Origin of the sequence: Streptomyces sp. NBC_01463 (assembly GCA_036227345.1) — a bacterium.
Lineage (GTDB): Bacteria > Actinomycetota > Actinomycetes > Streptomycetales > Streptomycetaceae > Streptomyces.
In genome coordinates this window covers 2646212-2703882 of sequence record CP109468.1, presented here as the reverse complement: position 1 = coordinate 2703882, position 57671 = coordinate 2646212, and the positions used below count along the sequence as shown (strand labels likewise).

General features: G+C 71.7%; 46 protein-coding genes and 1 pseudogene (1 of these 47 cut by a window edge). 34 read left to right on the top strand and 13 right to left on the bottom strand.

Features of this window, described 5'->3' with window-relative positions; translation table 11 throughout:
• From OG521_11710 to gatB, 5 genes are all read left to right on the top strand, one after another.
• On the top strand, positions 1 to 1819 hold the 3' portion of the coding sequence (locus OG521_11710) for a bifunctional diguanylate cyclase/phosphodiesterase (GenBank protein ID WUW21414.1). 332 nt of this gene lie to the left of the window's left edge; only the last 1819 of its 2151 coding nucleotides appear in the window; its start codon lies beyond the left edge, outside the window; it ends in the stop codon at positions 1817 to 1819.
• Positions 1820 to 2197: 378 nt separating this feature from the next.
• Positions 2198 to 2494 carry an Asp-tRNA(Asn)/Glu-tRNA(Gln) amidotransferase subunit GatC gene (gene gatC, locus OG521_11705; GenBank protein WUW21413.1) on the top strand — a complete coding sequence of 99 codons (297 nt, stop codon included), beginning with the start codon at positions 2198 to 2200 and terminating at the stop codon, positions 2492 to 2494.
• 5 nt (positions 2495 to 2499) lie between these two features.
• On the top strand, positions 2500 to 4002 hold the full coding sequence (gene gatA, locus OG521_11700) for an Asp-tRNA(Asn)/Glu-tRNA(Gln) amidotransferase subunit GatA (GenBank protein ID WUW21412.1): 1503 nt from the start codon (positions 2500 to 2502) through the stop codon (positions 4000 to 4002).
• A complete protein-coding gene (locus tag OG521_11695) occupies positions 3999 to 4241 on the top strand; it encodes a hypothetical protein (protein ID WUW21411.1) in 243 nt (80 codons plus the stop codon). Before gatA ends, OG521_11695 begins: the two co-directional genes overlap by 4 nt.
• 16 nt (positions 4242 to 4257) lie before the next feature.
• Complete coding sequence (gene gatB, locus OG521_11690; GenBank protein WUW21410.1) at positions 4258 to 5766, top strand: Asp-tRNA(Asn)/Glu-tRNA(Gln) amidotransferase subunit GatB; 1509 nt, start codon at positions 4258 to 4260, stop codon at positions 5764 to 5766.
• Positions 5767 to 5847: 81 nt separating this feature from the next.
• On the opposite strand, the gene OG521_11685 is transcribed toward gatB, so the two are convergent.
• On the bottom strand, positions 5848 to 6060 hold the full coding sequence (locus tag OG521_11685) for a hypothetical protein (GenBank protein ID WUW21409.1): 213 nt from the start codon (positions 6058 to 6060) through the stop codon (positions 5848 to 5850).
• A 150-nt stretch (positions 6061 to 6210) separates the two neighbouring features.
• On the opposite strand from OG521_11685, the gene OG521_11680 reads away from it, so the two are divergent.
• Entirely contained in the window at positions 6211 to 8436 is a 2226-nt protein-coding gene (locus OG521_11680) for an MMPL family transporter (GenBank protein ID WUW21408.1), read from the top strand.
• A gap of 50 nt (positions 8437 to 8486) precedes the next feature.
• Here the strand turns inward: OG521_11680 and OG521_11675 are convergent, their stop codons facing one another.
• Complete coding sequence (locus tag OG521_11675) at positions 8487 to 10967, bottom strand: helix-turn-helix domain-containing protein (protein ID WUW21407.1); 2481 nt, start codon at positions 10965 to 10967, stop codon at positions 8487 to 8489.
• A gap of 235 nt (positions 10968 to 11202) precedes the next feature.
• On the opposite strand from OG521_11675, the gene OG521_11670 reads away from it, so the two are divergent.
• From OG521_11670 to OG521_11645, 6 genes are all read left to right on the top strand, one after another.
• Positions 11203 to 11430: a hypothetical protein gene (locus OG521_11670; GenBank protein WUW21406.1), complete on the top strand. Its 228-nt coding sequence runs from the start codon at positions 11203 to 11205 to the stop codon at positions 11428 to 11430.
• A gap of 83 nt (positions 11431 to 11513) precedes the next feature.
• Positions 11514 to 12749: a beta-lactamase family protein gene (locus OG521_11665; GenBank protein WUW21405.1), complete on the top strand. Its 1236-nt coding sequence runs from the start codon at positions 11514 to 11516 to the stop codon at positions 12747 to 12749.
• 109 nt (positions 12750 to 12858) lie between these two features.
• On the top strand, positions 12859 to 13938 hold the full coding sequence (locus OG521_11660; GenBank protein ID WUW21404.1) for an alpha/beta hydrolase-fold protein: 1080 nt from the start codon (positions 12859 to 12861) through the stop codon (positions 13936 to 13938).
• Between the two features lie 35 nt (positions 13939 to 13973).
• A complete protein-coding gene (locus OG521_11655) occupies positions 13974 to 14675 on the top strand; it encodes a hypothetical protein (protein ID WUW21403.1) in 702 nt (233 codons plus the stop codon).
• A 233-nt stretch (positions 14676 to 14908) separates the two neighbouring features.
• Positions 14909 to 15088, top strand: a complete 180-nt coding sequence (locus OG521_11650; GenBank protein ID WUW21402.1) for a hypothetical protein — start codon at positions 14909 to 14911, stop codon at positions 15086 to 15088.
• Positions 15089 to 15146: 58 nt separating this feature from the next.
• Positions 15147 to 18308, top strand: a complete 3162-nt coding sequence (locus tag OG521_11645) for an AAA family ATPase (protein WUW26649.1) — start codon at positions 15147 to 15149, stop codon at positions 18306 to 18308.
• A 287-nt stretch (positions 18309 to 18595) separates the two neighbouring features.
• Here the strand turns inward: OG521_11645 and OG521_11640 are convergent, their stop codons facing one another.
• The 3 genes from OG521_11640 to OG521_11630 form a co-directional block, all read right to left on the bottom strand.
• Entirely contained in the window at positions 18596 to 18820 is a 225-nt protein-coding gene (locus OG521_11640; GenBank protein WUW21401.1) for a DUF6191 domain-containing protein, read from the bottom strand.
• Positions 18821 to 18848: 28 nt separating this feature from the next.
• Positions 18849 to 20030, bottom strand: a complete 1182-nt coding sequence (locus OG521_11635; GenBank protein ID WUW21400.1) for a PQQ-dependent sugar dehydrogenase — start codon at positions 20028 to 20030, stop codon at positions 18849 to 18851.
• Positions 20031 to 20256: 226 nt separating this feature from the next.
• Positions 20257 to 21213: an aldo/keto reductase gene (locus OG521_11630; GenBank protein ID WUW26648.1), complete on the bottom strand. Its 957-nt coding sequence runs from the start codon at positions 21211 to 21213 to the stop codon at positions 20257 to 20259.
• A 113-nt stretch (positions 21214 to 21326) separates the two neighbouring features.
• Between OG521_11630 and OG521_11625 the strand changes: the two genes are divergently transcribed.
• From OG521_11625 to OG521_11590, 8 genes are all read left to right on the top strand, one after another.
• The gene (locus tag OG521_11625) at positions 21327 to 22289 is read left to right on the top strand and encodes a 2-hydroxyacid dehydrogenase (GenBank protein WUW21399.1); all 963 of its coding nucleotides are present in this window, start codon (positions 21327 to 21329) and stop codon (positions 22287 to 22289) included.
• A gap of 336 nt (positions 22290 to 22625) precedes the next feature.
• Positions 22626 to 25406 (top strand): EAL domain-containing protein, encoded by a 2781-nt coding sequence (locus OG521_11620; GenBank protein ID WUW26647.1) that lies wholly within the window; start codon positions 22626 to 22628, stop codon positions 25404 to 25406.
• Between the two features lie 217 nt (positions 25407 to 25623).
• Positions 25624 to 27480 (top strand): acetolactate synthase large subunit, encoded by a 1857-nt coding sequence (locus tag OG521_11615; GenBank protein WUW21398.1) that lies wholly within the window; start codon positions 25624 to 25626, stop codon positions 27478 to 27480.
• A 23-nt stretch (positions 27481 to 27503) separates the two neighbouring features.
• On the top strand, positions 27504 to 28031 hold the full coding sequence (ilvN, locus tag OG521_11610) for an acetolactate synthase small subunit (protein WUW21397.1): 528 nt from the start codon (positions 27504 to 27506) through the stop codon (positions 28029 to 28031).
• Between the two features lie 107 nt (positions 28032 to 28138).
• Complete coding sequence (ilvC, locus tag OG521_11605; protein ID WUW21396.1) at positions 28139 to 29140, top strand: ketol-acid reductoisomerase; 1002 nt, start codon at positions 28139 to 28141, stop codon at positions 29138 to 29140.
• Positions 29141 to 29417: 277 nt separating this feature from the next.
• The gene (serA, locus tag OG521_11600) at positions 29418 to 31010 is read left to right on the top strand and encodes a phosphoglycerate dehydrogenase (protein ID WUW21395.1); all 1593 of its coding nucleotides are present in this window, start codon (positions 29418 to 29420) and stop codon (positions 31008 to 31010) included.
• A 79-nt stretch (positions 31011 to 31089) separates the two neighbouring features.
• The gene (locus tag OG521_11595) at positions 31090 to 31695 is read left to right on the top strand and encodes a TetR/AcrR family transcriptional regulator (GenBank protein ID WUW21394.1); all 606 of its coding nucleotides are present in this window, start codon (positions 31090 to 31092) and stop codon (positions 31693 to 31695) included.
• 101 nt (positions 31696 to 31796) lie between these two features.
• Positions 31797 to 32324, top strand: a complete 528-nt coding sequence (locus OG521_11590; GenBank protein ID WUW21393.1) for a hypothetical protein — start codon at positions 31797 to 31799, stop codon at positions 32322 to 32324.
• A gap of 25 nt (positions 32325 to 32349) precedes the next feature.
• On the opposite strand, the pseudogene OG521_11585 reads toward OG521_11590, so the two are convergent.
• A pseudogene (locus tag OG521_11585) lies at positions 32350 to 33767 on the bottom strand (PLP-dependent aminotransferase family protein).
• A 47-nt stretch (positions 33768 to 33814) separates the two neighbouring features.
• Between OG521_11585 and OG521_11580 the strand changes: the two are divergent.
• Positions 33815 to 34303 (top strand): carboxymuconolactone decarboxylase family protein, encoded by a 489-nt coding sequence (locus OG521_11580; GenBank protein WUW21392.1) that lies wholly within the window; start codon positions 33815 to 33817, stop codon positions 34301 to 34303.
• Positions 34304 to 34316: 13 nt separating this feature from the next.
• On the opposite strand, the gene OG521_11575 is transcribed toward OG521_11580, so the two are convergent.
• Positions 34317 to 35459, bottom strand: a complete 1143-nt coding sequence (locus OG521_11575; GenBank protein ID WUW21391.1) for a helix-turn-helix domain-containing protein — start codon at positions 35457 to 35459, stop codon at positions 34317 to 34319.
• 183 nt (positions 35460 to 35642) lie between these two features.
• Here OG521_11575 and OG521_11570 point away from each other — a divergent pair, with 183 nt between their 5' ends.
• Both OG521_11570 and pruA read left to right on the top strand, forming a co-directional pair.
• Positions 35643 to 36569 carry a proline dehydrogenase family protein gene (locus tag OG521_11570; protein ID WUW21390.1) on the top strand — a complete coding sequence of 309 codons (927 nt, stop codon included), beginning with the start codon at positions 35643 to 35645 and terminating at the stop codon, positions 36567 to 36569.
• A gap of 38 nt (positions 36570 to 36607) precedes the next feature.
• Positions 36608 to 38239, top strand: coding sequence for an L-glutamate gamma-semialdehyde dehydrogenase (gene pruA / locus OG521_11565; GenBank protein WUW21389.1), 1632 nt, complete (start codon positions 36608 to 36610; stop codon positions 38237 to 38239).
• 104 nt (positions 38240 to 38343) lie between these two features.
• Here pruA and OG521_11560 read toward each other — a convergent pair whose 3' ends face one another.
• The 3 genes from OG521_11560 to OG521_11550 are packed head-to-tail and all read right to left on the bottom strand — an operon-like array spanning position 38344 to position 40978.
• Positions 38344 to 39549, bottom strand: a complete 1206-nt coding sequence (locus OG521_11560; protein WUW21388.1) for a 1-acyl-sn-glycerol-3-phosphate acyltransferase — start codon at positions 39547 to 39549, stop codon at positions 38344 to 38346.
• Entirely contained in the window at positions 39549 to 40409 is an 861-nt protein-coding gene (locus OG521_11555) for a phosphatidate cytidylyltransferase (protein ID WUW21387.1), read from the bottom strand. The genes OG521_11560 and OG521_11555 overlap by 1 nt, the downstream gene beginning before the upstream one ends.
• Complete coding sequence (locus OG521_11550; protein ID WUW21386.1) at positions 40406 to 40978, bottom strand: phosphatidate cytidylyltransferase; 573 nt, start codon at positions 40976 to 40978, stop codon at positions 40406 to 40408. Before OG521_11550 ends, OG521_11555 begins: the two co-directional genes overlap by 4 nt.
• Before the next feature lie 100 nt (positions 40979 to 41078).
• Here OG521_11550 and OG521_11545 point away from each other — a divergent pair, with 100 nt between their 5' ends.
• The gene (locus OG521_11545) at positions 41079 to 41636 is read left to right on the top strand and encodes a GNAT family N-acetyltransferase (protein ID WUW21385.1); all 558 of its coding nucleotides are present in this window, start codon (positions 41079 to 41081) and stop codon (positions 41634 to 41636) included.
• A gap of 49 nt (positions 41637 to 41685) precedes the next feature.
• On the opposite strand, the gene OG521_11540 is transcribed toward OG521_11545, so the two are convergent.
• Positions 41686 to 42696 (bottom strand): NADP-dependent oxidoreductase, encoded by a 1011-nt coding sequence (locus tag OG521_11540; GenBank protein WUW21384.1) that lies wholly within the window; start codon positions 42694 to 42696, stop codon positions 41686 to 41688.
• 113 nt (positions 42697 to 42809) lie between these two features.
• Between OG521_11540 and OG521_11535 the strand changes: the two genes are divergently transcribed.
• Together OG521_11535 and OG521_11530 are read left to right on the top strand one after the other, a co-directional pair.
• Entirely contained in the window at positions 42810 to 43694 is an 885-nt protein-coding gene (locus OG521_11535) for a LysR family transcriptional regulator (GenBank protein ID WUW21383.1), read from the top strand.
• A 259-nt stretch (positions 43695 to 43953) separates the two neighbouring features.
• Positions 43954 to 44085 carry a hypothetical protein gene (locus tag OG521_11530; GenBank protein WUW21382.1) on the top strand — a complete coding sequence of 44 codons (132 nt, stop codon included), beginning with the start codon at positions 43954 to 43956 and terminating at the stop codon, positions 44083 to 44085.
• Positions 44086 to 44104: 19 nt separating this feature from the next.
• On the opposite strand, the gene OG521_11525 is transcribed toward OG521_11530, so the two are convergent.
• Positions 44105 to 45682 carry a metallophosphoesterase family protein gene (locus tag OG521_11525; GenBank protein WUW21381.1) on the bottom strand — a complete coding sequence of 526 codons (1578 nt, stop codon included), beginning with the start codon at positions 45680 to 45682 and terminating at the stop codon, positions 44105 to 44107.
• Between the two features lie 130 nt (positions 45683 to 45812).
• Between OG521_11525 and OG521_11520 the strand changes: the two genes are divergently transcribed.
• The 8 genes from OG521_11520 (at position 45813) to cimA (ending at position 55667) form a co-directional block, all read left to right on the top strand.
• Positions 45813 to 46853, top strand: coding sequence for a 3-isopropylmalate dehydrogenase (locus OG521_11520; GenBank protein ID WUW21380.1), 1041 nt, complete (start codon positions 45813 to 45815; stop codon positions 46851 to 46853).
• A 242-nt stretch (positions 46854 to 47095) separates the two neighbouring features.
• On the top strand, positions 47096 to 48184 hold the full coding sequence (locus tag OG521_11515; GenBank protein WUW21379.1) for a branched-chain amino acid aminotransferase: 1089 nt from the start codon (positions 47096 to 47098) through the stop codon (positions 48182 to 48184).
• 161 nt (positions 48185 to 48345) lie between these two features.
• A complete protein-coding gene (ureA, locus tag OG521_11510) occupies positions 48346 to 49026 on the top strand; it encodes an urease subunit gamma (GenBank protein WUW21378.1) in 681 nt (226 codons plus the stop codon).
• Positions 49023 to 50711, top strand: a complete 1689-nt coding sequence (locus OG521_11505; GenBank protein ID WUW21377.1) for an urease subunit alpha — start codon at positions 49023 to 49025, stop codon at positions 50709 to 50711. The genes ureA and OG521_11505 overlap by 4 nt, the downstream gene beginning before the upstream one ends.
• A 14-nt stretch (positions 50712 to 50725) precedes the next feature.
• Positions 50726 to 51739 carry an agmatine deiminase family protein gene (locus OG521_11500; GenBank protein ID WUW21376.1) on the top strand — a complete coding sequence of 338 codons (1014 nt, stop codon included), beginning with the start codon at positions 50726 to 50728 and terminating at the stop codon, positions 51737 to 51739.
• Positions 51740 to 51742: 3 nt separating this feature from the next.
• Positions 51743 to 52351 carry a TetR family transcriptional regulator gene (locus OG521_11495; protein ID WUW21375.1) on the top strand — a complete coding sequence of 203 codons (609 nt, stop codon included), beginning with the start codon at positions 51743 to 51745 and terminating at the stop codon, positions 52349 to 52351.
• A 98-nt stretch (positions 52352 to 52449) separates the two neighbouring features.
• Complete coding sequence (locus OG521_11490; protein WUW21374.1) at positions 52450 to 53781, top strand: MFS transporter; 1332 nt, start codon at positions 52450 to 52452, stop codon at positions 53779 to 53781.
• 278 nt (positions 53782 to 54059) lie between these two features.
• On the top strand, positions 54060 to 55667 hold the full coding sequence (gene cimA / locus OG521_11485) for a citramalate synthase (GenBank protein WUW21373.1): 1608 nt from the start codon (positions 54060 to 54062) through the stop codon (positions 55665 to 55667).
• 61 nt (positions 55668 to 55728) lie between these two features.
• Here the strand turns inward: cimA and OG521_11480 are convergent, their stop codons facing one another.
• Complete coding sequence (locus OG521_11480) at positions 55729 to 57597, bottom strand: lectin (GenBank protein ID WUW21372.1); 1869 nt, start codon at positions 57595 to 57597, stop codon at positions 55729 to 55731.
• Between the last annotated feature and the right edge of the window lie 74 nt (positions 57598 to 57671).

Here is a 57671-nt window from a genome sequence, read left to right as displayed (position 1 = left end):
CGTCGGGGTGGCCCGCAGGCACCGCTGGTGGCAGGGGCTGCTGCACGGAGCGGTGGACATCCTGGGCGTGGGCGCGGCGGCGCTCGTGATGGCCGCGTTCGGCGAGGTGCAGACCGTCGAATCGCCCTGGCAGCCACTCGACTGGGGCATCGATGCCGTCCCCGAGGTCCTCCTCGCGGCCTCCACGTATCTGCTCGTCACCCGGGTCCTGCTGTGGTACGCCCGGTCCACCCAGGGCGGCGGGCTGCCGACGGTCGCCCGGACCGCCCTGCTGCGCCAGGGCCTCGTCGCCGTCGCCCTGCTCGGCATCGCCCCGCTGATCTGCGTCGTGGCGATGGCCATGCCCGTCCTGCTGCCGCTCTTCGCGGTCCCGCTGATCGCGCTGGACTCCACGCTGTGGATCGCCCGGGCCCGGGCGGAGGAGCAGCTGCGGGACCCGCTGACCGGGCTGCCGAACCGGCAGTGGCTGCTGGAGCGCACCTGGACGGCCCTGGAGGAGGCCGAGAGCCTCGGCACCCGGGTCGGCCTCGTCCTGATCGACCTCGACCGCTTCCGGGCGGTCAACGACACCCTCGGCCACCTCGCCGGGGACCGGCTGCTGCTGCAGATAGCGGACCGGCTGCGGCTCGCCCTGCCGCGCGGCGCGGAGGCGGCCCGGCTCGGCGGCGACGAGTTCGCCGTCCTGCTGCCGACCGCGGACTCCACCACCAGCGCCCAGCGCGTCGCCCGCCATCTGGTCGCCGAGCTCTCCTCGCCGCTGGACCTCGACGGACTGACCCTGGTGCTGGAGGCCAGCGCCGGTGTCGCCGTCTACCCCGACCACGCGCTGGACGCCGAGGGGCTGCTCCGCCGGGCGGACGTCGCGATGTACCAGGCCAAGCGCGACCGGACGGGCGTGGAGGTGTACGAGTCCAAGCGCGACAGCAACACCCCTGACCGGCTCGGCCTCCTCGGTGATCTGCGCCGCGCGCTGGACGCCGGCGAGGTGGAGCTGCACTATCAGCCGAAGGTGCGCTTCGACGGCCAGGTGGCCGGTCTTGAGGCACTGGTCCGCTGGGTGCATCCGGAGCGGGGCCGGGTCCCCCCGGACGAGTTCATCGCCATCGCCGAGTCCTCCGGTCTGATGCCGCACCTCACGGAGTACGTCCTGGAGACGGCGCTCGCCCAGGTCGCCCGGTGGCGGGCCCAGGGGCTGTTCGTCCCGGTCGCGGTCAACGTGTCCCCGCGCGACGTGCACACCCCCGGATTCGCGGGCGGTGTCGCGGCCCGGCTGGCCCGGCACGGCGTCCCGGCCGGCGCGCTCCAGCTGGAGATAACGGAACACGTGCTGCTGGAGGACCCGCAGCGGGCCGCGGACACCCTCGCGGGGCTGACCGGGCACGGCGTGAAGATGTCCCTCGACGACTTCGGCACCGGCTACTCCTCCCTCGTCCACCTGCGCCGGCTGCCGGTCAGCGAACTCAAGATCGACCGCTCGTTCGTGGCCCGGCTCGCCATCGACCACGAGGACGCGGAGATCGTCCGCTGCACGATCGACCTGGCCCACTCACTCGGTCTGCTGGTGGTCGCCGAGGGCGTCGAGGACGACGAGACGTGGGAGCGGCTGCGGGACCTGAAGTGCGACGCGGTCCAGGGGTGGCTGGTGGCCGCCGCGATGCCGCCGCAGGAGACGACCGCGTGGCTGCGGGCCCGGGGCGAGCACGGCTGGCGGCGGCCCTCGGAGCTGGCGGCCGCGGCGGCGGCGGCGGTCGTGACGCCGCCCGAGCTGGAGCAGCGCCCGTCCGGACGGGCGGTCAAGTCGCGGCCGGCGACGACGTAGGGCGGGCCGGGGCGCGGGCCGCGGTGAGGCGGCCGCGGCCACCAGTGGCCGTTTTGTCCTCAATCGCCGGACGGGCTCGCTCGCGCCGGCGGCGGCTGCGTCCCCGGGCGCGGGGCGGGTCTGCCCCGGGTGGCCGTACCCCGTTGTGAGGACCCCATAGGATTAGGGGGCCGGCAGCACATTTCCACCTGCCGCGCGACGCCTGGCACGCACGCTCGCCGCGTTGCCGAAACGCTCACGTGGCTCCGCCACGAGGGAGTTCCGGCGCCTTGCGATCGCACGCACCGGACGCCGCGCGGCCCGTCCTTCGGACGGACGGCGGAAATGGGCTGCCGGCCCACCAGCCAAAACCGCACACCAACCCCTGAGGATCGCTGCATGCCTGGCATCACGCGCGAGGAGGTCGCCCACCTCGCCCGGCTGGCGCGTCTGGAGCTGAAGGGCGAAGAGCTCGATCACTTCGCCGGTCAGCTCGACGACATCATCGGCGCGGTCGCCCGCGTCTCCGAGGTCGCCGACCAAGACGTACCGCCGACCTCCCACCCGCTGCCGCTGACCAACGTCATGCGGGCGGACGAGGTCCGTCCCTCGCTCACCCCCGCGCAGGCGCTCTCCGGCGCCCCGGCCCAGGAGCAGCAGCGTTTCAAGGTGCCGCAGATCCTGGGGGAGGACTAAAAGCCATGACGGACATCAGCACCATCATCAAGTACACCGCCGCCGAGATCGCCGCGAAGATCGCCTCGGGCGAGCTCACGGCCGTCGAGGTCACCGAGGCCCACCTGGCCCGCATCGAGGCCATCGACGAGAAGGTCCACGCCTTCCTGCACGTCGACCGCGAGGGTGCCCTCGCGCAGGCCCGCGCCGTCGACGCCAAGAAGGCGGCCGGCGAGAAGCTCGGCCCGCTCGCCGGTGTGCCTCTCGCGCTCAAGGACATCTTCACCACCGAGGACATGCCGACCACCGTCGGCTCCAAGATCCTCGAAGGCTGGGTCCCGCCGTACGACGCGACCGTCACCAAGCGGCTGAAGGCCGCCGACGTCGTCATCCTCGGCAAGACCAACATGGACGAGTTCGCCATGGGGTCCTCCACCGAGAACAGCGCCTACGGCCCGACCGGCAACCCGTGGGACCTCACCCGCATCCCGGGCGGCTCCGGCGGCGGCTCCTCCGCGGCCCTCGCGTCGTTCGAGGCCCCGCTCGCCATCGGCACGGACACCGGCGGCTCCATCCGCCAGCCCGCGGCCGTCACCGGCACCGTCGGCGTCAAGCCCACCTACGGCGGCGTCTCCCGCTACGGCATGGTGGCCTTCTCGTCCTCCCTCGACCAGGGCGGTCCCTGCGCCCGTACGGTCCTGGACGCGGCGCTGCTGCACGAGGCCATCGCCGGCCACGACCCGCTCGACTCGACGTCCATCGACGCCCCGGTCCCGCCGGTCGTCGAGGCCGCGCGCAACGGCTCCGTCCAGGGCATGCGCGTCGGCGTCGTCAAGCAGTTCTCCGGCGAGGGCTACCAGGCCGGTGTCGTCCAGCGCTTCAACGAGTCGGTCGAGCTGCTGAAGTCGCTCGGCGCCACGGTCGTCGAGCTGGACTGCCCGTCCTTCGACCTGGGCCTTTCGGCGTACTACCTCATCGCGCCGTCCGAGTGTTCCTCGAACCTCGCCCGCTTCGACGCCATGCGCTACGGCCTGCGGGTCGGCGACGACGGCACGAAGTCCGCCGAGGAGGTCACCGCGCTCACCCGCGAGGCCGGCTTCGGCGACGAGGTGAAGCGCCGCATCATCCTCGGTACGTACGCGCTGAGCTCCGGCTACTACGACGCGTACTACGGTTCCGCACAGAAGGTCCGCACCCTGATCACGCGGGACTTCGAGAAGGCATTCGAGCAGGTCGACGTGATCGTCTCCCCGACCACGCCCACCACCGCCTTCCCGATCGGCGAGCGCGCCGACGACCCGATGGCCATGTACCTGGCGGACCTGTGCACCATTCCGACCAACCTGGCCGGCAACGCCGCGATGTCGCTCCCCTGCGGCCTGGCGCCCGAGGACGGCCTGCCGGTCGGGCTGCAGATCATCGCCCCCGCCATGAAGGACGACCGGCTGTACAAGGTCGGAGCCGCCGTCGAGGCCGCGTTCGTGGAAAAGTGGGGTCACCCGCTGCTTGAGGAGGCTCCGTCGCTATGAGTGCCATGGCTAAGAAGGCCAAGAACTTCAAGAAGTCCAAGACCGGCGTGTACGTCGCGCTCGGCAGCACCGCGTTCGGTGCGATCAGCGTCGCCAAGCAGGCGAAGCTCGCGCGCAACGACAACGACATGCTGCGGCTCGTCGACGCGGCTGTCTCCGCCGCCGCCATCGTCACCGGCCTCGCGATCCTCTATCGCGAACTGAAGCGTCTCGGCGACGACGACGTCCTGCTGGGCTGAGAGGGAAAGTTTCACCGTGACTGTCATCGACCTGGAGTCGTACGAGGACGCCCTCGCGACGTACGACCCCGTCATGGGCCTCGAAGTCCATGTAGAGCTCGGCACCAAGACCAAGATGTTCTGCGGCTGCTCCACCGAGCTCAAGCAGGACGCGAACTCGCAGACCTGCCCGGTCTGCCTCGGGCTGCCCGGCGCGCTGCCGGTCGTCAACGAGATCGGCGTCGAGTCCGCCATCAAGATCGGTCTCGCGCTGAACTGCGAGATCGCCGAGTGGTGCCGCTTCGCCCGGAAGAACTACTTCTATCCGGACATGCCGAAGAACTTCCAGACCTCCCAGTACGACGAGCCGATCGCCTTCGACGGCTATCTGGACGTCCAGCTGGAGGACGGGGAGATCTTCCGGGTGCAGATCGAGCGCGCCCACATGGAGGAGGACACCGGCAAGTCGACGCACGTCGGCGGCGCCACCGGCCGTATCCACGGCGCGTCCCACTCCCTGCTCGACTACAACCGCGCGGGCATCCCGCTCATCGAGATCGTCACCAAGCCGATCGAGGGAGCGGGCGCGCGCGCCCCCGAGGTCGCCAAGGCGTACGTCGCCGAGCTCCGCGAGCTCATCAAGGCGCTCGGCGTCTCGGAGGCCCGCATGGAGATGGGCCAGATGCGCTGCGACGTGAACCTGTCGCTGCGCCCGCACGGCCGCGAGAAGTTCGGCACCCGCTCCGAGACGAAGAACGTGAACTCGCTGCGTTCCGTCGAGCGGGCCGCCCGCTTCGAGATCCAGCGCCACGCCGCGGTGCTGAACTCCGGCGGCACGATCGTGCAGGAGACCCGGCACTTCCACGAGGAGGACGGCTCCACCACGGCCGGCCGCATCAAGGACAACGCCGAGGACTACCGCTACTTCCCCGAGCCGGACCTGGTGCCGGTCGCTCCGGCCCGTACCTGGGTCGAGGAGCTGCGGGGCGGCCTTCCCGAGCTGCCGCGGCTGCGCCGCGCCCGGCTCAAGGAGGAGTGGGGTGTCTCCGAGCACGACATGCAGTCCATCCTCAACGCGGGCGCGGTCGAGCTGATCGTCGCGACGATCGACGCGGGTGCGCCCGCCGACCAGGCCCGCAAGTGGTGGATGGGCGAGCTGGCCCGTAACGCCAACGAGACCGGCCGCGGTCTCGACGAGCTGGGTGTCACCCCCGCGCAGGTCGCCCGGGTGGCCGAGCTCGTCACCTCCGGTGATCTCAACGACAAACTGGCCCGTCAGGTCCTGGAGGGTGTCCTCGCGGGCGAGGGCGACCCGGACACCGTCGTCGAGAAGCGCGGCCTGAAGGTCGTCTCCGACGAGGGCGCCCTGTCCACGGCCGTGGACGAGGCCATCGCGGGCAACGCCGCCATCGCGGACAAGATCCGTGGCGGCAAGGTCGCCGCGGCCGGTGCGCTCGTCGGCGCCGTCATGAAGGCCACCCGTGGCCAGGCGGACGCGGCCCGGGTGCGTGAGCTGATCCTGGAGAAGCTCGGCGTCGAGGGCTGAGTTCCTCCCGTACGACCCCGAAGGGGCGGCGCTCCCGGTTCCCACCGGGCGCACCGCCCCTTCGCGCACGACGCGACCGCGTCACCTCTTGAGCGTCGGGGCTCCGAGGATCAGGCTGCCCATCTCGCAGGAGTCGGCGGGGTCGGCGTACGAGATGCTCAGCCGGAGCACACCGGTGACCGGGACCGTGATGCCATGGTCCGGCCGCCCGTCGCCATCGCGCCGCGCCGGGCGGGTGACCGTCCCCGTGGGGCGACTGCGCCCCCGCCGTACGGCGGTGCGCATGTCGCTCATATGTGGACCTGACCGCTGTGAGTAAGGCCACGAAACGGGCAAAGGATCACAGTTGGCTGTCAGAGTGACGGTTCTCAAGGTCATGCGTTCTCACACGGACGGTCCTGCCGGACGTCCGTGGAGGCCACGAACCCGCAGGGAGTACGTCCCTTGGCTGCCATCGCCCGCTGGTGCGTCACGCACCGCCTCCTCGCCGTACTCATCTGGCTGTGCGCCCTCGGCGGTACGGCGGCCGCGGCGGGATTCGCGGGTTCCGCGTACTCCAACGACTACGAGGCGCCCGGCACCGAGTCGGGCCGCGCGGCCGACCTGCTGAAGAGCGGCTTCACGGATCTCGGCGGCGACACCGACACCATCGTGTGGCACACCGACGACTCCACCGTGCGGGCCGCCGGGGTCACCCAGAAGATGACCGCGGTCCTCCACACCGTCGAGCGGCTGCCGGGTGTGGGGGCCGTGAGCAGCCCGTACACGGACGAGGGCGCCGCGCAGATCAGTACCGACGGGCACACCGCGTATGCCACGATCACCTTCGACCGGCAGGCGGACGACGTACCCGCCGGGCAGGCGCAGGCCGTCGTCGACACGGCGAAGGCCGCCGCCGGCGACCACCTCCGGGTGGAACTGGGCGGCTCCGCCATAGCCCTCACCGAGGCACCGGCCGCGCACCTCAGCGAGGCCGTCGGGGTGGCCGTCGCCGCCGTCGTGCTCTTCCTCGCCTTCGGCTCGCTCGCGGCCAGCATGCTGCCCATCGCGACCGCCCTCGTCTCCGTCGGCACGGCGTACGCGGGCATCGTGCTGCTCGGCCATGTGATGACCGTCGCCGACTTCGCGCCCATGCTCGGCATGCTGATAGGGCTCGGCGTCGGGATCGACTACGCGCTCTTCATCGTCACCCGCCACCGCAGAGGGCTGCGGCGCGGCATGACCGTCCCCGACGCGGCGCGGCACGCGGTCGCGACCACCGGACGTGCCGTCGTGTTCGCCGGCGCCACCGTCTGCATCGCCCTGCTCGGCATGCTGATCCTGCGGCTGAGCTTCCTCAACGGCGTGGCCATCGCCGCCTCGCTCACCGTCGTGCTGACCGTGGCGGCCTCCGTGACGCTGCTGCCCGCGCTGCTGTCCCTCATCGGTATGCGGGCGCTGAGCCGGCGCGAGCGCGGACGGCTGGCCGCGCACGGCCCGCAGCCGGAGACGCCCACCGGCTTCGCGCACCGCTGGTCCGCCTTCGTCGAACGGCACCCCAAGCTGCTAGGCGGCGTCGCCGTCCTCGTGATGCTGGTCCTCGCGCTCCCCACCTTCGCGCTCCACCTGGGCAGCTCGGACCAGGGCAACAACGCGAAGACCTCGACCACCCGGCAGGCGTACGACCTGCTGGCCGAGGGGTTCGGCCCCGGCGTCAACGGCCCGCTGACCATCGCCGCACAGCTGGACGGCGCCGACGACCGGCTCGCGATGGACGGGCTCCCCGCGACGCTGCGCGCCGCCGAGGGGGTCGCCTGGGCCTACCCGGTGACGTACAACTCCAGCGGCGACACCGCGTACGTCACCGTCGTCCCCGACTCGGCGCCGCAGTCCCGGCAGACCAGCGAGCTCGTCGAACGGCTGCGTACGGACGTCCTGCCGAAGGCGTCCGCCAACACCTCGCTGGAGGCCCATGTGGGCGGGGTGACGGCCAGCTACGACGACTTCGCGCAGGTCATCATCGGCAAGCTGCCGCTCTTCATCGGCGTCGTCATAGGGCTCGGCTGTCTGCTGCTGCTGATGGCGTTCAGATCGGTCGGCATCCCGCTGAAGGCCGCGGCGATGAACGTGGCGGCGGTCGCCTCCTCGTTCGGTGTCGTCGTCGCCGTCTTCCAGTGGGGCTGGGGCAGCGAGCTGCTGGGTCTCGGCAGCGCCGGCCCCATCGAACCCTTCCTGCCGGTGATCATGGTGTCGGTGCTCTTCGGCCTGTCCATGGACTACCAGGTGTTCCTGGTGGGGCGGATGTACGAGGAGTGGCTGGAGACCGGCGACAACCGGCGCGCGGTCCGGGTGGGCCTCGCCGAGACCAGCCGGGTGATCAACTCGGCCGCTGTGATCATGATCTCGGTCTTCCTCGCCTTCGTGCTCAGCGGTGACCGGGTGATCGCCATGTTCGGCATCGCGCTCGCCGCGGCCGTGGCCCTGGACGCGTTCGTCCTGCGCACGCTGCTGGTCCCCGCCCTGATGCACCTGCTCGGCGGCGCGAACTGGTGGCTGCCGGGCTGGCTGGACCGGCGGCTGCCGCGCATCAGCATCGAAGCGCCCGACAACGGAGCGCCCCGGGCGAAGATCCCGGGAGCGTACGCGCCGGAGAGCGACGAGACCGCTCCGGCCGCGCAGCGCGTCCACTGACGGCGGCGCGGGCCGGCCGGCCGACCGGAACGGAAGCGGCCGGCCCCGGCTCAGTCGTTCTGCAACAGCCTCGGGGCGCCCGTACCGAACCGCGCCGGTGCGTACGTGCTCCGGTGCTCCCGGTACGTGCGGGCGAGGTGGTGCTGGAGCCGGATGTGGCGGAACTGGTACACCGCGCCGGTCTGGCGCAGCACGCCCCGGCGGTAGGCGTCGTCCAGGAAGGCAGCCGGGTCCCGGGGGAGCTGCCCGGTCAGGGGCAGCCAGACCCGCGACAGGACCAGCCACCGCCCCCAGGCGGTGAACGAGAGCGCGTACGCGCACGTGCCGCCGAGCCCGCCGGTCACACCGATGACGAGCCCGTCCCCGGCCCGCCAGATCAGCGTGCCGAGGGGGCCGTCGAGCAGTCCCGTGATCACCTCCCCGCCGAACGCGATCGCCAGCGTGAGCGCCGGGACGAGGACGAGCACCTGCCGGAGCACCGTCGCGCGGTTCGAGGCCAGCAGACCGGCGGGGGTCGCCGCGGAGGTGACGTCCAGAGGCGCTTCGAGCACCGCCATGACCCCGAAGACGAGTCCGGCGCCGACGCCGAAGATCAGGCCGAGGACCAGCATGTTGATGAGCGTGCCCCTGATCACCAGCTCGTCGGAGAGCGGGATCCCGTAGAACAGCCGGCGCTGGAGCGCGAGAGCGGCGGCGCAGCCGGCGCCCATCACGAATCCGCCCGGCAGCACCGCACCGAACCGGGCGGCGAACGTACGCACCGGTCTGCGTCCGGCACCGGTGCGCGCGCCCGGCAGCCGCAGCCGGACATGGGCGGGCTCGAAGGCCGCGGTGCCGAACCGGACCAGGATCGCGTGGACGCAGCCGAAGGCCAGACCGGCGGCCGTCCCCATCGCACAGCCCAGCATGAGGGCCTCGCCGACCGGGAACGGCAGATTGATCAGATTGACGCACCACACGGCGAGCGCGACGCAGAGGGCCGAGGACACCACCACCGACAGCAGCCGCGTGGACAGCCGCAACGACGCACCGATCCGCCACCAGGCGAGGTCCTGCTGGTCGCCGTCGAGCTGGGCCAGATGGTGGGCGAGGTAACTGAGCCAGTGCTCGGCGCGCTCCGGGTCCCGGTGCCGCTCCCGGCGGCCGGTCGCGCTCCGCTCGGCGACGCGGCGCCGGTAGACCGTCGGCACGAAACCCGCCAGCAGATGTTCCTCCAGGGCGTTCTCGTCGGGGAAGCGCTCGGCGTCCAGCAGCTCCACCGGATCCCTGTCGGAGGCCTCGCTGTACATCGTCCGCGCCAGGACGATCATGAGCGGGGTGCTCAGGACCCTGGTCAGCGGGGCGTCGGCCGCACCCTCGTGGGCGCGCAGCCCGTCCAGTACGGGGGTCCAGACGGCCGTCCCGTCGCGATCACTCCGCGGGACCGGCCGCGCCGTCCTGGGCAGGTAGCCGGCGAGGTCGTCGAGGGTCAGATCGGTGAGTTCGAGACCGGCGGCCCAGACCAGCGGGGTGCCCGTCTCCGCGACGGCTTCGGCGAACTCACCGCGCCGGCTGGTCAGGACGAGCGGGAGCGAGGTGTCGTTGAGCGTCTCCAGCGCGGTGCTCCGCAGCCCCTCCGCTATCTCGTCGAACCCGTCGAGGACCGGCAGCACGAGACCGGCGTCGACCAGTGCCGCGGCGAGCGTCGAACCGGACGGGGTCCGGCGGGTGAGATGCGGATGGTCCCGGACCAGCAGGTCGATCAGCCAGTCCCGTAACGCGACGGCCGTGGGGTCCCAGGATCCGAGGCTGAAGATGACCGGCACCCGGTCGTCGGGTGCCCGGGCCTCCAGGTGGTCCAGGACGAACCTGATCGTCAGCACCGATTTGCCGGATCCGGCCCGGCCGAGAACCACGAGCCGCCCGGACAGGATGCGCCGGTAGACCTCGGCCACGCTGCCCAGATCGCCGCTCAGGTCCACGCCGCCGGATATCGCGCCGGGCGGCAGCCGCTGGATGTTCTCCGAATGATCGGTGAGGGACGCGGGCGCGTCCTGCCAGCGCACGGGGAGCGGAAACGGGTCATGGACCCGCCGGTGTTCCTCCTCGCGCCGCCACCGACGTCTGATCTCCCGCGCCAATTCCGTCGCGGCGGAGGTGAGTTCGGTGAGTTCGGTGAGGTCGCCGTGAAGGGCAGCAGGCGTGGAACGCTCTTCCGGCCGGGAGGCCGGGGCGGGAACCGATGCGGAATCCGGTACGGAAAGGGGCGCGGAATGCGGGACCGCGAGTCCGCCCGGCGGTCCGGAATTCGCGGCGGCCGGGGCCGCCGCCGGACTCGCCAGCGTGGCCGCCAGCCTCTGACGGTCCTCGGGCCCGGCCTCCAGGGCGTCCGCCAGCAGGTTCACCGTACCCAGCCGGTGATCGCTGGATCCGCCGGTCTCCAGCCTGCGGATGGTGCGCACACTCACCCCGGAACGCGCCTCCAGCTGTTCCTGTGTCAGCCCCGACCGCTTTCGCAGCCGGCGCAGCAACAAGCCGAGCTGATCCGTCACTTCGACATCCCCTCCGCAGCCGAGCGTGTGCGCCGGTGAGCCTATCGTGACGACCGGTCATATATGGCCGGTCGCTTGTCCTGTCCTGCGACCAGCGCGAACGCCACGATCAGTGGTGCCCGGTGCGCCGACACGGGGCGGCGCACCGGGCAGGGCATTCGAGAGGCAACCGGCGCGCAGCCGGACCGGACCGCCTCTCCCGGACTTCTCCTGCCACGACCGACGAGGAGTGGACATGGCCTATCGATTCTGGTGCGGCGAGTGCGGTTTCAAGACGCCGTGGATGGGCGAGTCCCAGGGGGCGCAGCGCCAGCTGGACCACTACCTCAAGCAGCATCCCGGAATTCCCGCCGGCGGTCATGTGCAGACCGACCGGAGGCGCCCGAAGGGAAGCATCGGATTCCTTCACATGGCGGGAATCGCGATTCTGCTGCTGATCATCGTCGTCGCGTGTCAGGGCTGACGCGCGACCGGAATGCGGCAGGACGGCCGCACCACACATCGGAAACGCTCGCTGACGACAAAGGGGACGGAATGAGAGTGAACATGCTCGATGTAATCGGGACAGGCTTCGCGGGGGAAAGGGAGAATGCGGCGGGCGCGGAGAGCGAGCGCACCGAAAGCGCCGCCCGGCAGCCCTTACGGAAGCGGAGGCACCTGCGCCGACTGCTGCCGGCCGCCGGGCTCGCCTGCCTCCTCCTGACCGCCGCCGCCGTCCCGGCGAACGCCGCCGGCCCGACCCCGGCGGACATCCTCCGGGCCGGAGCCCAGCAGGGCGTCGCCGACGGATACCCGGGTGTGATCGGCATGGTCAGGAAGGGCGACACCACCCAGTACGTGCAGGCGGGAGTGGGCGACCGTACGACCAAGGTCCCCGCGGACCCGAAGGCGCAGTTCCGGATCGGCAGCAACACCAAGGCGTTCATCTCCACCGTGCTGCTCCAACTGGAGGGCGAGAAGCGGCTGTCGCTGGACGACACCGTCGCCAGGTGGCTGCCGGGAGCGGTCGCCGCCAACGGCTACGACGGCTCCACGATCACGATCCGCCAACTGCTCAACCACACCTCGGGCCTGCCCGACTACCTCAGCGCCCTGCAGATCAACGGGCCGTACTTCCTCAACACCAACCCCCGGGAGGTCCTGCCGCCGCAGACGCTGGTCAACGTCGGCCTCGGACTGCGAGCGCCGACGTCCGCACCGGGGGAGAAGTTCGGCTACTCCAACACCAACTACGTCCTCGCGGGAATGGTGATCAAGGCCGTCACCGGTTCGGAACCGGCCGCGGAGGTCCAGCGGCGCATCATCGAGCCGCTCGGTCTGCGCGACACCACCTTCCCCACCGCCGACCCCGCGCTCTACGGCAACCACCTCCACGGCTACGCGATCCGGGCGATCTTCATCGGCGACGACACGGTCTCCAACGTGCAGGTCACCGGGAGCGCCGGCGCGATCGTGTCGACCATGGACGACCTGGCCACCTTCACCCGGGCGCTGCTGACCGGACAGCTCCTGGAGCCCGCGCAGCTGGCCGAGCTCAAGACCACCGTCCCGGTGACCGCCGACGCGGGCTACGGACTGGGCATCGAGCACATGAAGCTGCCCTGCGGAAAGTGGGCCTGGGGACACAACGGTGCCGTGCTCGGCTACTTCAGCGAGTGGATCACCAGCGAGGACGGTACCGAGCAGGTACTGCACGCCAACAACGAGTTCCACATGCTCGCCGGAACGCAGGGACAGGCCCACACGGGCAAGGCCATGACGGACGCGTTCTGCGCGCTCTGAGAACCGCGACCGGAGGGGGAGCCCCGGCGGCCGGGCCGGTCCACGGCCCGGCCGCCGGGCCGGCTCTCCCCTCACCGTGAGAGCCACCCGCTCTCGGAGAGGACACCCGATGAGGACCCTGCTGACCTCCTGGCGAGGACGGACCCGGGCGGCGCTGGCCGCCGCCGCGCTGACCGCGGCCGCGACGCTCGCCGCTCCGCCCGTACACGCCGTGGGCGTCGCGCCCCCGGTGCTGCACGACGGCTTCGGCCTGACTCAGGTCGCCGAAGGCGCCGAGGCGCGCTCGGACACCGACTTCACGGTCACCGTGACCACCGGACAGGTCTCCGGCCCGCACCGGATCCGCATCTTCCTGCCGAGCGGCTACCGGGCGTCCCCGGACAAGCGGTGGCCCGTGGCGTACTTCCTGCACGGCGGTGGCGGAACCGTGGACGACGCAGGCGCCGCACCGGCACTGCATGCGGACTCGATGATCACCGTCGTACCGGACGCCGGCCTGAAGAACTGGTACGCCGACTGGCAGATGCAGAACACCTCCGTGGGCGCCGCGAACTGGGAGACCTTCCACCTCGACCAGGTCGTCCCGTTCATCGACGCCAATCTGCGCACCCTCGCCGACAGGAGCCACCGGACCGTCGTCGGGCTGTCCATGGGCGGTTTCGGCGCACTGCACTACGGCGAGGCCCGGCCCGATCTCTTCGGCCACGTCGCCTCGCTGTCCGGCGGGATCGACTTCGGCATGGCGGAGGTCCGGGCGGCGGTCCTGGCCACCGAACTCAACGTCACGGGCGCCTGGTGCGCGGTGAGTACGTCCAGCCCGGCCGGCACCGGCCGGTGCACCGGATACGGGCCCACCGTCGACAGCGACGCGATCTTCGGCTCCCCGTACCCGGTCCTGGGCGCGGACCGCATCTGGAACGCGGTCGACCCCGCAGCCCCGGCCAACCTCGCCAGGCTGGAAGGAGCCGAGGTCACGCTCTACACCGGCAGTCAGGGGCCGATCGACCACTTCACCCGCATCGCCACGAAGAACGTCAAGGCGCGCCTGGATGCGCTCGGTCTTCCCAGCCGCCTCGTCGACTACGGCGACGGATCGGCGCTGGCCCCCACCTGTGACGGAGGGCACAACTACGGCTGCTGGGCACCGGCGCTCGCCGACTACATGGACCGGCTGGGACGGGCACGTTAAGAGGGTTCTCATCTGCCGCCCCTAGCGTGCGGCAGATGAACCCCACAACTCCCACTACTCCCACCGCTCCCGTCGCCGAGGGCGACGACGAGCAGCAGAACGCCGCAAAGAACGCAAAGGACGCAAAGACGGCAAAGTCTGCTGACATCGCGAACACCGAGCAGAGGGACGGCACCGGCAGCACCGAGGACGCGGCGCCGCGGCTCGACAAGGCGCCCGCGTCCGACACCGGCCTGGACCAGGACACCGATCCGGACCAGGACACCGGCCCGGACCAGGACGCCGATCTGGAGCAGGAGCTGGACGACGAGGCCACCAAGGAGTCCTCCCGTCTCGCCGCCGCGGGCGCGGGCATCGTCTCCGTCGGACTCGGCATCGTCTCGCTCAGCGGGGCCTGGAGCGGCCGGGTCGCCGCCGAGCGCGAGACGCTGATCGGGCAGATCAAGACGTCGTCCGGCGGCTCCGCCGGACAGCAGATCTCCGAGATCTACGGCGACGCGTGGCACGCCACCGCCCTGGTCAACGGCCTCTTCGGGCTGGTCGCGCTGCTCGTCGGCAGCTACGTCCTGGTCCGGCCGGCGTTCGGTCAGCCGTCCGTGCACCCGCAGGCCGGCTGGGTCCGCGCCGTCGCCAAGGGCGGCATCGTCCTCGGTGCGCTGGGCGTGCTGATCGCCGTCGCCATGTACTTCGATCTCATCGTCGCCCTGCCGACCGCGCCGGCCGCACCCGCCGGCTAAGGGCTGTCCCGCCCTCAGGGCGTGCTTCGGGAGCCCCGCCGCCCGGTCTAAGGCATGTCCGGGCGCACCGCCCGGCCGCGTCGGGCGGCATGAGGCACTCCCTAAGGCCCCCGGGCCGTCACAGATGCGGCACACGCCCGATGTGGCGGCACCCCCTGGGGGACGAGAGTGGTGGCACGGCAGAAGCACTGCCGCCACCGAGGCCCAACGGGCCCGTCCCCAGGGGGAATCACATGTACGAGCTCGAACTCCACAAGGTCCTCTCGGCCGAACTCATCCGCCGTGCCGACCGCGAGCGACTCGTCCGGGAGGCCCGCCGGGCCCGCCGGGCGGCCCGCGGCAGTGCGGGCCAGGAAGCCGAGAGGACGGTGAGTGCGGACCAGGACCGGGAACGGTTCGCGCACGCCGCCTAGGGAACCGACGACGGTGCCCGTTCAGATTCCGGCGCTCACGCTGTCGGAGCCGTGTGCGATGCTCGGCGACGTGGAGACCAGGTCAGTCAGTCCCGTGTTCGTCGGCCGCACAGGCGAACTCACCGCGCTCACGGACGCGCTCGCCCGCGCCACCGCCCGGGGCACAGCCCCGGCCGGCGGTGGCGGCGGCGAGCCGCAGGCGCTGCTCGTCGGTGGCGAGGCGGGCGTCGGCAAGACCCGCCTGGTCGAGGAGTTCCTCGCCGTGGCACTCCGCCGCGAGGCCGTCGTCGCCGTCGGCGGCTGCGTCGAGATCGGCGCCGACGGCCTGCCGTACGCCCCCTTCTCCACCGCCCTGCGCGCCCTGCGCCGCACCCTGCCCGACGAGATGGCCGCGGCCTGCGCGGGACAGGAGAGCGAACTGGCCCGGCTCCTGCCCGAACTCGGCGAGACCGGCCGGGACGCGGCCGACGAACACGGCACCGCCCGCCTCTTCGAGCTCACCGCCCGGCTCCTGGAGCGCATCTCGGCCGACCGCGCCGTCGTGCTCGTCCTGGAGGACCTGCACTGGGCCGACTCCTCCACCCGGCACCTGCTCGCCTACCTCTTCCGTACGCTGCGCAGCGGACGACTCGTCGTGATCGGCACCTACCGCGCCGACGACATCCACCGCCGCCACCCGCTGCGCCCCCTGCTCGCCGAACTGGACCGGCTCCGCACCGTCCGCCGCATCGAGCTCTCCCGCTTCAACCGCGCCGAAGTCCGCCGCCAGCTCGCCGGCATCCTGGCCACCACCCCCGAACCCGCCCTGGTGGACGAGATATTCGAGCGCTCCGACGGCAACGCCTTCTTCGTCGAGGAGCTCGCCTGCACCCTGGACTGCGACGACCGGGCCGGACTCCCCGACTCCCTGCGCGACCTCCTCCTGGTCCGGGTCGAAGCCCTCACCGACGACGCCCAGCGGGTCGCCCGCATCATCGCCGAGGGCGGCTCCGCCGTCGAGTACGAGCTGCTGGCCGCCGTCGCCGGCCTCGCCGAGGACGACCTCATCGAGGCCCTGAGGGGAGCCGTCGGCGCCAATCTGCTGCTCACCACCCCGGAGGGCAACGGCTACCGCTTCCGGCACTCCCTGGTCCGCGAGGCCGTCAGCGACGACCTGCTCCCGGGCGAACGCTCGCGGCTCAACCGCCGTTACGCCCAGGCCCTGGAAGCCGACCCCACCCTCGTCCGCGACGGGGAGCGGGCCACCCGCCTGGCCAGTTACTGGTACGGGGCGCACGACCCGGCCAAGGCGCTGCCCGCCGTCCTGAAGGCCTCCGTGGAGGCCCGCCACCGCAATGCCTACGCCGAACAGCTGCGGCTGCTGGAACGGGCGATGGAGCTGTGGGACGACGTCCCCGACGAGACCCGCGGCACGCTGCGCCCCATCGACTACGCCGAGGTGTACCCGGCCTGTGGCCGCGACGGTTCCGCCCCGCTGAGCCATCTCGACCTGATGGCCGAAGCCACCGTCGCCGCCCGCTTCGGCGGCGACCGCGAACGCGCCCTCACGCTCTGCAAGAAGGCCCTGCGCACCCTGGAGGGCGAGGACGACGCCCTGCGCTCCGCCTGGTTCTGGGTCCAGCGCTCCCGCCTGGTCCAGGACGTCGCCCGCGGCGACGGCTGGGACGAACTGGCCAGGGCGGAGGAACTGGTCCGCGGCCTGCCCCCGTCCGCCGTGCACGCGGAGGTCCTGATGAGCGTGGCCGGCTGGGGCGCCCTGCACCAGCCGGGCGCCGACACCCTCGCCGCGGCCGAGCGGGCCGTGGAGTACGCCCGGCTGGTCGGCGACGAGTACATCGAGCTGCACGCACGGCTCACCCGCGGCTGGCTCAACGCCGACGCCGGAGCCGTCGACGAGGGCATCGCCGAGATGTACGCCGTCCGCGACCGGGCCGACGAACTCGGCCTCGTCGGCATCATGGGCCGCGTCAGCATCAACCTCCCCTCCACCCTCGAAGCCATGGGCCGTTCCCTGGACGCGGTGGCCGCTGCCGACCACGGCATCGAGATCTGCCACAACCACGGTGTCGCGGACATGGAGGCCTGGGCCCGCAGCAACCAGGCCATGTCGCTGTTCTCCCTCGGCCGCTGGGACGAGTCCCTCGCCACCACCGAGGCGGCCGCCCGCAAGAGCCTGTCCCGCAAGTCCCACGGACTGGTGGCCGCGCGCCGTACCGAAGTGGCCCTGGCCCGCGGGGACCTCGCCGAGGCGGAGACTCAACTCGCGCTGACCAGGCGGAGCTTCGGGTCCAGCGATCCGCAGCCGCAGCACTTCATCAGCCCCGTCCGCCACGCCATCACCATCGCGGTGCAGCAGGGGCGGCTGCCGGAGGCGCGGGCCGCCTTCGAGGCCCAGGCGGCGCAGGGCTTCCCGCCCGGCACCCAGCGGTACGCCTTCCCCATGCTGCACGTCGTCGCGGCGGCCGAGGCCGACGCCCGCGGCCTGCCCGCCACCGAACCGGGCCGGCCGGGCATCCTCGCCCTCGTCCGGAGCCACCTCAAGCGGCTGCCGGCGCTCGTCCCCATCTGGGCCGCCTACGGGGTGCTGATCGACGCCGAACTGGCCCGTGCCGAGGGCCTCGACACCCCGGACCACTGGTCCGGCGCCGCCCGGGCCTTCGCCCCGCTGCACCGCCCGTACGAACTGGCGCAGATCCGCCACCGCTGGGCCGAGGCCCTGCTCATAGCCTCCGGCGACCGGACCGCGGCCACCACGCTGCTGCGCGAGGCCCACGGCACCGCCCGGCGCCTGGGCGCGCGCCCGCTGACCGAGACCATCGAGCTGCTGGCCGGCCGCGCCCGCATCACCCTCACCGACCCCGACGCCGCCCCCGGCCGGGCACCCGCCTCCGACGAGGCGATCCCGCTGGCCGTGACCGTCCCGGACCACGGCGAGGAGCAGGCCGGGGGAGGCCCGGACCACACGGAGGAGCAGCTCCGGGCCGCGGCGGCCGCCGCGGTGGAGTCCTTCGGGCTGACCCCGCGCGAACAGGACGTGCACCGGCTCGTCGCCGCCGGCCACACCAACCGCAGGATCGCCGAGGAGCTCTACATCTCACCCAAGACCGCGAGCGTGCACGTCTCCAACATCCTGGCCAAGCTCGGCGTCAGCGGCCGCGGCGAGGCGGCCGCGCTCGCCCACCGGCTGCGGCTGTACCGGATGCCGAAGGACGCCGTCTAGGGTCTTTCGTTTGGATCAGGCTGGATCAGGGAGCGGGGTCCGGTGCGTGCGGCTGCAAGGCGGAGGAGGGAGTCGGATGGGGTCTCCCCTGCTCGAGCGAAGCCGAGAGCCTGGGGAAGGAGCATGGGCGACCGACGACAACGCGGGAGGGGGCCCCTCCCTGCTCGAGCGAAGCCGAGAGCTTGGGGGAGCGCGTGCCGGGGCCCGCGAGCCCGGCATGATCCGAACGAGAGGCCCTAGGGCCGCGCTCCCGCGCCGGACCGGACCGGTCCTCGTCCGGCCCGGCGTCACGCCCCGTCGGCCCCGGTGTCCTCGGAGTCGCCGCCGTCACCGTCACCGTCGTCGCCGCCCCCGTCGCGACGGCGGACCACGACCTTGCCCGATGTGAGGTCTATCGGGCCGCGCGCCGGGTCCCCGACACCGAGGTCCACCCGGGTCAGCTCCAGCCGCTTCTGCTCCTCGGCGGTGTGCTTGCGGCCGGGTGCGAAGAGTTCCTCGAAGAAATTGAACACGGGCCGCGCACCCTTCCGCCTGGGGCCGCTAGCTCACCTCGGCCACCAGGATCCTGTCGTCTCCCGGCTTCGGTGAGCCGCGGCCGTCCGTCTCGTTCGTCACGAGCCAGAGTCTGTTGCCGCCCGCCGCGAGCACGGTGCGCAGACGGCCGTACTTCCCCTCCAGGAACGACTGGGGGGCCGCCAGAGGTTCCTTGTCCTCCGTACCGGACAGCGGGATCCGCCAGAGCCGCTCACCCCGCAGACCGGCCATCCAGATCGAACCCTTGACGAAGGCGATGCCGCTCGGGGACGCCTCGGACGTCTTCCACTGTGCCACGGGATCACGGAACCCCGCCTCGCCGGCCTTGCCCTCGGCCTCCGGCCAGCCGTAGTTGCCGCCCGGCACGATCCGGTTCAGCTCGTCCCAGGTGTCCTGGCCGAATTCTGCCGCCCAGAGCTGCTTGTGCCCGTCCCAGGCGAGGCCCTGCACATTGCGGTGACCGTACGAATACACCACGGAATCGGCCTGCGGATTGCCGTGCAGCGGCTCGCCGTCCGGGGTCATCCGGAGGATCTTGCCGGCCAGTGACTTCTTGTCCTGCGCCAGACCGTCGTCCCCGGTCTCGCCCGTGCCCGCGTACAGCATGTGGTCCGGGCCGAAGGCGATCCGTCCGCCGTTGTGGATGGAGCCCTTCGGGATGCCCCGCAGGATCGTGTCCGGGGCGCCCAGCAGCTGTCCGGGGGTCGTCCCGTCCTCGTCGTACAGCATGCGGGCGATGCGGTTGTCCGAAGCGGTGGTGAAGTACGCGTACACCAGGTGGTCCGTGCCGAAGGTGGGGGAGACCGCGATGCCCAGCAGGCCGCCCTCGCCGGCCGGGGCCACCCCCGGCACGGTGCCCAGGAGGGTCTTCTTCCCGCTCTTCGCGTCGATCCGGGTGATCGTCCCCTTGTCGCGCGAGCCCACCAGCAGGTCGCCGTCCGGCAGCTCCGCGAGCCCCCAAGGGGAGTTCAGGCCCTCCGTGAGGGTCGACACCACCTTCACCGTGCCCTTCGCGGGCGGCAGGTCCGCCGCGGGACGCGAGGCCGGGGCGGACGGCGAGCCGGCCGGGCCCGTCGTCCTCGGGGAGCCGGACGGGGATCTCGCCCCCTGGCCCGCCGTGCTCTCCGCACCCTCCTGCGAGGAGCATCCCGCGGTGAGCATCAGGGCGCCGGCCGCCAGCACGGCCACCGCACCCCGCCGCGCACCACGGCCACCTCCGCGACGCGTCGCACGACGCCCCACCGGGTCCTGCTCAGATCCGAACACCGCACCGCGCACAGCACCGATCCCTTCGACGGCCGCCTGTCTACTGTTCTTACACCGCGGCCGGGCCCAGGGTTCCCGATGCCCGCGGACTTTCTCGCTCGGCGATCAATGTGCAGCGGCCAACGACCGGCGGCCGGTGTCCGGGCGCTCAGTCCCACGACTCCCGCGCGGCCGGCAGCCGGTCGATCTCCGCGAGGTCCTGCGGCGTCAGCGCCAGCGCGGCGGCTCCCGCGTTCTCGACCGCCCAGCGCTCCTGCTTGGTCCCCGGCACCGGAACCACCTGGGGCCCCTGCCGCAGCACCCAGGCCAGCGCCACCTGTGCGGGCGTCGCCCCGTGCCGCTCGGCGATCCGCCGCAGCCCCACCACCACCGGCTGGTTCGCCGCCATCATCTCGGCGGTGAACCGCGGATGCCTGGCCCGCAGGTCCGCCGGCTCGAATCCCTGCCCCGGAGTGAGCGTCCCCGTCAGATAGCCGCTGCCCAGCGGCATCGCCGCCAGCACCCCGACCCCGCGCGCCGTACACCACGGAACGAGCTCCTCCAGCGCCTGCGGCGACCACACGGAGAGCTCCGCCTGCACCGCGCTCACCGGGAAGACCTGCTGGACCCGCTCCAGCTGCCGGATCGTTTCGTCGTGCATCCGGGCCCCCGGCCGGCGAGCGGCCCTGGCACCGACCGCACACAGCCCGAGCGCCCGCACCTTGCCCGCGTTCACCAGCTCGGCCATCGCGCCCCACGTCTCCTCGACGGGCACCTCGGGGTCGGCCCGGTGGAGCTGGTACAGATCGATCACATCGGTCTGCAGCCGCCGCAGCGAGGCGTCGCAGGCCCGTCGCACATAGCCGGGGCGGCCGTTGGCCACGATGTGCTGATCGCCCACCAGCAGACCGCACTTGGTGGACAGGAAGGCCTGCTCCCGGCGCCCCTTCAGAGCCCGGCCCACCAGCAGCTCATTGGTGAACGGGCCGTACATGTCGGCCGTGTCCAGCAGGTCGACGCCCGCGTCGAGCGCCGCGTGCACCGCGCGCAGCGCACCGTCACCACGCTGCCGCGAGGCGCTGTACGCCCAGCTCATCGGCATGCAGCCGAGACCGACCGCACCCACGGCGAGCGCCGCCGCACCGAGACTCCTGCGCTCCAACTCCCCGAACCCTCCCTCGCACCGCACCCCCAAAGCTAACCTCTGCACCCCGCCGGGCTTCGCATAGCCTCCTGACCATGACTTCCACCACGCATTCCGCCACGGTCCCCGACGTCTGGCTGCCCATTCCGGCCGACGAGATCGAGGGACTTCCCGAGGGCCTCAACTACCGTCTGTGGGACGGTGCCCAGGACTACCCCGCCGACCCCGCGCACTGCGCCTTCTACGTCGTCCCCTACATGAAGGGGCCCCGGATCGCGGTCCGTCCGCTCGGCGACATGAGCGGGGTCCGGGTCGTGCAGACGCTGTCCGCGGGCATCGACCACGTGGAGCCGGGGCTCGGCCTGCTGCCCGCGGGCGTGCAGTTGTGCAACGCCAAGGGGGTGCACGAGGCGTCCACCGCCGAGCTCACCCTCGCGCTGATCCTCGCCTCGCTGCGCGGCTTCCCCGGGTTCGTGCACGGCCAGGACAAGGAGGAGTGGCGGTCCGGCTTCTACCCGGCGCTCGCCGACAAGTCCGTGCTGATCGTCGGGTACGGATCGATCGGCTCGGCCATCGAGGACCGGCTCGCGCCCTTCGAGTGCGCGCGGGTGGCGCGCGTCGCGCGCTCCGCGCGGACAACCGCACGCGGCCCCGTACACACACTCGACGACCTGCCCGCGCTGCTGCCCGAGGCCGACATCGTCATTCTGTCCACCCCGCTGAACCCGTCCACGCAGGGGCTGGTCGGCGCGGACTTCCTCGCCGCGATGCCCGACGGGGCGCTGCTGGTGAACGTGGCCCGCGGCGGAGTCGTCGACACCAAGGCCCTGTTGTCCGAACTCGAGTCCGGCCGGCTGCGTGCCGCGCTCGATGTCACCGACCCGGAACCGCTCCCTTCCGGCCATGCCCTCTGGCATGCTCCGAACGTCCTGATCACCCCGCACGTCGGCGGCAGCACCTCGGCGTTCCTGCCGCGCGCCAAGCGTCTGATCGCCGGACAGGTCAGCCGTTTCGCCGCGGGGGAGCAGGTGCACAACGTCGTTCGCACCACCGGCTGAACACGCTGCGGACACGCTCCGTCCCCCTCCGTGGCGACAACTCCGCAGGTCGTCACGGAGAGTAGAGGAACTATGTCCCTGTGTGACGAGTCTGGTGTATCGTCCCGAAAGGGGTGCTGCGCCGTGGCAGGGGCGGCGCCGGGGAGGAAGCCACACGCGAGGGGGGCGACGGGCGATGTACGGCCGATGGGTGAACGATCCGACACGACCAGGTGGCCGGCGGCGGCCGCCGGTGCGTCCCGCGCGCCGGCGCCGCAGCCGGCAGGCGACGTCCGGGGCGCCCCGGTGAGCGCCCCGGCGAGCACCCGCGGAGCGGTCGTGGCCCCTCGGCCGGCCATGGGCCCGGCGCCCGCGCTGGTCCCGCAGGTCTTCCTCGGACTCGTCTGCGCCGGATACGGGGTGGGTGCCGCCACGGGCTGGGGATCGGCCCGACTCGCGCTGTTCATGGGGGACTTCGGGCTGAGCGCCGCCGCCCTGGTCGCCGCCGTCTCCTGCTTCCTGTTCGCCCGCTCCGCGGACAACAGGTTCCGGCCCGCCTGGCTGCTGTTCTCCGCCTCCTCGCTGATGGCCGCGGGGGGCAACGGGGTGTGGGGCTGGTACGAGGTCGTGCGGGAGGTCCCGGTGCCCAGCCCCTCCCTCGCCGACGTGTTCTTCCTCTGCTTCGCCCCGCCCGCCATCGTGGGCCTGCTCGTTCTCGCCAAGCGACCCGTCACCCGGGCCGGCTGGGTCTGTCTGGTCCTCGACTCCTGGCTGATCGGCGGATCGCTCCTCACGCTCTCCTGGAGCCTCGCCCTCGCCCACACCGCGCACATGGCGGACGTCGAGGGTGCCAGCGTCGCCCGCGCGGCCCTCTCGCTGGCCTATCCGCTGCTCGACATCGTGCTCGTCTCCATGGTCCTGGCGCTGCACTTCCGCCGCTCCAACGTCAACCGCGCCGCGGTGAACACCGCCATCGCCGCACTCGCCCTCACGGTCCTGTGCGACGCCCTGTTCACCTCGCCGCTGCTGCGCCAGACCTACCACTCCGGCCAGTTGCTCGACGCCGGCTGGTTCGCCGGGTCGCTGCTCCTCGCGTACGCCCCCTGGGGCGCCGGCCGGGAGGGGGAGGCCGTGAGCGGGGACGGGCAGCGGTCCGTGTCCCGCCCCATCGCCGGTTCGCTGGCCGCGCTGACGCCGTATCTCGCCGCCGCCGTCTGCACCCTGGGCATCCTCTACAACGTCATCGAGGGCCGCCGGGTGGACCGCGTCGTGGTCTTCACCGGGTGCACGGTGGTGCTCGCCCTGGTCGTCCGGCAGGGCATCATGCTCGTGGACAACATCGCCCTCACCCAGGAACTGGCGCAGAAGGAGAACCACTTCCGCTCCCTGGTGCAGGGCTCCAGCGACGTCATCATGATCGCCGCACCGACCGGCATACTCCGCTACGTCAGTCCCGCCGCCTCCGGTGTCTACGGGCGCGAGGCCGACGACCTCATCGGTGCCGAGCTCGCCTCCATCATCCATCCCGAGGACCTGGGGCGGGTGGTCCACGAAGTGCGGCGGTTCCTCGCCGCCCCGCCCGGCGAGGAACCCACCACCCGCATCGAGTGCCGCTTCCGCTCCGGCACCGGCGACTGGCTGAACGTCGAGTCCACCGTCAACCGCCACCAGGGCGGCCTGATCCTCAACAGCCGGGACGTGACCGAACGGGTCAGGCTCCAGGCCCAGTTGCAGCACAACGCGGAGCACGACCCGCTCACCGACCTGCCCAACCGGGCGCTGTTCACCGACCGGGTCCGCCAGGGGCTCGGCGGCCGCCGGGCGGGGGACGCGGGCACCGCCGTCCTCTTCATCGACCTCGACGGCTTCAAGGCGGCCAACGACCGCCTCGGCCACCAGGCCGGCGACGAACTCCTGATCCAGGCCGCCCGCCGCCTCCAGGACTCCGTGCGGACGGGGGACACGGCGGCCCGCCTCGGCGGGGACGAGTTCGCCGCCCTCATCGTCGGCGACGGCGGGCGCGACCAGACGGCCCGCGAGTACCAGGTCCACGAGATCGCCGACCGGCTGCGCCTCACGCTCTCCCAGCCCTACCGGATCGGCGCCGGCGAGGTCCGGGTCACCGCCTCCATCGGCGTCGCCTTCGCCGAGCCCGGCATCACCCCCAACGACCTCATGCGCAACGCCGACCTCGCCATGTACCGCGCCAAGGCGGGCGGCAAGGACCGCGTCGAGCTGTACGCCCCGCAGATGCAGGCCGAGGTGGTGCGCCGCACCGAGCTGGCGGCCCGGCTGCGCACCGCCCTGCGCGACGGCGAGTTCGCGCTGCTCCACCAGCCCGTGGTGCACCTGGCCACGGGCACCGTCGCCGCCGTCGCCGCACAGGCCCGGTGGCGCTCCGCGCAGGGCATCCTGTTCACACCCGCCGAATTCCTCCGCGTGGCCGAGGACAGCGACCGCACCGCGGAGCTGGGCCGCTGGCTCCTGGAAGAGGCCGTGGAGCAGGCCGCTGACCGGTCCAGGGCCGGTCATCAGGTCTCCGTCGCCGTCCGGCTCTCCGCTCGCCGGCTGCTCGACAAGGGCCTCCCGTTCGGCTCCGTCGAGGCCTTGCTGACCCGGTACGGGCTGCCGTCCGGGGCGCTGATGATCGAGGTCGCCGACAGCGACCCCCGGGTCTCCTTCGACGAGCTGGAGCAGCGCCTGGTCGCCCTGCGGAGGCTCGGTGTACGCATCGCGCTCGACGGCTTCGGCAGTGGGTACGCCGCGATCAACGCCCTGCGCCGGCTCCCCATCGACGTACTGAAACTGGACCGCGGACTGGTCGAGGGCGTCGTCGAGTCCGCCCGGCTGCACAAGATCACCAGCGGGCTGCTGCGGATCGCCTGCGATCTCGGCATGCAGTCCGTGGCCGACGGCGTCGACGTCCCGGAACAGGTCCTCGCGCTGCGCGCCATGGGCTGTACGCACGGCCAGGGCATGGCCTTCTCCGGGCCGCTGGACGAGTACCGGCTGCGCCGCGCCCTGGTCCGGGGCGAGTTCCCGGTGCCCGGTTCCCCGGCCGCTCAGCCGGTCCTGGCGGGCGGCTCGATTCCGCTGCTCACCGGATCACATGCTGAGACGCCCGTCCCACCCACTTGACACGCCGAGTGCGTCGGAGAGAGGGTCAATGCCATGCGCACCCGAATTCTCGTACTTGGAAAGCGCGTCGGCTGAAGCAGAGTTCCTCGATGACACTCTGCAGACCGCACCGGCGCGCTCCCCTCGCTTGCCTCACGGCACGAGGGGTTTTTTGTTGCACCGGCACCACGCAAACCATCGCAAAACACTCGCAAAAACCCTCAGCTTCGAGAAGAGAATGCCGATGACCGAGCAGGCCACCGGGGCCCACCATCCCCAGCCGCGGGCCCGTAACGGCGGATCGTCCACCGCCACCGTTGAGCACGTCACGGGTGCGCAGTCCCTCATCCGCTCCCTCGAGGAGGTGGGGGCCGACACGGTATTCGGCATTCCCGGCGGCGCCATCCTTCCGGCGTACGACCCGATGATGGACTCGCAGCGGGTCCGTCACGTGCTGGTCCGCCACGAGCAGGGCGCGGGCCACGCGGCCACCGGCTACGCACAGGCCACCGGCAAGGTCGGCGTCTGCATGGCCACCAGCGGCCCGGGCGCCACCAACCTGGTCACCCCGATCGCCGACGCGTACCTGGACTCGGTGCCGATCGTCGCGATCACCGGCCAGGTGGCCTCCGCCGCCATCGGCACCGACGCCTTCCAGGAAGCCGACATCTGCGGCATCACGATGCCGGTCACCAAGCACAACTTCCTGGTCACCAAGGCCGAGGACATCCCGCACACGATCGCCGAGGCCTTCCACATCGCCTCCTCCGGCCGTCCGGGACCCGTCCTGGTCGACATCGCCAAGGACGCGCTCCAGGCGAAGACCACCTTCAGCTGGCCGCCGGTGATGGACCTGCCGGGCTACCGCCCGGTGACCAAGCCGCACGCCAAGCAGATCCGCGAGGCCGCCAAGCTCATCACCCAGGCCAAGCGCCCGGTCCTGTATGTGGGCGGCGGCGTCATGAAGGCCGGGGCCACCGCCGAACTCAAGGTGCTGGCCGAGCTGACCGGAGCGCCCGTCACCACCACCCTGATGGCGCTCGGCTCCTTCCCCGACAGCCACCCGCTGCACGTGGGAATGCCCGGTATGCACGGTGCGGTCACCGCCGTCACCGCGCTGCAGAAGGCCGACCTGATCGTCGCCCTCGGCGCCCGCTTCGACGACCGGGTCACCGGCAAGCTGGACAGCTTCGCGCCGTACGCCAAGATCGTCCACGCCGACATCGACCCGGCGGAGATCGGCAAGAACCGCGCGGCCGACGTCCCGATCGTCGGTGACGCCCGCGAGGTCATCGCCGACCTCGTCCAGGCGGTCCAGGCCGAGCACACCGAGGGCCACACGGGCGACTACGCCGCCTGGTGGAAGGACCTCAACCGGTGGCGCGACACCTACCCGGTCGGCTACGACCTGCCGGAGGACGGCAGCCTCTCGCCGCAGCAGGTCATCCAGCGCGTCGGTGAACTGGCCCCGCCGGACACGATCTTCGCGGCGGGCGTCGGCCAGCACCAGATGTGGGCCTCGCACTTCATCAAGTACGAGCAGCCCGCCACCTGGCTGAACTCCGGCGGCGCGGGCACGATGGGCTACGCGGTCCCGGCCGCGATGGGCGCCAAGGCCGGCATGCCGGACCGCACGGTCTGGGCGATCGACGGCGACGGCTGCTTCCAGATGACCAATCAGGAACTCACCACCTGCGCGCTCAACAACATCCCGATCAAGGTCGCCATCATCAACAACGGCGCACTCGGGATGGTCCGCCAGTGGCAGACCCTGTTCTACAACCAGCGGTACTCCAACACCGTGCTGCACTCCGGCGCCGACACCGACGGCAACGCGGCGAAGGGCACCCGGGTGCCCGACTTCGTCAAGCTGTCCGAGGCCATGGGCTGCTACGCGATCCGCTGCGAGGACCCGGCCGACCTGGACAAGGTCATCGCCGAGGCCAACTCGATCAACGACCGCCCGGTCGTCATCGACTTCATCGTCCACGAGGACGCCATGGTGTGGCCGATGGTCGCCGCCGGCACCTCGAACGACGAGGTCATGGCAGCCCGCGGCGTCCGTCCCGACTTCGGCGACAACGAAGACGACTGAGAGACAGAGAGAGACCGACTTCCATGTCCACCAAGCACACGCTCTCCGTCCTGGTCGAGAACAAGCCCGGTGTCCTCGCCCGGATCACGGCCCTGTTCTCCCGCCGCGGCTTCAACATCGACTCGCTCGCGGTCGGTACCACCGAACACCCCGACATCTCCCGCATCACCATCGTCGTGAATGTCGACGACCTGCCCCTGGAGCAGGTCACCAAGCAGCTCAACAAGCTGGTCAACGTCCTGAAGATCGTCGAACTCGAGCCGTCCGCTGCGATCCAGCGTGAGCTCGTCCTGGTGAAGGTCCGCGCCGACAACGAGACCCGCTCCCAGATCGTCGAGATCGTCCAGCTGTTCCGCGCCAAGACCGTGGACGTCTCCCCGGAGGCCGTCACGATCGAGGCGACCGGCGGCGCCGACAAGCTGGAGGCGATGCTCAAGATGCTGGAGCAGTTCGGCATCAAGGAGCTCGTCCAGTCCGGCACCATCGCCATAGGACGTGGCGCGCGCTCGATCACCGACCGGTCGCTGCGCGCTCTCGACCGCACGGCATAGACCATTCCGGGTCCGCCGCGCCGCTCGTATGGCGAGACCCGAAAACGTAACTGACGCACCCCGCCGTACGGTGGGACGCAACACCTGCACACCAAGGAGAAGACCCAGTGGCCGAGCTGTTCTACGACGACGATGCCGACCTGTCCATCATCCAGGGCCGCAAGGTCGCGGTCCTTGGTTACGGCAGCCAGGGCCACGCCCACGCGCTGTCGCTGCGCGACTCGGGTGTCGACGTCCGTGTCGGTCTGCACGAGGGCTCCAAGTCCAAGGCCAAGGCCGAGGAGCAGGGCCTGCGCGTGGTGACCCCGGCCCAGGCGTCCGCCGAGGCCGACGTCATCATGATCCTGGTTCCGGACCCGATCCAGGCCCAGGTCTACGAGGAGTCCGTCAAGGACAACCTCAAGGACGGCGACGCGCTGTTCTTCGGCCACGGCCTGAACATCCGCTTCGGCTTCATCAAGCCGCCGGCCGGCGTCGACGTCTGCATGGTCGCCCCGAAGGGCCCGGGCCACCTGGTCCGCCGCCAGTACGAGGAGGGCCGCGGCGTTCCGTGCATCGTGGCCGTGGAGCAGGACGCCACGGGCAAGGGCCTGGAGCTCGCCCTCTCGTACGCCAAGGGCATCGGCGGCACCCGCGCCGGCGTCATCAAGACGACGTTCACCGAGGAGACCGAGACCGACCTCTTCGGCGAGCAGGCCGTTCTCTGCGGTGGCACCGCCGCCCTGGTGAAGGCCGGTTTCGAGACCCTGACCGAGGCCGGCTACCAGCCGGAGATCGCGTACTTCGAGTGCCTCCACGAGCTGAAGCTCATCGTGGACCTCATGTACGAGGGCGGCCTGGAGAAGATGCGCTGGTCGATCTCGGAGACCGCCGAGTGGGGCGACTACGTCACCGGCCCGCGGATCATCACGGACGCCACCAAGGCCGAGATGAAGAAGGTCCTCACCGAGATCCAGGACGGCACCTTCGCCAACGCCTGGATGGCCGAGTACCACAACGGTCTGCCCAAGTACAACGAGTACAAGAAGGCCGACAGCGACCACCTGCTGGAGACCACCGGCCGTGAGCTCCGCAAGCTCATGAGCTGGGTCAACGACGAGGACGCGTAACACCGGTGCCCGGAGGGGGCGGGCCACGGCCCGCCCCCTCCGGGCATCCGCCCTGTTTCATCCGCTGGAAGAGGCGGCGTCGTACGTGTGTACAAGTCGTCCAGCCTCATGTGGGTGATCCTTCCAACGGGGCGCAGTATGCGTCGTCGCGCATGACTACACTTCGGAACACATACACGCGTCAGGCCCACAGTGTCGTGCGTCTTCCACGCGGCAAGCCCCTCCACCGCCTGCGGCCGTCGGGACGGCCGTCCGCACTGGATCTGTGAGGACTCACGTGAGCTCGAAACCTGTCGTACTCATCGCTGAAGAGCTGTCGCCCGCCACGGTGGACGCCCTGGGACCGGACTTCGAGATCCGGCACTGCAACGGCGCGGACCGCGCCGAGCTCCTCCCCGCGATCGTCGATGTCGACGCCATCCTGGTGCGCTCCGCCACCAAGGTCGACGCCGAGGCCATCGCCGCCGCGAAGAAGCTGAAGGTCGTCGCCCGCGCGGGTGTCGGTCTGGACAACGTCGATGTCTCCTCGGCCACCAAGGCCGGCGTCATGGTCGTGAACGCCCCGACCTCCAACATCGTCACCGCCGCCGAGCTGGCCTGCGGTCTGCTCGTCGCCACCGCGCGCAACATCCCCCAGGCCAACACCGCCCTCAAGAACGGCGAGTGGAAGCGCTCCAAGTACACCGGTGTCGAGCTGAGCGAGAAGACCCTCGGTGTCGTCGGCCTCGGCCGTATCGGCGTCCTGGTCGCCCAGCGCATGTCGGCCTTCGGCATGAAGATCGTCGCGTACGACCCCTACGTCCAGCCAGCGCGCGCCGCGCAGATGGGCGTCAAGCTCCTCTCGCTGGACGAGCTGCTGGAGGTCTCCGACTTCATCACCGTGCACCTCCCCAAGACCCCGGAGACGCTCGGCCTGATCGGTGACGAGGCGCTGCACAAGGTGAAGCCCTCGGTGCGCATCGTCAACGCCGCGCGCGGCGGCATCGTCGACGAGGAGGCGCTCGCCTCCGCCCTCAAGGAGGGCCGCGTCGCCGGCGCCGGCCTCGACGTGTACACCAAGGAGCCGTGCACGGACTCCCCGCTGTTCCAGTTCGACCAGGTCGTCTGCACCCCGCACCTCGGCGCCTCCACGGACGAGGCCCAGGAGAAGGCCGGTATCGCGGTCGCCAAGTCGGTGCGCCTCGCGCTCGCCGGTGAGCTCGTGCCGGACGCGGTCAACGTCCAGGGCGGCGTCATCGCCGAGGACGTCCGTCCCGGGCTGCCGCTCGCCGAGAAGCTCGGCCGGATCTTCACCGCGCTCGCGGGCGAGGTCGCGGCCCGCCTCGACGTCGAGGTGTACGGCGAGATCACCCAGCACGACGTGAAGGTGCTCGAACTCTCCGCGCTCAAGGGCGTCTTCGAGGACGTCGTCGACGAGACCGTGTCGTACGTGAACGCTCCGCTGTTCGCGCAGGAGCGCGGTGTCGAGGTCCGCCTCACCACCAGCTCCGAGTCGCCCGACCACCGCAACGTGGTCACGGTCCGCGGCACCCTGGCCGACGGCCAGGAGGTCGCGGTGTCCGGCACGCTGGCCGGCCCCAAGCACCTCCAGAAGATCGTCGCCATCGGCGAGCACGATGTGGACCTGGCGCTCGCCGACCACATGGTCGTGCTGCGCTACGACGACCGCCCCGGTGTCGTCGGCGCGGTCGGCAAGATCCTCGGCGAGGCCGGGCTGAACATCGCGGGCATGCAGGTGTCGCGCGCCGACGTGGGCGGCGAGGCGCTCGTCGTCCTCACCGTCGACGACGACGTCCCGGCGTCGGTGCTGGCCGAGATCTCCTCGGAGATCGGCGCGGCCTCGGCCCGTTCGGTGAACCTGACCGACTGAGTTCCGCAGCTGACCAGCCGTACCCGGTATGTAGACGTGCGTCTTACACAAACGTCTGCATGCCGGGTACGCTGCTGATATGGGACATCGTGAGGATCTGCTCGAAGGCGCCAAGCGCTGCCTGCTGGAGAAGGGCTACGCCCGGACGACGGCGCGCGACATCGTGGCGGCCTCGGGGACCAATCTCGCCTCCATCGGTTACCACTACGGCTCCAAGGAGGCCCTGCTCAACCTTGCCTTCCTCAAGGTGACGGAGGAGTGGGGCGACGTGCTGTCCCGGGGCGACGAGCCCGCGAGCGGGGCGGAGGTGCCGTCCGCGCCGCTCGACCAGTTCCGGGAGACCTGGGAGCGGGTGATCGGGAGCTACGAGCAGACCAAGGCGGTCTGGCAGCTCCAGATGGAGGTCATCTCCCGGATCAACACCGACCCCGAGCTGCAGAAGGCCCTCGCGGGGCCGCAGCGCGAGGGCCGCGACGGACTCGCCGAGAACATGCTGGGCATCGACCCCGCCACCGACCCCGAGAGGGCGCGGGTGGCCGGTCTGTTCTGCCAGGCGCTGCTGGCCGGCGTCATGGTCCAGTGGCTGATGGACAGCGAATCGGCGCCCTCGGCGCAGGATCTGACGGACGGCCTGAAGGCCGTGCTGGAAGGCCGGGTCGCCCCGGCCGCCCCGGACAGCCCTTAGCCTGGACCGTGCTCGCACGCTCGGTCACGTCGTCGGCGCAGGCAGGAGTTGGCACCCATGAGGCAGCGAATCCAGGAACCCCGCGGGAACGGCGGCCCGCGATGACCGCCCGGGCCGGGGAGACGTTCGACCTCGCACGGGCCGTCGCCGACATCGAGACCCTGCTCGCCTCGCCCCTGCCGGCCGCCGGCCCTGCCGTGGCCGAGGGGGACCCGGACACGGGGGAGTGGACGGTGACCGCGGGCGAGGGCTTCCGGATCGTCCCGCTCTGGGAGGGCGACGGAGACGACGACGCGGACGGCGAGGAGTGGGACGACGAGGAGGAGGCGGCCGAGGCGCGGCTGGCCTCGCTCGTCGGGGAACTGGAGGCCCGCTGGGGCGCCCACCACCCGGTGGCCGTCCACGGGGCGCTGCTCCTGCGGGAGAACGACGAACCGGTCCCGCCGCTCTTCGGGGCACTCCTCGACGAGGACTGCTACGGCGACCTGGCGGCCTGGGGGCCGGTGTCCGAGCGGCGGCGCTGGGTCGGAGTGAGCGTGGGGCGCAGCGACGGGGACGCGCCCGTGGTCATGGCCGCCGTCGTCAGCGACCGCCCGATCGTCGCGCCCGACCCGCCGTCCTGGCTGTAGGCACCTTCGGCCGGGCCCGTGTCCGTCAGGCCGGCGGCAGCGCCCGGCAGAGCGCCTCCAGCGCCGCGCCGAACGCGTGGTCCGGCGGGGCGGCGTAGCCCACGACCAGGCCGTCCGGGGCCGTGGCCGGGGCTGCCGGGTGGCGGAAGCCGTCCAGCCCGTCCAGGGCGAGGCCCTGCCAGGCGGCGGCCTTGACCGTGGACTGCTCGGTGCCGGGCGGCAGCCGCAGGACCGCGTGCAGACCGGCCGCGATCCCGGTGGCCGTGATGTGCGGGGCGTGCTCGGCGAGCGCCGCGACGAGCCGGTCCCGGCGCTCGCGGTAGCTGCGGCGCATCCGGCGGACATGACGGTCGTACTGCCCCGACACGATCAGCTCGGCCAGGGTCAGCTGGTCCGGCACGCTCGCCCAGGCCTCGCGCTCGCCCTTCGCCGTCAGGACCTGCCCGACGAGCCGCTCCGGCAGCACCATCCACCCCAGCCGGATCGCCGGCGACAGGCTCTTGCTGACCGAGCCGGCGTACACGACCCGGTCCGGGTCCAGCCCCTGCACGGCACCCACCGGCTCCCGGTCGTACCGGAACTCCCCGTCGTAGTCGTCCTCCAGCACCAGCCCGTCCCGCGCGCGGGCCCAGTCGACGACGGCTGAGCGGCGCTCCGGACGCAGCGGCCCGCCGGTGGGGAACTGGTGAGCGGGCGTCAGCAGGACGCCCCGCACACCCGGCAGCCCGCCCAGTTCGTCGACGCGCGCACCGTCCTCGTCGAGCGCGAGCGGCACCGTGCGCACCGATGCGGCGTCCAGGACCGACCGGTGGAAGCCGAGCCCGTACGACTCCACCGCCAGCGGGCCGCGCAGGAGGCCGCACCCCGACAGCAGCCGCAGGGCATGGGCGAACCCGGAGCAGATCACGATCCGTCCGGGAGTGGTGCGGACCCCGCGCGAGCGAGCCAGATAGTCCGTCAGGGCGTGGCGGAGCCGGTCCTGCCCTGCGGATCGCCGGGGCCGAAGGCGTCGTTGGGTGCCGCGTTCAGCGCGCGCCGGGCGGCGGACAGCCAGGCGGTACGGGGGAAGGAACCGGCGTCCGGCCGGCCCTGGCGCAGATCGTGCACGGGACCGGCCGGGGCGTGCGGCGCCCTCTTCGGCACCCGGGCGGGTGCCACGGGTGCGGCGCGCCGGGCGACCCGGGTCCCGGAACCCTGCCGGGCGGTCAGCCAGCCCTCGGCGACCAGTTCCGCGTAGGCGTCGGCGACGGTGTTGCGGGCCAGACCGAGATCGGCCGCGAGCGACCGGTAGGGCGGCAGCCGGGTGCCGGGGGCCAGCCTCCCGTCCCGTACGGCGTCGCGCAGCGCACGGATGAGGACGGCCCGGCGGCTGCCGGGCCCCGCCAGGTCGAGGAGCAGGTCACTGCCGATCCGCTCCGCGGAATTGACCCATGAATCCGACATGAAAGTGCACCCTACGCGAGGTCTTTGGGGCTCATAACGTAGAGGACATGACGAACAACGACACCGCAGTCAGCGCCGGCCGGGCTCCCCGCATCAACTTCGCCAAGGCCGCCCCGAAGGCCTTCAAGGCCCTCATCGGCTTCGACGCCGCCGCGCGCCAGGGCCTGGACCCCGCCCTCGTGGAACTGGTGCAGATCCGCTCCTCGCAGCTCAACGGCTGCGCGTACTGCCTGCACATGCACACCACCGACGCCCGCAAGGCGGGGGAGAGCGAGGAGCGGCTGCACATGGTGGCCGTCTGGCAGGAGGCCGCGCACTTCTTCACCGCCGAGGAGCGGGCCGCGCTGGCGCTCACCGAGGCCGTCACCCTGGTCTCCCGCGGCGGGGTCCCCGACGACGTCTACGCCCGTGCGGCGGCCGTGTTCGACGAGGCCACGCTCGGCGGACTGCTGGCGCTGATCTTCACCATCAACACCTGGAACCGCATCGCCCTGTCCACCGCCAAGGTGCCGGGCACGGACGAGCGGGCCGCGTAGTCCCTCGGGTGCCTCAGAGCCGGGCGGACTTCAGCGCCATGTGCAGCAGCAGCCGGTCCTCGCCGTCGTTCAGGTCGAGGCCGGTGAGCTGCTGGACCCGGGAGAGGCGGTAGTACAGCGTCTGCCGGTGGATGCCCAGCTCGGCGGCGGTCCGGGACGCCTGGCCGGCGCAGTCGAGGAACACCTCCGCGGTGCGGGCGAGGTCCCGGTGCGACGGGGTGAGCAGGGGGCGGACCGTGTGGTCCGGCAGCGTGTCCGGGGTGAGCGCGGTCAGCAGCCGGTACGGGCCGATGGCCGACCACTCGGCGACCGGGCCGAACCGGGTCTCCGCCGCGGCCGCCCGCGCCGCGGCGGATGCCTCGTGCCAGGCGTCGGCCAGCTCGGCAAGACCGCGCCGGGGCACCGCGATCCCCGCCGTGGCGGCCGCCCCACCGGTGGTGCGCAGCCGGTCGGCGGCGGTGAGCGCCGGGTCCAGGACGTCGTGCGACCGCAGCCGGACGAGCGCGGCCAGTGCCGGCGTGCCGGGACCGCCCGGGAACGGGGCGGCGGACAGGGCCGCCGCGGAGGGCACCGCGCGCGCCGACGGCGGATCGTCCGGCCACGGCGTCACGCACACCACGGTGTGCAGCCCCTCCGCGTCCGGGCCGAGCGCCTCGGCGAGCGCGGCCACCGCCATGTCGCGCTGCCAGCCGCGCCCCGCCGTGAGCACCGCGCCGAACTCCCGGGACAGGTCCGTGCCCGCCCGCGCCTCGTCGGAGAGCAGGGCCCCGATCCGGGCCGCCACCTCCATCGCCGCGTCGAGCTGCGGGTCGGTGGGTCCCGGGTCGGCGTCCAGCAGCCATACGTAACCGAGCACGACACCCCGATGGCGTACCGGCAGACAGATCCGGTCCCGGTAGACACCGGCCTCCGGGGCGGCCGGGATGCGGACGGGGCCGGTGGCGCGGGTGATGCCGAAGTTCTCGAACCAGGCGCGGACCGCCGGGGTCGAGCGGCGGGTCAGGATCGACCGGGTGCGGACCGGGTCCATCGCCGTGTCGTCGTCGCTGTCGTGGGCACCGAAGGCGACGAGGCCGAAATCCCGGTTCTCCAGCGTCGCGGGGACACCGAGCAGCGCGGAGATCTCGTCGACCAGCTCCTGGTAATCGCCCTTCACCCGGCCATTCTCGCACCCCTTCAGACATATGTCTGAGATCCAGGGCACGGATGCGTGACAGCTGTCGATGGCACAGGATCGGAGAGATCCCTAGATTTCACGGTGGTTCTCCGTGCTGTACCGCTTATGTTCGTCATAGAGCCGCGGTACGGCTTTCGTCCGTACTTTCCGTGGAGGTGCCCCGTGCTGGGTCCCGTGATTCTCGCCGCGTCACGCAGCGACAAGATGCGCCGTTTCATCTCGGCAGCCCCGGGCACGAAGCAGGTCGTCGACCGGTTCATCGCCGGTGAGACGGTCGAGCAGGTCGTCCCGATCATCGAGGACGCCGCAGACAAGGGCCTCGAAGTCACGCTCGACGTGGTCGGTGAGGACATCACCACGCCCGCGCAGGCCGCCGCCGCGCGCGACGCCTACCTGGAGCTCGTCGGCCGCCTCAAGGACCTCGGCCTGGGCACCAGGGCCGAGATGTCCGTCAAGCTCTCGATGTTCGGCCAGGCGCTGGAGGACGGCCACGAGCTGGCCCTCGCCAACGTCCGCCCGGTCGTCGAGGCCGCCGCCGCGATCGGCACCACGGTCACCCTGGACGCCGAGGACCACACCACCCTCGACTCGATGTTCGCCATCCACGAGGAGCTGCGGAAGGACTACCCGCAGACCGGATGCGTCATCCAGGCCTACCTCTTCCGCACCGAGGACGACGCCCGCCGCCTGGCCGCCGCCGGCAGCCGCGTGCGCATCGTGAAGGGCGCCTACAAGGAGCCCGCCTCCGTCGCGTACCAGGACAAGGCCGAGATCGACAAGGCGTACGTCCGCATCCTGAAGACCCTGATGGAGGGCGAGGGCTACCCGATGATCGGGTCCCACGACCCGCGCCTGATCGCCATCGCCCAGGAGCTCGGCCGCAAGGCCGGGCGCAAGCTCGACGAGTACGAGTTCCAGATGCTGTACGGCATCCGCAGCGACGAGCACATCCGGCTCGCGGCCGAGGGACACCGCATGCGTGTCTACACCGCGTACGGCACCGACTGGTACGGCTACTTCATGCGCCGCCTCGCGGAGAAGCCGGCCAACCTGCTGTTCTTCGGCCGCTCCATCCTCACCAAGGGCTGAGCCCCCTCCACCTCTCTACCCAAGGAGCCACGGAACCCATGGACGCTGTAACCCAGGTCCCCGCGCCGGTCAACGAGCCGGTCCACTCCTACGCCCCGGGCTCCCCGGAGCGCGCCCGCCTGGAGGCCAAGCTCAAGGAGATCGGCCAGAACCCGATCGACCTGCCGATGACCATCGGCGGCGAGAAGCGGATGGGCGGCGGCGAGCGTTTCGACGTCGTGCAGCCCCACAACCACAAGGCCGTCATCGGCACCTACGCCGGTGCCACGAAGCAGGACGCGCAGGACGCGGTCGACGCCGCCCTCGCCGCCGCTCCGGCCTGGCGCGCGATGGCCTTCGACGACCGCGCCGCGATCATCCTGCGCGCCGCCGAGCTGCTCTCCGGCCCCTGGCGCGAGACGCTGGCCGCCTCCACGATGCTCGGCCAGGGCAAGACCGCCCAGCAGGCCGAGATCGACACCCCCTGCGAGCTCGTCGACTTCTGGCGCTTCAACGTGCACTACGCGCGCCAGATCCTGGCCGAGCAGCCCCCGGCCAACTCCCCGGGCGTGTGGAACCGCATGGACCACCGCCCGCTGGAGGGCTTCGTCTACGCGATCACGCCGTTCAACTTCACGGCCATCGCGGGCAACCTGCCCACCGCCCCGGCCCTCATGGGCAACGTGGTGGTCTGGAAGCCGTCCCCCACGCAGACCCACGCCGCCGTGCTGCTGATGCAGCTCCTGGAGGAGGCCGGTCTGCCCAAGGGCGTCATCAACCTGGTGACCGGTGACGGCATCGCCGTCTCCGAGGTGGCCCTGAACCACCGCGACCTGGCCGGTATCCACTTCACCGGCTCGACCCCCACCTTCCAGCACCTGTGGAAGACGGTCGGCAACAACATCGCGAAGTACCGCACCTACCCGCGTCTCGTCGGCGAGACCGGCGGCAAGGACTTCGTCGTCGCGCACCCGTCGGCCGACCACGCGATCCTGAAGACCGCGCTGACCCGCGGCTCCTTCGAATTCCAGGGCCAGAAGTGCTCCGCGTCCTCGCGCGCCTACGTCCCGGCCTCCATCTGGAACTCCGGTTTCAAGGAGAAGTTCGCGGCCGAGGTCGACTCCATCACGATGGGCGACGTCACCGACCTGTCGCACTTCATGGGTGCCGTCATCGACGACCGCGCCTTCGCGAAGAACAAGGCCGCCATCGACCGCGCCGCGGCCGACCCGGCGTGCACGATCGTCGCCGGCGGCACCTACGACGACTCGGTGGGCTACTTCGTCCGCCCGACCGTCATCGAGTGCAGCGACCCCGAGAACGAGGTCTTCACGACCGAGTACTTCGGCCCGATCCTCGCGGTCCACGTCTACGAGGACGAGAACTTCGACGCGATGCTGGAGCAGATGGAGTCGGTCTCCGACTACGCCCTGACCGGTTCCGTCATCGCGAACGACCGCGCCGCGGCCGCGTACACGATGGAGAAGCTGCGGTACGCCGCGGGCAACTTCTACATCAACGACAAGTCGACCGGTGCCGTCGTCGGCCAGCAGCCCTTCGGCGGCGGCCGCGCCTCGGGTACGAACGACAAGGCGGGCGCCCCGCAGAACCTCCAGCGCTGGACCCTGACCCGGGCCATCAAGGAGACGCTGGTCCCGCCGACCGACTACACCTACCCCCACCAGGGCTGACCGCCCTCCGGGGCGCCGCCCTCCCGGCGCCCCGTCCCGAACTCCGCCTCCCGACCGGTTCCCCTGCCGGCCGGGGGGCGGTTTCCATGTACGGGTCCCGCGGTTCAGCTCCAGCCGTGCACGATCAGGGACAGCCCCGCCGCGAACCCGCCTCCGAGCAGCACCAGACAGCGGCCGTACCAACGGCGGTGGCGGCGCATCAGCAGCCCGAAGCCGGCGAAGGCGAGGCCCACCGTCAGGGTGCGGGAGCCACGGGCCGCCGCCGACGCGGCGAGCCAGTCGGACGCCGGGACACCGGCGCGGCCCGCCTCGGCGCCGTACACCTTGAACGGGATGCCGTTCCAAGGCTGGTGGCGCACCGCGGACGCACCCTCCAGCGCCAGTTCGTGCCGGACCTCCGCACGCATCCGGTCCGTGGTCAGCGGCGCCGGCAGGTGGACGCCCGCCGAGGCCAGGTGCAGCGCCAGCAGACCGCCCGCCAGGCTGCCGGCCAGCGCGCCCAGCGACATCTTCAGGGCCGCCCGCGGCACCGCCGCGCACACCGCGCCCAGCAGCAGCTCCGGCATCAGCGGCCAGCTCAGCGCCTCCGCGAACGCCCAGCAGAACGCCAGCGGAACACCCAGGCGCGAGGTGACGACCGCCGCCACCCGGCGCCGCGTCGCCGAGTCCCTCAGCGGCTCGGCCACCGCACGGGTGTGCAGCGCCACCACCGCGTCGCGCGCCTCATCCGGGGAGACGGCCGACGGCAGCGGCTCGCCGATCGTCACCCGGACCAGCGACGAACGCAGCCGCCCGTGCTTGGGCAGCAGCCGGTCCGTGCCCGCGATCCCCACCGGCACCACCGGCACCCCCGCCTCCTCGGCCAGCACCAGCGCACCGCGGTGGAAGGAGCCCAGCGTGCCGTCCTTCGCCCGGGTGCCCTCGGGGAACAGCACGACCGCCCGGCCCGCCCGCAGTTCGCCCGCCATCGTCAGCAGGTCCTCCATCCCGCCGCCGCCCCGGCGCACCGGGAAGCCCGCCGCCATCCTGCGGCAGATCCGCCGCCGCCACGGGGAGGCGAACCAATAGTCGGCCGCCGCCCCGATCGCCGGCGAGTGCCGGGCGTCCAGCGCCGCGAGGAGCGCCGCGGTGTCCGCGTGCGAGGAGTGGTTGGCGACCACGACACAGCCGCCGCGCGGCAGCCGGCCGCGCCGTTCGACCCCGCCGGTGAGGCTGAGGACGCCCCACCACAGTCCGCGGCGGAGCGCGGCGGCGAACCGGGAACGGCGGGGGAGGACGGTGCGGACCGGGGTGCTCAGGAGCGTACTCATCACGTCATCACCATCGCCAGGAGAAGGGCCACCAGCAGGGAGTCGATCCGGTCGAGCAGGCCGCCGAAGCCGGGCAGCCAGCTGCCCGCGTCCTTCACGCCCGACTCGCGCTTGACCATCGACTCGATCAGGTCGCCCAGGACACAGCCGCCTGTCACCGCCGCCCACAGCGGGAGGCTGAACTCGCCGAGCACCAGCAGCAGTACGGCCGTCGCGACGGCCGCGCCGAGCACGCCCGCCCACGTCTTGTTGGGGGAGAGCGGCGACAGGGGACGGGCCAGCGGGCCGCGCCTGCCCAGCGCCGTACCGCCGCACCAGGCGCCCACATCGCCGAGCGCCACCGCCAGTCCGATGGCGACACCCGTGTCGCCGAGCGTCACCAGGCCCGTCAGCGCGACCGGGATCCACAGCAGCCCGAACACGGTCCTGGCCGTCCGGGTGAAGCCCGTCCGGTCGTCCCCGGCCAGCACCGAGGGCAGCGCGGCCGCGATCAGCAGCAGCGCCGCGGCCCGTGCGTCCAGGAGGTGCGGCGCCAGCCAGGCCAGCGCCGGGAGGGCCACCGCGGCCGCCGCCAGCACGACATGGTCGCCGCGCCGCAGCCCCGCCATCCGGACGAACTCGCTCGCCGCGATCAGGCCGAGCCCTGCGGCCAGCGCGTACGTGCCGCCGCCGCCCAGGAAGTACGCCCCCAGGAACACCGGCGCCACCAGCGCCCAGGTCCGCCACCGCCGGCGCAGTTCGGCCCGCATCCGCACCTTCGAGGGAAGGACCGCGACCGCGACCCCGCCCGCCCCCAGCACACCCGCGACCAGCGGCACCGCCCGCGCGGCCGCCTCCTCGGCGATCAGTACGGTGCTCATGCCAGCTCCCGCCACAGGCCCGCCAGCCGGAGCGCCGCGGTGAGCAGCGAACCGGCGGCGATCACGATCAGGACGGGGACGGCCCAGCCGCTCGCCGCGGCGACCACGACCAGCAGGCACCGCTCGGTCTTGCCGACCGGCCCGCCGTTGCGCCGGGGCGCGCCGGCCGCTGCCCCGGCCAGCGACACCCAGGACGGCAGCGTCGCCGCGAGCGCGGCGACCGCCACCAGCCACAGCGGGGCGAGGGCCAGGAATCCGGCCAGCACGACCAGGTCCGCGACCCGGTCGCCGAGCTCGTTGAGCACCGCGCCGCGCCTGGTGGTGCGGCCCGTGTCGCGGGCCAGCGCACCGTCGAGGTTGGCGAAGGCGAGCCGGGCCGCGAGCAGCGGGGCGACCGCCAGGGCGGCGGTCCCGGCGGGCAGCCAGGCCAGCGAGGCTGCGGCGCCGGCCGCGGCGACGACGCCGGCCGCGGTGAGGGTGTCGGGCGACACCTCACGGCGGACCAGCGAGGCGCGGACACCGGAGAGCCGGTCCGCGTACCAGGGCTTGAGAGCGTAGAGGCCGTTCATGGGGTCAACTCTCGTGCGCCGCACAGTTCTTCGACACGGCTTGGGTACTCAACCGGCGGCTGAGTACCCGGTGGGTGCGGTGCCTGGGAGGCTGGGGCGCATGACCGATCCGATCCTGCACACCGCGCACACCTGCCGGCTGTCCCCGGCCGCACTCGACGAGATCCACGCCTTCCTGGACACCGCGTTCGCGGGCACCTTCGACGCCGACGACTGGGACCACGCGCTCGGCGGCATCCACGCCTGGGTGCGCGACGCGAGCGGGCTGCTCGCGCACGGCAGTGTCGTGCAGCGGCGGGTGGTCCATGCCGGGCGTTCCCGCCGGGTGGGCTACGTGGAGGGCGTGGCCGTCCGCGCCGACCGGCGGCGCGAGGGCCTCGGCGGGCGGGTCATGGCCGCGCTGGAGGAGGTCGTCGACGGGGCGTACGTCTTCGGGGCCCTGTCCGCGTCGGCCGCCGGGGCCCCGCTGTACACCGCGCGCGGCTGGACGGTGTGGCCGGGACGGATCGCCGTGCAGGGGGCGCGCGGGGTGGAGCGGCTGCCGGACGAGGAGGGCAGCACCTATGTCCGGGGGGCCGGCGGTGCTCCGGTCCTGCCGGCCGGGGAAGCGGCCACGGACGTGCTGGTCTTCGACTGGCGGGACGGGGACGTGCTGTGACGGTGCTCGCGCTCAGTCGCCGGACGGGCCGGGAAGCGGGCCGTCGCGGCTACGCGCCCGTGCTGATCAGCATCTTGCCGGTGTTCTCGCCGCGCAGCATCCCCAGGAAACCGTCCACCGTCCGCTCGAACCCGTCGACGACCGTGACGTCCGGGGTGATCCGGCCGCTCCGCAGCTCCGGGACCAGCAGCTCCTCCAACTCTCCCTGCACATCGGTGTAGTTGCGGACCAGCACACCTTCGAGACGCAGGCTCTTCTCCACCATGTCGAAGAGGTTGCGCGGGGCGGCGGGCGGTCGGCCCGCCGAGTGGTACTGGGCGATGGCGCCGACCCAGGCGATCCGCCCGTGGTCGCGGAGCGCCGAGATCGCGGCCTCCAGATGGTCGCCGCCCACGTTGTCGACGGCCACGTCGATCCCGTCCGGGGCCGCCTTCGCCAGGAGTTCCGCGACGGGCCCGTCGTGGTAGTCGAAGGCGGCGTCGAAGCCGAGTTCACCGGTGAGCCGGGCGACCTTCGCGGCCGAGCCCGCGCTGCCGACGATCCGTCCGGCGCCGAGGAGCCGGGCGATCCGGCCCACCGCCGTGCCGACGCCGCCCGCGGCGGCCGAGACGAACAGGTCCTGGCCCGCCTCGAAGCGCAGCGTGCGGGTGAGCGCCACATACGCGGTCAGGCCGGTGCCGCCGAGGATCGAGAGGTGGGCGGTCAGCGGCACCCCTTCGTACGAGGGGAGCCTGCGGGTGCCGTACACCCCGGCGGTGACCAGGGCGTGGGTGCGCCACCCGTGCCGGTGGAAGACCAGGTCGCCCTCGGTGAGTGCGGGGTCGCGGGAGGCGGTGACCCGGCCGATGGCCCGGCCCTCCAGCGGGGTGTCCAGCTCCCAGCCGCTGTCCATCTCCTCGCGGTGGTACGGGTCCACGGAGAGGTAGAGGTTCTCCACCAGGGCCTCGCCGGGACCGGGGGAGGGGACCGGGGACTCGACCAGCGAGAAGAGATCGGAGGTGGGGAATCCCGAAGGGCGGGCGGTCAGGTGGAAGGTGCGGGCCGTGCGCGTCGTCGTCATGGCAGTGACCGTAGGAAGGAATCGAACGGCCCGGCAGTGGGTTGCGTCGATGGAAAGGCCGTTTCCATGAGCGGCGTTCATGGATCTTTCATGGGAACGAGGGGGATCACACCATGACCGACCTGAGCCCGCACGAGCTCCGGATCATGATCGCGGTCGAGAGGACCGGCAGCTTCTCCGGTGCCGCCGAGGCGCTGGGCATGACGCAGTCGGCCGTCTCGCACGCGGTCCGCACCAGCGAGGGCAGGATCGGCGCCGTCCTCTTCGACCGGGGCCGCAAGGGCGCCCGGCCCACCGCCGCGGGCGCGAGCGCCGTCGCGCACGCCCGCCGCGTCCTGCGGCTGCTGGAGCTGATGGGCGACGAGGCGCGTGCCGCGGCGGCCGGCCCCGGGGAAGCCGGCGTACCGGCGGGCCCGCTGCGGATCGCCGCCTTCCGCAGCGCCGCGCTCCATCTGCTGCCGCCCGCCCTGGAACGGCTCAGGGCCCGCCACCCCGGCATCGACGCGAGGGTCCGGGTGGTCCGGGAGGTCGGCCGGGGCACGGCGGGCGAGGTCCTGGACGGCCGCGCCGATCTGGGGATCGCGACGATCGGCGCGAGTTCCCCCGTACCGAAGGAGCTGGTCGGGGGAGTGCTGCGGGAGGAGGAGTACTCCCTGGTGCACCCGGCCGGTCATCCGGCGCCGCGGACGCTCCCGCTGCTCGACTGGGCGGAGAGCTGCACCTCGTACACCCGGGACTGGTGGTCCGCCCAGGACTGGATCCCGCACGCGACGATGGAGGCCGAGGACGACGGAGCGGTGCTCTCGATGGTGTCCCGTGGTCTCGGGATGGCGATCATGCCCGGACTGTCCCTGGAAGGAGCACCGGACACCGTCGCGATCACCGCTCTCGGGCCGGACCGCCCGACCCGGTCCGTGGGCTACGTCACCACCCCTGAGCTGGCACGATCACTCGCCGTGCGGGCGCTCATCAGGGAGCTGAGAGTGAGCGGCGGGTGAGCGCGGGTAAACCTCCGTCTCAGATAGTAGGAAGTCCGAGTAATTGTGGAGACAGACCGGCTCGGCTGCCCTAGCTTTGTAGAAGCCGAACGTCTCGCTAGATCAAGCGACTGGCGGTCGTGAGCGCGCGCCCCGAAGCAGGCAACCCCTGCGGCGCCTGCTCCCCGCCCCTTCCGGCGCCTCGAAATCCCTGATCTCGACATCACGTTCACGATTTTTCGATCTCGAAATCCTCGCGATCTCAAGGAGTCGATCCACCATGGCCGAGACCACTGTCCGCCGCCGCGTCCGTCACACCCACCGCCCGACCGAGTCGGAGCGGCAGAATGCCGCCGCCGCCCTGCAGCGTGCTCTCGACCGCAGGGACAACGGCGGCTCCACCGGTCACTGACCGGAAGCCGTCACCGGGATCAGCCGCGGCTGATCTCGAAGTGGTCGATGCGCTCGCCGGACTCGGCGAGCGCGGTGACCTTCATGCGCGCGTGCCGGCCGGGCTCCACCTCCACCGCGAGGAACGAGAAGCCGGTGTAGCGCACCCGCGACCACTCCACGGTCTCGGTGGCCCTGCCGCCGCCCTTGACCACGTGGTACGTGTTCACGCTCTCCGCATCCGCGACGTGTCCCTCGTAGCTGTCGGGCGCCGGGAAGTCGTAGAGCGCCTTGCCCGCGCCGCCCGCGGTGACGTACACGATGCCGTCCCGCGTCGGGTCGGTGCGCTCGCCGATCGGCACCTTGCGCTGCACCGCGTTCTTCAGGATCGCGTCGGTGCGCTCGTAGACGTGGTTGTGCCCGTTGATGACCAGGTCCACCTGGTGCTTCTCGAAGAGCGGCACCCAGGCGTCGCGCACCCCGCCGTCCGAGGCGTGCGCGTTGGTCGTGGAGAAGGCGCAGTGGTGGAAGAAGACCACCAGGAAGTCGACGTCGTGCCGGGCCCGCAGTTCGCCCAGCCGCCGGTCCAGCCAGCGGGTCTGCTTGCCGCCGCTGATGCCGAAGTTGGCCGGGATCTCGTACGAGATGTCGTTGGCGTCGAGCGCGATCACGCCGACGTTGCCGTGCACGAAGGAGTAGGCGCCGGGCTGGTTCACCGGGTCCGGGCCGTTGTCCGGCAGGGTCCAGCGGGCGTTCTGCCCGCCGTAGCCGTCCGGCGAGTACCAGGCCTCCATGTCGTGGTTGCCGGTCGTCACCATCCACGGCACGGTCTTGGACACCGTCTCCGTCTGCGCCAGGAACTGGTCCCAGGTGCGGGCGTCGTAGGTGTCGCTGCTCTGGCCGGAGCCCGACGGGTCGGCGTAGCAGATGTCGCCCGCGTGCAGGTGGAAGGCCGGGTTCTGGCCCAGGATCAGCTGGTCGTTGCCGAGCGCGTGGTAGCTGACGCCCTGGTCGCCGAAGGCCGTGAAGGTGAACTTCTCCGCGCGCGAGGGCGCGGTGGTGAAGGTGCCGAGCGTGCCCAGGTTGCGGGTGTCGGCCGGGTCGAAGCCGTCGTGGCCGACGCCGTAGTAGTACGTCGTGCCGGGCTTCAGCCGCTCCAGGCCGGCGTGCACGTAGAACTGCTCGGCGGCCGCGATCTTGCCGTCGTTCAGCCGCGGTGTCGTCAGGTGGCGCACCTCGGCGTCGATCTTCCGGCTCAGCGCCCACGGCTTGAGGCCGATGCGGATGTACGGGCGGCGCACCGCGAAGGGGACCTGCCAGGAGACCGCCATCTGCGTCCTCGGGTCGGCGCCGTAGGCCAGGTGCCGGCCGAACGGCGCGACCAGCGAGCCGTCCACCCGGGTGGAGCTGCGCGAAGTGAGTGTCGTCGGAGCGGCATACGCCGGCGAGGCCGGGGAGACGAGCGAGGTGCCGAGGCCGGCGCCGGCCACGGCCGCGGTGGCCACGCTCGTGCGCAGCACCCCGCGCCGCGTCAGCCGGGTGCGGAGGTATTCGTGCTGCTCGGCCATGCTCATGCGGTCGGCGAGCTTCTCGGGGATGCCGAAACGGGGGATGTCCATGGGCGACAACCTCCACCCGTTCCCTGACGGCATTCCGTCGAGTAGGTGAACGGTACACGTACAGCTGCCCATGTGTCCGTATAGTGGACGTGACGTGTCATGGGGTGGGACGCGCAGTATCGTGCCGGACATGGCTCCCAGCATCAATCTCGCAGTGATCCCCGGTGACGGTATCGGCCAGGAGGTCGTGGCCCAGGGACTCAAGGTCCTCAACGCTGTTCTCCCGCAGGATGTGAAGCTGGAGACCAAGGAGTACGACCTCGGCGCCCAGCGCTGGCACCGCACCGGTGAAACCCTCCCGGACGCGGAGCTGGAGGCCCTCAAGGGCCACGACGCCATCCTGCTCGGTGCGATCGGTGACCCGTCCGTGCCCTCCGGCGTGCTGGAGCGCGGGCTGCTGCTGAAGCTGCGATTCGCCTTCGACCACTTCATCAACCTGCGGCCGTCGAAGCTGTTCCCGAACACGGACACCCCGCTGGCCGGCCGTCCGGAGATCGACTTCGTCGTCGTCCGTGAGGGCACCGAGGGCCCGTACACCGGCAACGGCGGTTCGCTGCGCACCGGCACGGAGCACGAGGTCGCCACCGAGGTCAGCCTCAACACGGCCTTCGGTGTGGAGCGCGTGGTCCGTGACGCCTTCGAGCGCGCCGCCGCCCGCCCCCGCAAGAAGCTGACGCTGGTCCACAAGAACAACGTCCTCGTCTACGCGGGCCACCTGTGGAAGAACACCTTCGACAAGGTCGCGGCCGAGTACCCCCAGGTCACCACCGACTACCTGCACGTCGACGCGGCGACGATCTTCTTCGTCACCCAGCCGGAGCGCTTCGACGTCATCGTCACCGACAACCTCTTCGGTGACATCCTCACCGACCTCGCCGCGGCCGTCTCCGGCGGCATCGGCCTGGCCGCGTCCGGCAACATCAACCCGACGGGCGCCTTCCCCTCGATGTTCGAGCCGGTCCACGGCTCCGCCCCCGACATCGCGGGCCAGGGCAAGGCCGACCCGACGGCCACGATCCTCTCCGTCGCCCTCCTGCTGCGCCACCTCGGCTACGAGGCCCAGGCCGTGCGCATCGAGGACGCCGTCTCCGCCGACCTCGCGGAGCGCGACGGGACCGCCCGTACCACCGACGAGATCGGCGACGCGCTCGCGGTACGCGTAGCGGGCTGATCCGACGACTCCCTCAAGAAGCCGCCGGGTCGCACACGCACCCGGCGGCTTCTCCTGTGCGGCCCCGGGTGTCACCATCGAACCCTGGACCGCATTCACGTCATTTCGTGCACGGCCACCCACGAGAGATAATCGAACGGGACCGTGGCTTGCCGCGAAGCTCGGACGTCCTAGCACCTGTCCGACAGGAGCTGGCGCGGGCGTGGTCCTACACACACAAAACCGGTGAAGGACACGCACTCATGACGACGCCCACGATCGAGCTCAAGCCCTCCTCGAACCCGCTGTCCGACGCGGAGCGCGAGGCGATCCTGGTCAAGCCCGGATTCGGCCGCTACTTCACCGATCACATGGTGACGATCAAGTGGACCGAAGGCCGCGGCTGGCACGACGCCCAGCTCGTCCCGTACGCGCCGCTGTCGATCGACCCCGCCAACATGACGCTGCACTACGGCCAGGAGATCTTCGAGGGTCTGAAGGCCTACCGTCAGCCCGACGGCACGGTCGCCACCTTCCGCCCAGAGGCCAACGCCGAGCGCTTCCAGCGTTCCGCGAACCGGCTGGCCATGCCGGAGCTGCCCGTCGAGACGTTCGTCGCCGCCTGCGACGCGCTCGTCCGCCAGGACGCGGCCTGGGTCCCGGAGCACGGCGGCGAGGAGTCGCTGTACCTGCGCCCGTTCATGATCGCGACCGAGGTCGGTCTCGGTGTGCGGCCGTCCAACGAGTACCTCTTCCTGGTCATCGCCTCGCCGGCCGGCGCCTACTTCCCCGGCGGTGTGAAGCCCGTCTCCATCTGGCTCTCCGAGGACCGCGTCCGCGCCGTCCCCGGCGGCATGGGCGACGCCAAGACCGGCGGCAACTACGCCGCGTCCCTGCTCGCCCAGGCCGAGGCCGCCGCGAAGGGCTGCGACCAGGTCGCCTACCTCGACGCCGTCGAGCACAAGTGGGTCGAGGAGCTCGGCGGGATGAACCTGTACTTCGTGTACGGGAACAAGATCGTCACCCCGGCCCTGACCGGCTCCCTGCTCGCGGGCATCACGCGCGACTCGCTGCTGAGGCTCGCCCAGGACCTCGGCTACGAGCCCGAGGAGGGCCGCGTCTCCATCGACCAGTGGCGCGACGACACCGCGAACGGCACCCTCACCGAGGTCTTCGCCTGCGGCACCGCCGCCGTCATCACCCCCGTCGGCATCGTGAAGAGCGCCGGCGGCGAGTGGACCCAGGGCGACGGCACGCCCGGCCCGGTCACCCTGGGGCTGCGCGAGCGCCTGCTGGACATCCAGCGCGGCACCGCCGAGGACGCCCACGGCTGGATGCACCCGCTCGGCTAGCCGCCACGCTCCACCCGCCCGCACAAGAAGGCCGCGCCCCCGGGGGCGCGGCCTTTTTTTGCCCGCCAGGACTTGGAGCGTCGCTCGAAACACATCGTCAACGGTTTCATTTCCATCGGCCTACTGGTTAGAGTGCTGCTCTAACCAGGAGGTGCGACGACGTGCGACTGACCCCGACCGAACGCGACCGGCTGCTGCTCTTCGGCGCCGCCGAGCTGGCCCGGGCCCGCCGGGCCCGCGGGCTGAGGCTCAACGTCCCCGAGGCCACCGCCCTGATCGCGGACACCGTCTGCGAGGCCGCCCGCGACGGGCGCCGGCTCGCCGAGGCGATCGAGGCCGCGCGCCGGGTGCTGGGCCCGGACGATGTGCTGCCCGGGGTCGCCGACGTCGTCACCGAGGTCCATGTGGAGGCCGTCTTCGACGACGGTTCGCGGCTCGCCGTGGTCTCCCGGCCACTGGGCGAGGGCCTCGGCGACGAGGCGCCCGGCGCCGTCGTCCCCGGACCCGCGACGCCCGGGCCGGAGCCCGTGCTGCGGCTGACCGTCCACAACACCGCGACCGTCCCCGTCTCCGTGACCTCGCACTTCCACTTCTTCGAGGCCAACCCGCGGCTCGACTTCGACCGGGCCGCGGCGTACGGCATGCGGCTCTGCGTGCCCGCGGGCTCCTCCGCCCGCTTCGGACCGGGGGAGTCGGCCGAGGTGGGCCTCGTGCCCATCGGCGGCGACCGCGTCGCGATCGGGTTCGCCGGGCTGGTCGACGGACCGCTCGACGCCCCCGGCGCACGCGAGGAGGCGCTGCGGCGCGCGGCGGCCTGCGGATACCTGGGAGCGGCACGATGAGCATCGATCCGCACGAGTACGCCTCCGTGCACGGCCCGCGCGCCGGCGACCGGGTCAGGCTCGGTGACTCCGGGCTGATCGTCCGGGTCGAGTCGGACGCCCAGAAGCCGGGCGACGAGTTCCTCGCCGGATTCGGCAAGACCGCCCGCGACGGAATCCACCTCAAGGCCGCCGCCGTCCGGGAGACCTGCGATGTCGTGATCAGTAACGTGCTGGTCATCGACGCCGTGCAGGGCATCCGGAAGGTCTCGATCGGTATCCGCGAGGGCCGCATCTCCTCGATCGGCCGGGCCGGGAACCCGGACACCCTCGACGGTGTGGACGTCGTCGTCGGCACCGGCACGTCCATCGTGTCCGGTGAGGGCATGATCGCCACGGCCGGCGCGGTCGACACCCATGTCCATCTGCTCTCGCCGCGGATCATGGAGGCCTCGCTCGCCTCCGGCGTCACCACGATCATCGGCCAGGAGTTCGGCCCGGTCTGGGGCGTCGGCGTCAACTCGCCGTGGGCCCTGCGCCACGCCTTCAACGCGTTCGACGCCTGGCCGGTCAACATCGGCTTCCTGGGCCGCGGTTCCTCCTCGCACCAGGCGCCGCTCGTCGAGGCGCTCGCCGAGGGCGGGGCCTGCGGCTTCAAGGTCCACGAGGACATGGGCGCGCACACCCGCGCCCTGGACACCGCGCTGCGCGTCGCCGAGGAGTACGACGTCCAGGTGGCCCTGCACAGCGACGGGCTGAACGAGTGCCTGTCGGTCGAGGACACCCTGCGCGTCCTGGAGGGGCGCACCATCCACGCCTTCCACATCGAGGGCTGCGGCGGCGGCCACGTCCCCAACGTGCTCAAGATGGCGGGCGTGCCGAACGTCATCGGCTCCTCCACCAACCCCACCCTGCCCTTCGGCCGGGACGCGGTCGCCGAGCACTACGGGATGATCGTCTCCGTTCACGACCTGAAGACGGACCTGCCGGGTGACGCCGCCATGGCCCGTGACCGGATCAGGGCCGGGACGATGGGCGCCGAGGACGTGCTGCACGACCTCGGCGCCATCGGGATCACCTCGTCCGACGCCCAGGGCATGGGACGGGCCGGCGAGACCGTCCGCCGCACCTTCGCCATGGCCGGGAAGATGAAGGCCGAACTCGGGCCGATGGAGGGCGACGGGCCGGGCGACGACAACGCCCGCGTGCTGCGGTACATCGCCAAGCTCACCGTCAACCCGGCCATCGCCCACGGCCTCGCGCACGAGATCGGTTCCATCGAGACGGGGAAGCTCGCCGACATCGTGCTGTGGCGCCCCGAGTTCTTCGGGGCCAAGCCGCAGCTGGTGCTCAAGTCCGGCTTCCCGGCGTACGGGGTCACCGGTGACCCGAACGCCGCCACCGACACCTGTGAACCCCTGGTGCTGGGGCCGCAGTTCGGCGCGCACGGGGCGACCGCCGCCGATCTCTCCGTCGCCTTCGTCTCGCAGGCCGCCACCCAGCTGGGCGCGGACGCCATGCCGACCCGGCGCCGGCGCGTGGGCGTCCGCGGCACCCGCGGCATCGGCCCCGCCGACCTGCGCCTCAACTCCCGTACCGGAGCGGTCGACGTGGACGCGCGCAGCGGGCTCGTCACCCTGGACGGCGACCCGCTGAGCTCGGAGCCCGCCGACTCGGTCTCCCTCAACCGGCTCTACTTCCTGTAAGGACCTGTGCTCCCATGACCTTCCGCATGCCCCCCGAGTGGGCCCCGCACGAACGCACCTGGATGGCCTGGCCCGGCCCCAACCCCACCTTCGAGACCGCGGCCGAACTCGACGAGGCCCGCCGCGCCTGGGCCCGCGTCGCCCGGGCCGTCCGCCGCTTCGAACCCGTCACGATGGTCGTCGGCCCCGGCCAGGAGGACAGCGCCCGCGCCCTCCTCGGCCCGGACGTGGAGCTGGCCGTGCGCCCGCTCGACGACGCCTGGATGCGCGACATCGGCCCCACCTTCGTCACCGACGGCAGCGAACTGGCCGCCGTCGACTGGACGTTCAACGGCTGGGGCGCCCAGGACTGGGCCCGCTGGGACCACGACCGGCACATCGCCCGCTCGGTCGCCGCTCTCGCCGGTGTCCCGGTGCACAGCTCGCCGCTGGTCAACGAGGGCGGTGCCATCCACGTGGACGGGGAGGGCACCGTCCTGCTCACCGAGACCGTCCAGCTCGGCAGGGAGCGCAACCCCGGCTGGACCCGCGAGCAGGTCGAGGCCGAGGTGCACGCGCGCCTGGGCACCGAGAAGGCGATCTGGCTGCCCCGGGGGCTGGCGGGCGACTACGGCACGTACGGCACCCTCGGCCATGTCGACATCGTCGCGGCCTTCGCCCGCCCCGGCACCGTCGTCGCCCACGTCCAGCCGGACCCGGCCCATCCGGACCACGAGATCACCCGGGAGACGGTCCGCGTGCTGCGCGCCGCGACCGACGCGAAGGGGCGGCCGCTGGAGGTCGTGGAGGTCCCGGCACCCACCGTGCTGCGGGCCGGCGGGGAGTGGGTCGACTACTCCTACATCAACCACTACCTCTGCAACGGCGGCGTCGTCCTGTGCGCCTTCGGCGATCCGCGCGACGAGCTCGCCGCCGGAATCTTCCGCCGCCTCTTCCCCGGCCGTACGGTGACACTCGTCGACGCCCGCGCGATCTTCGCCGGGGGCGGCGGCATCCACTGCATCACCCAGCAGCAGCCGAAGGTCTGAACCGTGCCCCCCGCCCCGCGCCGCCGCAACACCGCCCCGCCCCGCGAGGACGTGCTCGCCGCCGTCATGGCCACCGTCGCCGCCCGCGGCCTCGACGGCCTCACCATGGCCGGGCTCGGCCGCGAGGTCGGCATGAGCAGCGGCCACCTCCTCTACTACTTCCGCACCAAGGACGAGCTGCTGCTGCGGACCCTGGAGTGGAGCGAGGACCGGCTCGGGGCCGAGCGGCGCCGGCTGCTGTCGCGGCCGGGCACGGTCCGTGAGCGGCTCGACGCGTACATCGGTCTCTACCTGCCCGACGGCCACCGCGACCCGCACTGGACGCTCTGGCTGGAGGTCTGGAACCGCTCGCGCGACGCCGACGACGACGCCCGGGCCCGGCAGGCCGCGATCGAGGGGGCCTGGCACCGCGACCTGGTGGCGCTGCTCGCCGAGGGGGCCTCGCGCGGGGAGTTCCGCCCGGTGGACGCCGACCGCGTCGCCACCCGGCTGCGCGCCCTCCTGGACGGCTTCAGCGTCCATGTGGCGGTCGGCCTCCCGGGCACCGGCCGGGACCAGGCGCTGTCCCTGGTCCGGGAGTTCATCGACGACTCGCTGACCGCCGGCGGCTGAGCCTCACCTGTTCGTGAACGCAACGCACGTAAGTACGCGCGATCGTTGCGCCCTGCACCCTTGTTGGACTTCCGGCGGTTCGGGCACGGTGGCCAACCATGGGACGAGAGCAGTGGAAGAAAATCTGGGTCGGCTCGGCCGGCAACATGGTCGAGTGGTTCGACTGGTTCGTGTACGCGACCTTCGCGGTCTACTTCGCGGACTCGTTCTTTCCCGAAGGCAACGAGACCGCCAACCTCATGAACACCATGGGCATCTTCGCCGTCGGCTTCTTCATGCGGCCGGTCGGCGGCTGGCTGCTCGGCCGGATCGGTGACCGCAAGGGCCGCAAGGCCGCGCTCACCCTGACCGTCACCCTCATGTCGGCCTCCGCGATCCTCATCGCGATCGCGCCGACCTACGACGTCGCCGGGTACGGCGGCGTCGCCGTGCTGATGCTGGCGCGGCTGCTCCAGGGGCTGTCCGTCGGCGGCGAGTACGCGGCCAGCGCCACGTACCTCACCGAGGCCTCCGCGCCGGAGAAGCGCGGCTTCGCCTCCAGCTTCCAGTACGTGTCCATGACCGCGGGACAGCTCGTCGGCCTCGGCCTGCAGATCGTCCTGCAGCGCAACATGTCCGAGGCGGCCCTGCACAGCTGGGGCTGGCGCATCCCGTTCGTCGTCGGCGCGCTGGGTGCCGCCATCGTGTTCTACCTGCGCCGCTCCATGCTGGAGACCGAGGTGTACGCCGAGTCGGGCGCCGCCGAGCAGCAGGACCGCGGCACGCTGAAGGTGCTCTGGCAGCACCGGCGCGAGGCGTTCCTGGTGATGGCCCTGACCATGGGCGGGACCGTCGCCTACTACACGTACACGACCTATCTGACGAAGTTCCTCTCCAAGAGCGCCGGCATGGACAAGTCGACCGCCTCGCTCGTCAGCTTCTGCGCGCTGTTCGTCTTCATGTGCGTCCAGCCGCTGGCCGGGATGCTCTCCGACCGGATCGGCCGCCGCCCGCTGCTGATCACCTTCGCGGTCGGCTCGACCTTCCTGACCGTGCCGATCATGACGATGCTCAAGCACGCCGACACCTTCTGGCCCGCCTTCGGGCTCGCGCTGCTGGCGCTGCTGGTGATCACCGGATACACCTCCATCAACGCCTGTGTGAAGGCCGAGCTGTTCCCGACGGGCATCCGCGCCCTGGGCGTCGGTCTCTCGTACGCCGTCGCCAACGCGCTGTTCGGCGGCACCGCCGAGTACGTGGCGCTGTGGTTCAAGAACGCCGGGATCGAGTCCGGCTTCTACTGGTACGTGGCCGGCTGCGCCGCGGTCTCCCTGGTCGTCTACCTGACGATGCGCGAGACCCGCGACATCGACCTGAACCGGGTCGCCGCCGGGCGTTCCGGCGAGCAGGCGGCACCGGCCGGGGCGACGAGCGTCACGCCCGCATCCTGAGACGGGGCGGAGCACGGAGGCGGTCCTGTGCCAGACTGCCTCCGTGTCCTCGTTCGTCATGATTATTGGCAACAGGCGCGCCGGTCCGCAGTGACCGTCCCGTACCACCATGTACGGCACGGCCACCGTGCCCCAGACCCGCGCGCAGACCTCTCGCACCCGCGAGGGGTTTTTTGTTTTCCGGCCCTCACCACGGACCGGGACGAGGCGCGCGGGATGATGGGGGCAAGTGGAATCAGATCGTCCGGATCCACTCATCCGACAGGAGTCAGACCAGCATGACCACCAAGGCCAAGCCCAGCGACGACAGTTTCCATGTCTTCGACACCACGCTGCGCGACGGTGCCCAGCGTGAAGGCATCAACCTGACGGTCGCGGACAAGCTGACCATCGCCCGGCACCTGGACGACTTCGGCGTCGGTTTCATCGAGGGCGGCTGGCCGGGCGCCAACCCCCGCGACACCGAGTTCTTCGCCCGCGCGCGCCAGGAGATCGAGTTCAGGAACGCCGAGCTGGTCGCCTTCGGCGCGACCCGCCGGGCCGGCGGCAAGGCGTCCGAGGACCCGCAGGTCAAGGCGCTGCTGGAGTCGGGCGCCCCGGTGATCACCCTGGTCGCCAAGTCGCACGACCGCCATGTGGAGCTCGCCCTGCGCACCACGCTGGAGGAGAACCTGGAGATGGTCCGCGACACCGTCTCCCACCTCCGCGAACAGGGCCGCCGGGTCTTCGTCGACTGCGAGCACTTCTTCGACGGCTACCGCGCCAACCCCGAGTACGCCAAGTCCGTCGTCAAGGCCGCGTCCGAGGCCGGCGCCGACGTCGTCATCCTCTGCGACACCAACGGCGGGATGCTCCCCGCCCAGGTCCAGGCCGTCGTCGCCACCGTCCTGGCCGACACCGGCGCCCGCCTCGGCATCCACGCCCAGGACGACACCGGCTGCGCCGTCGCCAACACCCTGGCCGCCGTCGACGCGGGCGCCACCCATGTCCAGTGCACCGCCAACGGCTACGGCGAGCGGGTCGGCAACGCCAACCTCTTCCCCGTCGTCGCCGCGCTGGAGCTGAAGTACGGCAAGACCGTGCTGCCCGAGGGCGCGCTCGCCGACATGACCCGCGTCTCGCACGCCATCGCCGAGGTCGTCAACCTCACGCCGTCCACCCACCAGCCCTACGTCGGAGTCTCGGCGTTCGCGCACAAGGCCGGGCTGCACGCCTCCGCGATCAAGGTCGACCCGGACCTGTACCAGCACATCGACCCCGCACTGGTCGGCAACACCATGCGGATGCTCGTCTCCGACATGGCGGGCCGCGCCTCCATCGAGCTCAAGAGCCAGGAGCTCGGGATCGACCTCGGCGGCGACCGCGAGCTGATCGGCCGCGTCGTCGAGCGGGTCAAGGAGCGCGAGCTGAAGGGCTACACCTACGAGGCGGCCGACGCCTCCTTCGAGCTGCTGCTGCGCGCCGAGGCCGAGGGGCGGGTACGCCGGTACTTCCGCACCGAGTCCTGGCGCGCCATCGTCGAGGACCGCCCCGACGGGACGCACGCCAACGAGGCGACCGTGAAGCTGTGGTCCAAGGGCGAGCGGATCGTCGCCACGGCCGAGGGAAACGGCCCGGTCAACGCGCTGGACCGGGCGCTGCGCGTCGCCCTGGAGCGGATCTACCCGCAGCTCGCCAAGCTGGAGCTGATGGACTACAAGGTCCGCATCCTGGAGGGCCGCACCGGCACCGACTCCACCACCCGCGTCCTGATCACCACGGGCGACGGCACCGGCGACTGGGCGACCGTGGGGGTCGCCGAGAACGTCATCGCCGCGTCCTGGCAGGCGCTGGAGGACGCGTACACCTTCGGGCTGCTGCGCGCGGGGATCGAGCCGACCGAGTAGCACGGACGCACCCGGACCGCGGGCCGGCTCTCCGGCCCGCGGTCCAGGTGCGTGCGGGCAGCTACCCCAGGTGCCACTTCTGGTTGGCCGCCCCGGTGCACGTCCAGATCTGGGTGCGCGCCCCGTTCGCCGTCGACTGGCCGGTCACGTCGAGGCACTTGCCGGCGGCCGTGTTGACGACGTCGCCCGTTGAAGGGTTGTACGTCCAGCGTTGCGCGGCGGAGCCGTTGCAGGTGTACAGCTGCACCTTCGCCCCGTTCGCCGTCGAGCCCGAGGTCACGTCCAGGCAGGCGCCGAGCGTGCGGACCGAGCCGTCGCCCTGGACGGTCCAGCGCTGGTTGGCCGCTCCCGTGCAGTCCCAGATCTGCACCGGCGTGCCGTCGGCGCCGGTGTTGCCCGTCGCGTCCAGGCACTTGCCGCCGGAGCCGGACAGGGCGCCCGATGCGGACTGTGCGCCCGACTGCGTCCCCGACCAGGTGAAGGTCGCCGAAGTGCGCCCGGGCAGCGAGTAAGTGAACTTCTGGCCACCCCAGTTGACCGTCACCTGCTGGGTCTGGCCGCCGCCGTTGTACGCGATCAGTGCCTTCGAGCCGTCCGGGTTGCGCCAGGCGACGTTGGGCACGGTGGAACTGGCGGTGGAGGCGATCCGGGAGGCTCCCGGGCGGACGAACTTGGTCAGGTGGCCCATCGTGTAGTACTCGACGGTGTAGTCGACCTGCCCGCTCCGGCTGTCCCCGTCGTGCACGGTGATCAGCCCGTCGCAGGTGCCGCAGCCGCCGTTGTGCGGGCCACGGTTCTGATCCACCGCGAGGGACCACTTGGTCACCGACTTCGCCCAGTTGCGGGTGTAATCGATGATGTTGGTCATGTCCTCGCGCTGCTGGTCGGCGACCCAGGTGCCGCCGGAGTGCTCCGTCTGGAACGCGTCCGTCGTCGGGTACTGGTCGTGGACCGTCGTCTGCTTGGTGACGTCACCGCCGTAGCCGTGCCAGGCCACCCCGCCGAAGTTGGGGTGGTTGCGCACCGCCGCGTCGTCCACGGTGGCCGCGGCGTACGCGTCGTAGGTGTCCCAGTTCCAGTCGTGCGCCAGCACCTTGGTCGCCAGGCCGGCCGATGCCAGCTTGGGCAGCAGCTCGCTCTTGGTGAAATAGGCCAGGCCGGAGCCGTTCCAGCTCATCGAGGGGTAACCGCCGCAGCACGTCGGCTCGTTCTGCGCGGTGACGTAGTCGACCGGCACGCCCTGGTCCCGGTAGGCCTGGAGGTACTTCACGAAGTAGTCGGCGTAGGCGCCGTAGTTCTCCGCCTTCAGCCAGCCGCCGTTCAGCTGGCCGTTGTCCTTCATCCAGGCCGGGGCGGTCCACGGCGAGGCCACCGTCGTCAGCGCCGGGTTGAGCTGCCTGGCCTGTTTCGTCAGCGGCAGCACGTCCTCCAGATCGTGTGCGATCGAGAAGTTCGCCAGCGACGGGTCGCTCTGCCCGGCGGGCATGTCGTCGTACGTGTAGCCGTACCGCGCCAGGTCCGAACCGCCCATCGGATTGCGTACGAACGAGAGCCCGATGCCCTCCGTGGGGGAGAAGAGCTTCTTCATCGTGGCGTCCCGGGTCGCCTGGCTCAGCGCCCCGCTGCTCTTCATCAGGTACGCGGCGGTGTCGGTGAACGAGGCGCCGCCGCCTGTGAAGGTCTGGTAGGTGGTGTTCTCGTCGACCGTGATGTTCGTGCCGCCACCGCCGTTCCCCGCGCCGAAGGCGACCGGCGTCTGGGCCTCCAGGCCCCGGGTGACATGGCGGCCGCCCGCGTCGTCCGTGGTGGTCAGGGCGATGTTCACCGTCTCGCCCGCGGCCTGCGCGGTGCCGGACGAGAGTCCGGTGAGCCCGGCGGTCGCGAGCACGGCGGCGAGCAGCGCCCTCGCCGCCCTTCCTGATCGGATCATGGCTGATGCCTTCCTCGGCGGGAGCGTGGGGATCGTGCCGTCGGACGAGACGGGAGTGAACTGCTCTTACGTGC

Excerpts from the sequence above, each read along its gene's own strand:
- OG521_11545 (WUW21385.1), top strand. The coding sequence starts at position 41,079 with ATGACCGATCCGATCCTGCACACCGCGCACACCTGCCGGCTGTCCCCG.
- pruA (WUW21389.1), top strand. The coding sequence starts at position 36,608 with ATGGACGCTGTAACCCAGGTCCCCGCGCCGGTCAACGAGCCGGTCCAC.
- OG521_11590 (WUW21393.1), top strand. The coding sequence starts at position 31,797 with ATGACCGCCCGGGCCGGGGAGACGTTCGACCTCGCACGGGCCGTCGCC.
- OG521_11615 (WUW21398.1), top strand. The coding sequence starts at position 25,624 with ATGCCGATGACCGAGCAGGCCACCGGGGCCCACCATCCCCAGCCGCGG.
- ilvN (WUW21397.1), top strand. The coding sequence starts at position 27,504 with ATGTCCACCAAGCACACGCTCTCCGTCCTGGTCGAGAACAAGCCCGGT.
- OG521_11580 (WUW21392.1), top strand. The coding sequence starts at position 33,815 with ATGACGAACAACGACACCGCAGTCAGCGCCGGCCGGGCTCCCCGCATC.
- OG521_11620 (WUW26647.1), top strand. The coding sequence starts at position 22,626 with ATGGGCCCGGCGCCCGCGCTGGTCCCGCAGGTCTTCCTCGGACTCGTC.
- gatA (WUW21412.1), top strand. The coding sequence starts at position 2,500 with ATGACGGACATCAGCACCATCATCAAGTACACCGCCGCCGAGATCGCC.
- OG521_11695 (WUW21411.1), top strand. The coding sequence starts at position 3,999 with ATGAGTGCCATGGCTAAGAAGGCCAAGAACTTCAAGAAGTCCAAGACC.
- OG521_11530 (WUW21382.1), top strand. The coding sequence starts at position 43,954 with ATGGCCGAGACCACTGTCCGCCGCCGCGTCCGTCACACCCACCGCCCG.
- OG521_11540 (WUW21384.1), bottom strand. The coding sequence starts at position 42,696 with ATGACGACGACGCGCACGGCCCGCACCTTCCACCTGACCGCCCGCCCT.
- OG521_11625 (WUW21399.1), top strand. The coding sequence starts at position 21,327 with ATGACTTCCACCACGCATTCCGCCACGGTCCCCGACGTCTGGCTGCCC.
- OG521_11665 (WUW21405.1), top strand. The coding sequence starts at position 11,514 with ATGCTCGATGTAATCGGGACAGGCTTCGCGGGGGAAAGGGAGAATGCG.
- OG521_11555 (WUW21387.1), bottom strand. The coding sequence starts at position 40,409 with ATGAGCACCGTACTGATCGCCGAGGAGGCGGCCGCGCGGGCGGTGCCG.
- OG521_11645 (WUW26649.1), top strand. The coding sequence starts at position 15,147 with ATGCTCGGCGACGTGGAGACCAGGTCAGTCAGTCCCGTGTTCGTCGGC.
- gatC (WUW21413.1), top strand. The coding sequence starts at position 2,198 with ATGCCTGGCATCACGCGCGAGGAGGTCGCCCACCTCGCCCGGCTGGCG.
- OG521_11520 (WUW21380.1), top strand. The coding sequence starts at position 45,813 with ATGGCTCCCAGCATCAATCTCGCAGTGATCCCCGGTGACGGTATCGGC.
- cimA (WUW21373.1), top strand. The coding sequence starts at position 54,060 with ATGACCACCAAGGCCAAGCCCAGCGACGACAGTTTCCATGTCTTCGAC.
- OG521_11595 (WUW21394.1), top strand. The coding sequence starts at position 31,090 with ATGGGACATCGTGAGGATCTGCTCGAAGGCGCCAAGCGCTGCCTGCTG.
- OG521_11515 (WUW21379.1), top strand. The coding sequence starts at position 47,096 with ATGACGACGCCCACGATCGAGCTCAAGCCCTCCTCGAACCCGCTGTCC.
- OG521_11670 (WUW21406.1), top strand. The coding sequence starts at position 11,203 with ATGGCCTATCGATTCTGGTGCGGCGAGTGCGGTTTCAAGACGCCGTGG.
- OG521_11505 (WUW21377.1), top strand. The coding sequence starts at position 49,023 with ATGAGCATCGATCCGCACGAGTACGCCTCCGTGCACGGCCCGCGCGCC.
- OG521_11655 (WUW21403.1), top strand. The coding sequence starts at position 13,974 with ATGAACCCCACAACTCCCACTACTCCCACCGCTCCCGTCGCCGAGGGC.
- OG521_11525 (WUW21381.1), bottom strand. The coding sequence starts at position 45,682 with ATGGACATCCCCCGTTTCGGCATCCCCGAGAAGCTCGCCGACCGCATG.
- OG521_11480 (WUW21372.1), bottom strand. The coding sequence starts at position 57,597 with ATGATCCGATCAGGAAGGGCGGCGAGGGCGCTGCTCGCCGCCGTGCTC.
- OG521_11550 (WUW21386.1), bottom strand. The coding sequence starts at position 40,978 with ATGAACGGCCTCTACGCTCTCAAGCCCTGGTACGCGGACCGGCTCTCC.
- OG521_11650 (WUW21402.1), top strand. The coding sequence starts at position 14,909 with ATGTACGAGCTCGAACTCCACAAGGTCCTCTCGGCCGAACTCATCCGC.
- OG521_11560 (WUW21388.1), bottom strand. The coding sequence starts at position 39,549 with ATGAGTACGCTCCTGAGCACCCCGGTCCGCACCGTCCTCCCCCGCCGT.
- OG521_11500 (WUW21376.1), top strand. The coding sequence starts at position 50,726 with ATGACCTTCCGCATGCCCCCCGAGTGGGCCCCGCACGAACGCACCTGG.
- OG521_11685 (WUW21409.1), bottom strand. The coding sequence starts at position 6,060 with ATGAGCGACATGCGCACCGCCGTACGGCGGGGGCGCAGTCGCCCCACG.
- OG521_11660 (WUW21404.1), top strand. The coding sequence starts at position 12,859 with ATGAGGACCCTGCTGACCTCCTGGCGAGGACGGACCCGGGCGGCGCTG.
- OG521_11535 (WUW21383.1), top strand. The coding sequence starts at position 42,810 with ATGACCGACCTGAGCCCGCACGAGCTCCGGATCATGATCGCGGTCGAG.
- OG521_11490 (WUW21374.1), top strand. The coding sequence starts at position 52,450 with ATGGGACGAGAGCAGTGGAAGAAAATCTGGGTCGGCTCGGCCGGCAAC.